The organism is Flavobacterium daejeonense DSM 17708, from assembly GCF_000425425.1.
GTDB lineage: Bacteria > Bacteroidota > Bacteroidia > Flavobacteriales > Flavobacteriaceae > Flavobacterium > Flavobacterium daejeonense.
In genome coordinates this window covers 173014-219006 of record NZ_AUDK01000005.1, presented here as the reverse complement: position 1 = coordinate 219006, position 45993 = coordinate 173014, and the positions used below count along the sequence as shown (strand labels likewise).

At 35.6% G+C, this 45993-nt stretch carries 43 protein-coding genes and 1 tRNA gene; 32 read left to right on the top strand and 12 right to left on the bottom strand.

The window, feature by feature from the left end; all coding sequences use genetic code 11:
* Positions 1–83: 83 nt before the first annotated feature.
* Positions 84–158 (bottom strand) — tRNA-Pro (locus tag H599_RS0106700).
* Between the two features lie 199 nt (positions 159–357).
* Here H599_RS0106700 and H599_RS0106690 point away from each other — a divergent pair.
* The 7 genes from H599_RS0106690 to H599_RS0106660 all read left to right on the top strand — a co-directional run bounded on the left by H599_RS0106690 (position 358) and on the right by H599_RS0106660 (position 6070).
* On the top strand, positions 358–1125 hold the full coding sequence (locus tag H599_RS0106690) for a ParA family protein (RefSeq protein WP_026713423.1): 768 nt from the start codon (positions 358–360) through the stop codon (positions 1123–1125).
* 5 nt (positions 1126–1130) lie between these two features.
* Positions 1131–2030 (top strand): ParB/RepB/Spo0J family partition protein, encoded by a 900-nt coding sequence (locus H599_RS0106685; protein WP_026713422.1) that lies wholly within the window; start codon positions 1131–1133, stop codon positions 2028–2030.
* Positions 2030–2590 (top strand): DUF5683 domain-containing protein, encoded by a 561-nt coding sequence (locus H599_RS0106680; protein WP_035141261.1) that lies wholly within the window; start codon positions 2030–2032, stop codon positions 2588–2590. Before H599_RS0106685 ends, H599_RS0106680 begins: the two co-directional genes overlap by 1 nt.
* A 54-nt stretch (positions 2591–2644) precedes the next feature.
* A complete protein-coding gene (dapB, locus tag H599_RS0106675) occupies positions 2645–3343 on the top strand; it encodes a 4-hydroxy-tetrahydrodipicolinate reductase (protein ID WP_026713420.1) in 699 nt (232 codons plus the stop codon).
* Positions 3344–3378: 35 nt separating this feature from the next.
* The gene (gene lepB / locus H599_RS0106670; RefSeq protein ID WP_026713419.1) at positions 3379–4950 is read left to right on the top strand and encodes a signal peptidase I; all 1572 of its coding nucleotides are present in this window, start codon (positions 3379–3381) and stop codon (positions 4948–4950) included.
* A gap of 89 nt (positions 4951–5039) precedes the next feature.
* The gene (locus H599_RS0106665) at positions 5040–5414 is read left to right on the top strand and encodes a four helix bundle protein (RefSeq protein ID WP_026713418.1); all 375 of its coding nucleotides are present in this window, start codon (positions 5040–5042) and stop codon (positions 5412–5414) included.
* Positions 5415–5443: 29 nt separating this feature from the next.
* The gene (locus tag H599_RS0106660) at positions 5444–6070 is read left to right on the top strand and encodes a WbqC family protein (protein WP_026713417.1); all 627 of its coding nucleotides are present in this window, start codon (positions 5444–5446) and stop codon (positions 6068–6070) included.
* 45 nt (positions 6071–6115) lie between these two features.
* On the opposite strand, the gene H599_RS0106655 is transcribed toward H599_RS0106660, so the two are convergent.
* The 6 genes from H599_RS0106655 to H599_RS0106625 form a co-directional block, all read right to left on the bottom strand.
* The gene (locus H599_RS0106655; protein WP_026713416.1) at positions 6116–7162 is read right to left on the bottom strand and encodes an endonuclease/exonuclease/phosphatase family protein; all 1047 of its coding nucleotides are present in this window, start codon (positions 7160–7162) and stop codon (positions 6116–6118) included.
* Positions 7163–7205: 43 nt separating this feature from the next.
* Entirely contained in the window at positions 7206–8078 is an 873-nt protein-coding gene (locus tag H599_RS0106650) for a rhomboid family intramembrane serine protease (RefSeq protein ID WP_026713415.1), read from the bottom strand.
* A gap of 33 nt (positions 8079–8111) precedes the next feature.
* Entirely contained in the window at positions 8112–8864 is a 753-nt protein-coding gene (locus H599_RS0106645; RefSeq protein WP_026713414.1) for a rhomboid family intramembrane serine protease, read from the bottom strand.
* Entirely contained in the window at positions 8861–10735 is a 1875-nt protein-coding gene (mutL, locus tag H599_RS0106640) for a DNA mismatch repair endonuclease MutL (RefSeq protein WP_026713413.1), read from the bottom strand. The genes H599_RS0106645 and mutL overlap by 4 nt, the downstream gene beginning before the upstream one ends.
* 175 nt (positions 10736–10910) lie before the next feature.
* On the bottom strand, positions 10911–11486 hold the full coding sequence (gene ribH / locus H599_RS0106630) for a 6,7-dimethyl-8-ribityllumazine synthase (RefSeq protein WP_026713412.1): 576 nt from the start codon (positions 11484–11486) through the stop codon (positions 10911–10913).
* Between the two features lie 97 nt (positions 11487–11583).
* On the bottom strand, positions 11584–12357 hold the full coding sequence (locus H599_RS0106625; RefSeq protein ID WP_026713411.1) for a tetratricopeptide repeat protein: 774 nt from the start codon (positions 12355–12357) through the stop codon (positions 11584–11586).
* 244 nt (positions 12358–12601) lie between these two features.
* Here H599_RS0106625 and recF point away from each other — a divergent pair, with 244 nt between their 5' ends.
* The 7 genes from recF (at position 12602) to H599_RS0106590 (ending at position 19152) form a co-directional block, all read left to right on the top strand.
* A complete protein-coding gene (gene recF, locus H599_RS0106620; RefSeq protein WP_026713410.1) occupies positions 12602–13681 on the top strand; it encodes a DNA replication/repair protein RecF in 1080 nt (359 codons plus the stop codon).
* 320 nt (positions 13682–14001) lie between these two features.
* Positions 14002–14391 (top strand): rhodanese-like domain-containing protein, encoded by a 390-nt coding sequence (locus H599_RS0106615; RefSeq protein ID WP_026713409.1) that lies wholly within the window; start codon positions 14002–14004, stop codon positions 14389–14391.
* Between the two features lie 18 nt (positions 14392–14409).
* A complete protein-coding gene (locus H599_RS0106610) occupies positions 14410–15087 on the top strand; it encodes a DUF2461 domain-containing protein (RefSeq protein ID WP_026713408.1) in 678 nt (225 codons plus the stop codon).
* A gap of 85 nt (positions 15088–15172) precedes the next feature.
* A complete protein-coding gene (locus H599_RS0106605) occupies positions 15173–16240 on the top strand; it encodes a glycosyltransferase (protein WP_026713407.1) in 1068 nt (355 codons plus the stop codon).
* Positions 16241–16341: 101 nt separating this feature from the next.
* Positions 16342–17394, top strand: coding sequence for a UDP-N-acetylmuramate dehydrogenase (gene murB, locus H599_RS0106600; RefSeq protein WP_262493884.1), 1053 nt, complete (start codon positions 16342–16344; stop codon positions 17392–17394).
* Positions 17395–17503: 109 nt separating this feature from the next.
* Positions 17504–18610: a glycosyltransferase gene (locus H599_RS0106595; RefSeq protein WP_026713405.1), complete on the top strand. Its 1107-nt coding sequence runs from the start codon at positions 17504–17506 to the stop codon at positions 18608–18610.
* Positions 18601–19152: an RNA polymerase sigma factor gene (locus tag H599_RS0106590; RefSeq protein WP_026713404.1), complete on the top strand. Its 552-nt coding sequence runs from the start codon at positions 18601–18603 to the stop codon at positions 19150–19152. The genes H599_RS0106595 and H599_RS0106590 overlap by 10 nt, the downstream gene beginning before the upstream one ends.
* A gap of 442 nt (positions 19153–19594) precedes the next feature.
* Here H599_RS0106590 and H599_RS0106585 read toward each other — a convergent pair whose 3' ends face one another.
* Complete coding sequence (locus tag H599_RS0106585; protein WP_026713403.1) at positions 19595–20059, bottom strand: hypothetical protein; 465 nt, start codon at positions 20057–20059, stop codon at positions 19595–19597.
* 133 nt (positions 20060–20192) lie between these two features.
* Between H599_RS0106585 and H599_RS0106580 the strand changes: the two genes are divergently transcribed.
* Entirely contained in the window at positions 20193–20921 is a 729-nt protein-coding gene (locus H599_RS0106580) for a sulfite exporter TauE/SafE family protein (RefSeq protein WP_035141273.1), read from the top strand.
* Positions 20922–20984: 63 nt separating this feature from the next.
* Here the strand turns inward: H599_RS0106580 and H599_RS0106575 are convergent, their stop codons facing one another.
* Positions 20985–21536, bottom strand: coding sequence for a DUF4494 domain-containing protein (locus H599_RS0106575; RefSeq protein ID WP_026713401.1), 552 nt, complete (start codon positions 21534–21536; stop codon positions 20985–20987).
* A gap of 389 nt (positions 21537–21925) precedes the next feature.
* Here H599_RS0106575 and H599_RS0106570 point away from each other — a divergent pair, with 389 nt between their 5' ends.
* From H599_RS0106570 to H599_RS0106555, 4 genes are read left to right on the top strand one after another with little or no spacing between them, the layout of a single operon-like run.
* Positions 21926–22552, top strand: coding sequence for a TetR/AcrR family transcriptional regulator (locus H599_RS0106570; RefSeq protein WP_035141258.1), 627 nt, complete (start codon positions 21926–21928; stop codon positions 22550–22552).
* On the top strand, positions 22542–23873 hold the full coding sequence (locus H599_RS0106565) for a TolC family protein (protein WP_026713399.1): 1332 nt from the start codon (positions 22542–22544) through the stop codon (positions 23871–23873). The genes H599_RS0106570 and H599_RS0106565 overlap by 11 nt, the downstream gene beginning before the upstream one ends.
* A 13-nt stretch (positions 23874–23886) precedes the next feature.
* Positions 23887–24966: an HlyD family secretion protein gene (locus tag H599_RS0106560; protein WP_026713398.1), complete on the top strand. Its 1080-nt coding sequence runs from the start codon at positions 23887–23889 to the stop codon at positions 24964–24966.
* A gap of 2 nt (positions 24967–24968) precedes the next feature.
* Positions 24969–26546, top strand: coding sequence for an MDR family MFS transporter (locus H599_RS0106555; RefSeq protein ID WP_026713397.1), 1578 nt, complete (start codon positions 24969–24971; stop codon positions 26544–26546).
* 139 nt (positions 26547–26685) lie between these two features.
* Here H599_RS0106555 and yaaA read toward each other — a convergent pair whose 3' ends face one another.
* Positions 26686–27444 (bottom strand): peroxide stress protein YaaA, encoded by a 759-nt coding sequence (gene yaaA / locus H599_RS0106550; protein WP_026713396.1) that lies wholly within the window; start codon positions 27442–27444, stop codon positions 26686–26688.
* Positions 27445–27825: 381 nt separating this feature from the next.
* On the opposite strand from yaaA, the gene nhaA reads away from it, so the two are divergent.
* The 6 genes from nhaA to H599_RS0106510 all read left to right on the top strand — a co-directional run bounded on the left by nhaA (position 27826) and on the right by H599_RS0106510 (position 36503).
* Entirely contained in the window at positions 27826–29004 is a 1179-nt protein-coding gene (nhaA, locus tag H599_RS0106545) for a Na+/H+ antiporter NhaA (protein WP_035141257.1), read from the top strand.
* Positions 28988–30298: a TIGR00341 family protein gene (locus tag H599_RS0106540; RefSeq protein WP_035141255.1), complete on the top strand. Its 1311-nt coding sequence runs from the start codon at positions 28988–28990 to the stop codon at positions 30296–30298. The genes nhaA and H599_RS0106540 overlap by 17 nt, the downstream gene beginning before the upstream one ends.
* Before the next feature lie 18 nt (positions 30299–30316).
* Complete coding sequence (locus tag H599_RS0106535) at positions 30317–30928, top strand: alpha-ketoglutarate-dependent dioxygenase AlkB family protein (protein ID WP_026713393.1); 612 nt, start codon at positions 30317–30319, stop codon at positions 30926–30928.
* A gap of 206 nt (positions 30929–31134) precedes the next feature.
* Positions 31135–33111: a DUF349 domain-containing protein gene (locus H599_RS0106525; RefSeq protein WP_026713391.1), complete on the top strand. Its 1977-nt coding sequence runs from the start codon at positions 31135–31137 to the stop codon at positions 33109–33111.
* Positions 33112–33316: 205 nt separating this feature from the next.
* A complete protein-coding gene (gene hemN, locus H599_RS0106515; RefSeq protein WP_026713389.1) occupies positions 33317–34681 on the top strand; it encodes an oxygen-independent coproporphyrinogen III oxidase in 1365 nt (454 codons plus the stop codon).
* A 358-nt stretch (positions 34682–35039) separates the two neighbouring features.
* A complete protein-coding gene (locus H599_RS0106510) occupies positions 35040–36503 on the top strand; it encodes an HsdM family class I SAM-dependent methyltransferase (protein WP_026713388.1) in 1464 nt (487 codons plus the stop codon).
* Here H599_RS0106510 and H599_RS0106505 read toward each other — a convergent pair.
* Positions 36490–37224, bottom strand: a complete 735-nt coding sequence (locus tag H599_RS0106505) for a hypothetical protein (RefSeq protein ID WP_026713387.1) — start codon at positions 37222–37224, stop codon at positions 36490–36492. The two genes, H599_RS0106510 and H599_RS0106505, sit on opposite strands and share 14 nt — an antisense overlap.
* Positions 37221–37430, bottom strand: coding sequence for a helix-turn-helix domain-containing protein (locus H599_RS0106500; protein WP_026713386.1), 210 nt, complete (start codon positions 37428–37430; stop codon positions 37221–37223). Before H599_RS0106500 ends, H599_RS0106505 begins: the two co-directional genes overlap by 4 nt.
* Before the next feature lie 651 nt (positions 37431–38081).
* Here H599_RS0106500 and H599_RS0106495 point away from each other — a divergent pair.
* The 7 genes from H599_RS0106495 (at position 38082) to H599_RS0106465 (ending at position 45819) form a co-directional block, all read left to right on the top strand.
* Complete coding sequence (locus H599_RS0106495; RefSeq protein WP_026713385.1) at positions 38082–39479, top strand: DUF1800 domain-containing protein; 1398 nt, start codon at positions 38082–38084, stop codon at positions 39477–39479.
* Between the two features lie 26 nt (positions 39480–39505).
* Positions 39506–40672, top strand: a complete 1167-nt coding sequence (locus H599_RS0106490; protein ID WP_026713384.1) for a DUF1501 domain-containing protein — start codon at positions 39506–39508, stop codon at positions 40670–40672.
* A 69-nt stretch (positions 40673–40741) separates the two neighbouring features.
* Positions 40742–41632, top strand: a complete 891-nt coding sequence (locus H599_RS0106485; protein WP_026713383.1) for a DMT family transporter — start codon at positions 40742–40744, stop codon at positions 41630–41632.
* 228 nt (positions 41633–41860) lie between these two features.
* Positions 41861–42568 carry an aquaporin Z gene (gene aqpZ, locus H599_RS0106480; protein WP_026713382.1) on the top strand — a complete coding sequence of 236 codons (708 nt, stop codon included), beginning with the start codon at positions 41861–41863 and terminating at the stop codon, positions 42566–42568.
* Positions 42569–42789: 221 nt separating this feature from the next.
* Positions 42790–43068, top strand: a complete 279-nt coding sequence (locus tag H599_RS0106475) for a DUF2805 domain-containing protein (RefSeq protein WP_026713381.1) — start codon at positions 42790–42792, stop codon at positions 43066–43068.
* Positions 43069–43162: 94 nt separating this feature from the next.
* A complete protein-coding gene (locus H599_RS0106470; protein WP_026713380.1) occupies positions 43163–45019 on the top strand; it encodes a M61 family metallopeptidase in 1857 nt (618 codons plus the stop codon).
* A gap of 89 nt (positions 45020–45108) precedes the next feature.
* Positions 45109–45819, top strand: coding sequence for a DUF4369 domain-containing protein (locus tag H599_RS0106465; RefSeq protein WP_026713379.1), 711 nt, complete (start codon positions 45109–45111; stop codon positions 45817–45819).
* Positions 45820–45993 lie beyond the last annotated feature (174 nt).

The window sequence follows — 45993 nt, the reverse complement described above, 5'->3', positions numbered from 1 at the left end:
TTCTCTGAAAATAATATATAGACGTAAAACATAGTAAATTGGTTAAAAACAAAAAAACCTTCTTGAAATTCAAGAAGGTTTTGTCGGGGTGGCAGGATTCGAACCTGCGGCCTCCTGCTCCCAAAGCAGGCGCGATAACCGGGCTACGCTACACCCCGAAAGCGGCTGCAAAGATACAACTCTTTTTCTCTTTTGCAACTAAAATTTTAAAAAAATTAAGTTCATCAAAATCTAACCAAAAAATCAAAGCCAGATTTCTCGAAAGAATACAATTATCCATTTAACAATTGTTAACAAAATAGATTTTCAGAAACAATAATAAATTGTATTTTTACCGTTCAAAATTATAGAAGATAAATGGGCAAAATCATTGCGATTGCTAATCAAAAAGGAGGCGTTGGAAAGACAACCTCATCGGTAAATCTTGCTGCCTCACTAGGTGTTTTAGAAAAGAAAGTATTATTAATAGATGCTGATCCTCAGGCAAATGCCAGCTCCGGATTAGGTATTGATGTGGAAAGTGTAGAAATTGGTACTTACCAAATTTTAGAACACAGCAATACTCCTAAAGAAGCTGTTGTACAATGTACAGCTCCTAATGTAGATGTTATTCCGGCTCACATTGACCTTGTAGCTATCGAAATCGAATTGGTGGACAAGGAAAACAGAGAATACATGCTTAAAAAAGCATTAGAAAGCGTTAAAGACGAGTATGATTACATCATTATCGACTGTGCTCCTTCTCTGGGACTGTTAACACTAAATGCTTTAACAGCTGCCGATTCAGTAGTAATTCCTATTCAATGTGAATATTTTGCTCTGGAAGGACTTGGCAAACTTTTGAATACCATCAAAAGTATCCAAAAAATACACAATCCCGAATTAGACATCGAAGGCTTATTGTTAACGATGTACGATTCCAGATTACGTCTTTCTAATCAGGTAGTTGAAGAGGTTCAAAAACATTTTAACGACATGGTTTTTGAAACAATTATCCAGAGAAACGTGAAGTTGAGTGAAGCTCCAAGTTTTGGCGAAAGCATCATTAATTATGACGCAACCAGCAAAGGAGCAACTAACTATTTACATCTGGCTCAGGAAATTATAAAGAAAAACATCCAATAATTTTTATGACAAAAGCAATAAAAAAACAAGCCTTAGGACGGGGATTATCTGCCTTATTGAAAGATCCGGATAATGACATCAAATCGGTTGAGGACAAAAATGCTGACAAAGTTGTTGGAAATATCATTGAGCTTGAAATTGAAGCTATTGAAATAAACCCTTTTCAGCCCCGAAGTAATTTTAACGAAGAATCTTTAAATGAACTCGCTACTTCTATCAAAGAATTAGGAGTGATTCAACCAATTACCGTTCGAAAATTAGATTTCAATAAATACCAGTTAATTTCGGGAGAACGTCGTTTGCGCGCTTCTAAATTAGTCGGACTAACTACCGTTCCTGCTTACATCCGAATTGCTAATGACAACGAATCTTTGGTTATGGCTTTGGTGGAAAACATCCAGCGTCATGACTTAGACCCGATTGAGATTGCGCTTTCGTACCAACGTTTAATGGATGAAATCCAATTAACTCAGGAACAAATGAGTGATCGCGTAGGAAAAAAACGTTCTACTATTGCCAATTATTTGCGTTTGTTAAAACTGGATCCGATTATCCAAACGGGCATTCGTGACGGTTTTATCAGCATGGGACACGGAAGAGCCATCATCAACATTGAAGATTTAGACGCTCAAACCGATATTTATCAAAAAATTGTAAGTCAGAATCTCTCGGTTCGTGACACCGAGGCTTTGGTAAAAAATTATCACGAAAGTTTGAAACCAAAACCGGCTGCAAAAGTTAAAGCGGCTTCGTTTGACATTGACGAAAGTCAAAAAAGACTGTTTAATTCTTATTTTGGTAACAAAGTAGATATTAAAGTAGCCAATAACGGAAAAGGAAAAATCACCATTCCGTTCCAGTCGGAAGCTGATTTTAATCGCATAATTGAATTAATTACGAAATAGTGAACAAGAGTATTTCCATAGCACTATTTCTTATTCTTTTTTGCAATACTAGCGGGTGGTCACAAAAAACGACTCAAACTGTCGTAACAGCAAAAGACACCGTAAAACCTATTGACATCGACCCGTTAACTCCGGCAAAAGCCGCTTTTTATTCGGCTGTTATTCCGGGTTTAGGTCAGGCATACAATAAGAGATACTGGAAAATTCCTTTGGTTTATGGTGCCATAGGAACCAGTCTTTATTTTTATATAGACAGTAATAAAAAATACCATCAATTCAGAGATGCGTACAAACGAAGACTGGAAGGATACAACGATGACGATTTTACTTATTTGGACGACAGCCGTTTGATTGCTGCACAAAAATTTTATCAACGTAATCGGGATTATTCCACTTTGTTTATCGTAGGTTTTTATGTTTTAAACATCATCGATGCCAATGTTGATGCAGCTTTGAAACAGTTCAATGTGGACGAACGCTTATCCATTCGCCCTACTCTTTACCAAAACAATCTGAATTACAAAACCAATATTGGCGTAAGCCTGACATACGACTTTTAACAAAAAACAACGGAGTTTTAGAAAGAACTCTTTTAATTTAAAAATAAAACACAAATGAAAATAGCACTTTTAGGATACGGAAAAATGGGACAGGTAATTGAAAGAATTGCTCTGGAAAGAGGTCATGAAATTGTCCTGAAAAAAGACGAATTCAATACTTTCGACGGACTTTCGACTGCCGATGTAGCCATTGATTTCAGTGTTCCTATGGCCGCTGTTGAAAATATTTCTGCCTGTTTTAACAACAACGTTCCTGTTGTTTCGGGAACTACCGGATGGTTGGATCGTTATGACGAAATGATTGCTTTATGCAAAGAAAAAAATGGTGGCTTTATTTCGAGTTCTAACTTTAGCTTAGGCGTAAATTTATTTTTTGGTTTAAACGAATATTTAGCCAAAATCATGTCAAACATTGAAGGATACAAAGTTTCAATGGAAGAAATTCATCACATCCATAAGCTTGATGCACCAAGCGGAACTGCTATTTCATTAGCTCAGGACGTTATTAAAAATAGCAATTATGACAAATGGACATTGGAAAACACCAAAAAAAACGAAATTCATATTGAAGCTGTCAGAACAGGTGAAGTTCCTGGAACGCACACGGTAACTTACGATTCGGGAATTGACAGTATCGAAATCAAACATACCGCTCACAACCGTGAAGGATTTGCTCTTGGCGCTGTAATCGCTGCCGAATGGCTTGCCGGAAAACACGGAATTTTTAGCATGAGAGACGTTTTAGGACTATAATCAAAAAACAATTAACTTTTTAATTCAAAAGAACTATGACACTATATCAATGGTTTGTATTCTTCCTTTTAGTTCAAGTTGTTCACTTTTTAGGAACCTGGAAACTTTATGAAGCAGCCGGAAGAAAAAAATGGGAAGCTGCAATACCAGTATATAATGCTATTGTCCTAATGAAAATTATTAGTCGGCCTACCTGGTGGACTTTATTACTTTTTATCCCAATTATCAATTTGATTATGTTTCCGGTGATTTGGGTAGAAACCTTAAGAACTTTTGGGAAACGCTCTCAATTAGATACCTTTTTAGGAATTGTAACTTGCGGATTGTATATCTACTACGTTAATTACACCCAAAAATTAGAATACAACGCCGAAAGAAGCTTACATCCGGCAAATAAAACAGCTGACACGGTTAGTTCCCTATTATTTGCTATTATTGTAGCTACTTTTGTGCATACTTACTTTGTACAACCTTACACTATTCCTACTTCTTCATTGGAAAAGTCATTATTAGTTGGTGATTTCCTTTTTGTTAGCAAAGTGAATTATGGCGCCCGCGTTCCTATGACTACAGTTGCTTTACCGATGGTTCACGACTCGATTCCAATGACTAAAAGAAAATCCTATTTAAATTGGCCTCAATTGCCTTACTTTAGATTACCCGGAATTGAAGACAAAATAAAACGCACCGACATAGTCGTTTTCAACTGGCCAGTTGATACAGTACATTACTTTTTTGAAACAAAAGGGAAACCCGGAGTTATCAAACCAATTGATAAGGAATCTAATTACGTAAAAAGATGCGTGGGGATTCCAGGAGACAGTTTAGCTATCAAAGACGGTTATATTTACATCAACGGACAAAAATTAGCTTTACCTGAAAGAGCAAAACCACAGTATTCTTACGCCGTAGCCTTAGACGGTAAAACTCCTATTGATTTTGAAAGCCTTTTAAAAGAATTAGACATTACAGATCCGGTAGGTTTCAAAAGCGAACTGAAAGACACATTATATTTCAAAGCTTTGACTGGAGCCAATGCGCAACGATTAAAAAACACACCAGGAATAACCGCTGTAACCCGAGAAATCGCTAAAGGCTCTGAATACGGAATATTCCCTGACAGCAAATGGAACCGTGACAATTACGGCCCAATTTACATTCCTGAAAAAGGAAAAACAGTTCCGCTTAACCTGGAAAGCCTGCCGTTTTACGAAAGAATTATTACAACTTATGAAAAAGACGATAACGGAAACAAAAATGACTTAAAAGTTACCGGAAACGAAATCAGACTGAACGGAAAAGTAGTAAACAGCTATACTTTTAAACAAAATTATTACTGGATGATGGGAGATAACCGTCATAATTCTGAAGACAGTCGTTATTGGGGATATGTACCGGAAGACCACATTGTAGGAAAGCCGGTTTTTATCTGGATGAGTTGGGATGCCAATGCCAAAGGTCTGAACAAAGTGCGCTGGAACAGAGTTTTTACCACTGTTAGCGGCGAAGGTCAGCCACAATCTTACTTTAAAATTTTCTTAATTTTATTAGCCGCTTTCTTTGTAGGTGAGTATTTTTGGAAAAAAAGAAAAGCAAAAAACAGCTAATTTGACTATTTGTGGATTCGGTTATTTGATAAATTATATTTTATAAATTTGATTAAACGAAACTTAGTTTGAAGCCAAATTACCAAAATATGTATATATATTCTTTTGAAAAATTAGAAGTTTGGATTGAAGCCAAAGATTTTTCGAAAATGATTTATCAGATAACCTCAAAGTTTCCTGAAACTGAAAAATATAATTTAATCTCACAGTTGCGTCGTGCATCTGTTTCCATAGCATCGAACATAGCTGAGGGCTCAGCCAGAAAAACATTTAAAGACAAAGCACACTTTACAACAATTGCTTTTGGCTCTTCTGTTGAAGTGCTTAATCAATTAATTATTTCTTACGAACTGAATTTTATCTCAGAAGTAGATTATTTGGATTTAAGAAAAAATTTAGAAAGCATTACAAACAAACTTAATTCTTTAAGAAATTACCAACTAGAAAAGTCTGAAACCAAATAACCAAATCCCTCAAATAACCAAAACAACGAATGAAAACCCTATTACATCCTTCCTATTTCCCGTCAATCAGCCATTTTGTTGCCATGGTTCAGGCAGAAAGTATTGTATTTGAAATGGAAGATAATTTTCAAAAACAAACGAATAGAAACCGTACTTACATTTATAGTCCAAATGGCGTACAACTGCTAAATATTCCAATAAAACATTCCCGAGCAAGTCATCAAAAAACCAAAGACATTCAAATAGAAAATGATTTTGACTGGCAAAAACAACATTTCAAATCCTTAGAAGCCGCTTACCGAAGTTCGCCTTTTTTTGAATATTTTGAAGATGATTTTGTTCCTTTTTTCGAAAAAAAACATCAGTTTTTAATGGATTTGAATTTAGAAGCCTTAGAAATTATTTCGAAATGTATGCGAATGAAATTTGACTTCGAAACTACTAACGAATACTTTCACGAAGTAGATTCTAACAAATTTTCAGACTATCGCTTTTTAGTTAATGGAAAAAAAGACCCTTCCGTTTTTGAATCCTACACTCAGGTTTTTGATGATAAATTTGGTTTTATAAACAACCTTAGCGTCTTGGATTTACTTTTCAACGAAGGAAAATTCACCGTGGATTATTTGAAATCACAAAAATTAATTATCCCTTGATTTTATTTGGAATTTAGAATTTAAAAATTGGAATTTAATTTATATTTATTCCAACGAAAGTTTTGCCATAATTGGAAAATGATCCGAATTATCAAAATCAGGGAAGGTTTCAAACATTTTCACCTGCATATTTCTGTCGGCAAAAATATAATCAATTCGGGCCGGATAATATTTAAATCGATACGTTTGACCAAAACCTTTTCCGGTCTCTTCAAAAGCGTCCTTCAAACTTCCTTTAATAATGCGATAAACATATGAAAAGGCGCTGTTATTCATGTCTCCACAAATGATAACCGGATACGGACAGTTTTTTAAATTATCTCTCAAAATTTCAGCCTGTTGCTGTTGTTGTTTAAAAGCCCTGCTGATACGCATGAACATCATCTGAGATTTTTCCTTGTCAATCACATCAATGTTTTCGGAAATCTCGTTTACATCCGGCGATATTTTAATGGATTGCAATTGCATATTATAAACCCTGATAACATCTTTTCCCTTCTTAATATCGGCATAAACTACATTATTGGTCGAATTCGGGAAAGAAATTTTGCCTTCTTCAATAATGGGAAACTTAGAAAAAACAGCCTGTCCGGTTTTAATTTGATTCCCTTCCATAAAAATCGCACGATGGGGATATACTTTTAAATCCACATGAGCCGAATTAGAATACTCCTGAATACATACAATATCCGGATTTTTTTCGTTGATAAAATGCAATATTGATTCCGGAATATCCGTTTTGTCCTGCCATTTAAACAAATTAAACAAACGAACATTGTAGCTCATTACCACAAAATCCTTTTCGCTTTCCGGAAATTCTTTAGTTGAAAATTTATAAAACTTATTGATAAAAGTGATTCCGATTAAAAGAACCAAACCGGACATCATCATTCTTTTTTTGAGTTGTATTCCCCAATACACAAAAAAAAGTCCGTTTAAAACAAAAAACAAAGGCATAAACAAAGTTACTACCGACAATAAAGGGAAGATTTTAGGCGCCAGAAATGGCAACACATAAGCGATAAAAGTAACGACTATAAGAATACTGTTTAAAACAAACATTACTCTGTTAAACCACGAAAGATTTTTCATTTTGTCTAATTAAATGTCCAAAGTCTCCACAAACTTCAAACCATTATTTCCCTGATTTGAATAAAAAATCCTTTTCTTCTTTTGTTAAACTATCATAACCCGACTGACTGATTTTATCTAAAATCTCATCAATTTGTTGTTGGGTTTTATCCTTGGTAACAATCCGGGAAGTGGTACGCTTCTCAACGGGTTTGTTATAATTTTTATGAACTTTTTTAAACGGTGTGCTTGGTGTTGTTCTGAAACCATTGGCAAAAAAACTAATAACGTTAGTGACAATTAAACTCATATCAGTTCCGTTTTGTAAGGCTTTGATATAAACAAAACCAAATAAAGCTCCTGCCAAATGCGAAATATGTCCTCCCATATTCTCTAAACGAAGCTGCATCAAATCTAGTATCAACAACACCGCCGTAATATGCCATAATTTCACTCTTCCTATCAACAACAAACGCACTTCCATTAGTGGCTGATAACTGGTTACCGCCATCAAAATGGCCATAATTGCTGCCGAAGCCCCAACAATCGGAGCATCCATATTCATCAAATAATACGTGCCCATAAAAACGGCTCCGCCAAAAACAGCTGCCAATAAATACAAACCTAAAAACTGTTTTTGAGTAAAAAAAGTCAAAAACAACTGGCTTGCAAAATTCAGCACCAGCATATTGAATAAAATATGAAAGAAATCAAAATGAAAAAAAGCATAACTGATAAGCGACCAGGGTTTCCACAATAAATCGGACGGATTAGACGACAAACTCACATATTGCAACACATTCAAATCAACATTAAAAATGCGCAATATTCCCGGCAAAACAAATGAAATCAAAAAACAGGCTACATTCCAATAAATTAGCTTATTGACAATTCCTCCCAGTTTGTATTGCATTTTTAAGTCGTCCAGAATATTCATGTATTCGTCTTTATCTGAATTATTACTTTAATTTTAGTTCCAACGGTTGTTATTAAACTGATTTTTCTTCCAATACCACATAATCAAAAAACCAGATATCGCACCACCAATGTGTGCAAAATGAGCAATTCCTGAATCTATCCCCATCAATGAATTACCAAAAATACCGAAGAATCCATCAAAAAGCAGCATGTAAACCGGAACAAAATATTTAGCTTTAACCGGAACCGGAATAAACATAATTCCCAACTCGGCATTAGGAAACATAAACGCAAAAGCCACTAACAACCCATAAATCGCTCCCGAAGCTCCCACCATCGTTCCCAGGAAAGAACTTAAAAACTGTTGGTATTGCGTCGCTGTTAATATCGATTCCCATTGTGTATTGATTTTGCCTTCGTTCAATATTTTTACAATCTCAGCTTTCTCAAAACCATGAGCTCCTAAAACGTTAACCGCTTCATTAAAATAATAATAATTAACTCCGGTTTGAACCAAAACGGCTCCTAAACCACAGGAAAGGTAAAAAAACAACAACTTTTGACTTCCCCAAAAATGTTCTAAGGTAGAACCAAACGAATACAAAGCAAACATATTGAAAGCAATATGGGCAAATCCGCCGTGCATAAACATATGCGTTAAAAGCTGCCAAAAATGAAAATCATTATTTTCAGGAAAAAACATGGCCAGAATTTGGTAAGCCGGATCTCCCACAAATAAGGTTCCAATAAAAAACAGAACGTTAATGATTAGTAATTGTTTGACTATAGGCGTTATATTCATCATATTGCAAATTTTTTATCTATATCTTCCACACGCATGGTGATGAAAGTTGGTTTTTGAAACGGAGACACATTTGGATCTTTACAGGCAAAAAGTCCGTTTACTAAATTCTCCTGTTCTTTTATCGTTAAACTGGTTCCTGTTTTTACCGCCAGACTCTTTGCCATCGACTTGGCAATAGAATCATTTTGACTAAAACTATTCTCAGGAATTCCTTCCTGTAAATCACTTAATAATTGTTCCAATACGATTGAAACTTCACTTTCGGTTACATTTACCGGAATTCCGGAAATAACCACATGATTACCATTGGTTTCTTCAAAAACAAATCCGGTATTAATCAGCGAAAGTTTTAATTCGTCGATTAATTCCATTTCACCAGCCGAAAAATACAATTCTAACGGAAACAACAACTGCTGACTCGATGCCTGATGCACCGTCATATTGGTCAAAAACTGTTCGTATAAAACCCTTTGATGCGCGCGTTGCTGATCCACAATAACCATTCCTGATTTTATGGGAGAAACAATGTATTTTTTATGAATTTGATAAACATTCTGTACACTTTGCTCTACTTCTCCATCATTGAACAAAGAAGCTGTAACCTCTTCGCTTTCAAAAGAAATTTCGGCACTTTCTATTGCCAAATCTGGTTCCTGTTTCAAACCTACATACAAACTTTCCCAATTAGCTGTAGCAGCCGGTTTTTTGTATGAAGAAGCAGAACCTGAACCGGATGAACTGTAAGACTTGGTTTCTTTATCATCCGAAAAAGGATTAAAAGAACGATCCACCTGAATGGTAGGCGTTATTCCTTCCAAATCTTTGTAATGATAAGGCGTATCCAAATTAGCATCTCGTTCAAAATCCAAAACCGGAGCAATATTAAACTGTCCTAAACTGTGCTTGATGGAAGCTCTTAAAATCGCATACAAAGCGCTTTCGTCGTCAAATTTAATTTCGGTTTTCGTAGGATGAATATTGATATCAATCGAATTGGCCGGAACCGTCAAATACAGAAAATAACTCGGTTGTGCGCCATCTTTCAGGATTCCGTCATACGCCGCCATCACAGCATGATGCAAATAACCACTTTTAATAAAACGATCATTAACGAAAAAAAACTGTTCTCCCCTGCTCTTTTTAGCAAATTCAGGTTTGCTGACAAATCCCTGAATCGTTACAATTTCGGTTTCTTCCTGAACCGGAACCAACTTTTCATTGGTTTTCCCTGAAAAAACATTTACCACACGTTGTCTTAAAGTCGAAACGGGCAAATTATACATTTCGCTTCCATTATGATAAAATGTAAAATGGATATTAGAATGTGCCAATGCCACACGTTGAAATTCGTCAATAACATGACGGTATTCCACTGTATCCGATTTCAGGAAATTGCGTCGGGCGGGGATATTAAAAAACAAATTTTTAATCGCAAAAGAAGTTCCCTGTGGCAAAACTGCCGATTCCTGAGAAACAAATTTACTTCCTTCGATAACAATTTGCGTTCCTAATTCGTCCTGCTCCTGCTTCGTTTTCATTTCCACATGAGCAATCGCAGCGATAGAAGCCAAAGCTTCACCACGAAATCCTTTGGTATGCAAACTAAATAAATCTTCAGCATGACGGATTTTGGAAGTCGCATGACGCTCAAAACACAATCGGGCGTCGGTAACACTCATCCCTTTTCCATTATCAATTACCTGAACCAGGGATTTTCCGGCATCTTTTATAATCAGCTTGATATCCGTTGCATTCGCATCTACCGCATTTTCAAGTAATTCTTTAACTACCGAAGCCGGCCTTTGAACCACTTCTCCGGCGGCGATTTGATTAGCAACATGATCAGGAAGTAATTGAATGATACTCGACATTTTTTCAGTTTTTCAGTTCCGATAGTTATCGGGATTAGTAATCAGGGGACAACTAAGCCCAGCAAATTTAATAAAATTCTATGGGGTTTTCCCTCTTTCGCAATCATAAATAAAACAAAAAAACCCATACTATTTTCAACAAACAGTATAGGTTTCATTCTGAATTATTTAGTTTTTACTCCTTTAATTCCAAAGGCGAACCTTCTCCAAGCTGAGCTGCTCCGGAAGTTAATAAATTTTGATTGGAAAAATCATGCGCTAAAGTAGCCTGCTGACGAATATACGCCATTTTGATAGCCGCAATAGCCGCCTCAGTTCCTTTGTTTCCGTGAATCCCACCGCTTCTTTCAATAGATTGCTGCATCGTATTATCAGTCAATACACAAAAAATAACCGGAACATCCGTTTGTACATTTAAATCTTTAATTCCCTGAGTCACACCTTCGCAAACAAAATCAAAATGCTTGGTTTCACCCTGAATCACACAACCAATGGCAATTACCGCATCTACTTTTTGTGTTTGCAACATTTTTTTAGAACCGTAAATCAACTCAAAACTTCCCGGCACATTCCAACGGATAATATTTTCAGCCGGAACTTCATTGTCCAACAAAGCGGCTTCCGCTCCGCTGTATAAACCTTCTGTAATCGTATCATTCCACTCCGAAACTACAATTCCAAAACGAAATTCTTTAGCATTTGGAAGTGCATTTTTATCATATTCCGATAAATTTTTATTAATCGTTGCCATATCAATTTTATTTTAAACCTTGAATTTATAAATAAAAATTGGTGATTACAAGCATTGAAGCACTTGCAATCACCAATTCATCATTCTTAAACTTTTATTATTGAGATAAACCAATCAAAGCTTCCACAGCAGCAGCTTCAGGAGCGTTTTCATAGTTTTCTTTAATATCAGTAAAATATTTTAAAGCTTCTTCTTTATTTCCTAATTCCAAAGCTGTTTTTCCTGCTTTTAACAAGAAACGTGGCGTAGTATAATCATTTTTATTAGACTCAGCCGCTTTTACATAACTTTCTAAAGCTTCTTTTGGTTGTTTATTTTCAGAATAAGCATCCCCGATAGCTCCTTTAGCCAAAGCGCTCAAAACAACATCATCCGATTTGAATTTACTTAAATAAGCAATCGCCTCAGTATATTTTCCAGTGTTCAAATAAGCAATACCCGCATAATAATTCGCTAAATTACCCGCTGCAGTTCCTGAATATTCATCGGCAATTTTGATAAAACCAAATTTACCTTCCGAACCGTTTAATGACAATTTATACAAAGAATCACTTGCTACTCCTTCTACTGCCTGTTGGAAATTTTGTTGTGCTACAAACATTTCGCTGGCAGCTTCATCTTCTTTAGGCTCTGCGATAAATTTTTGGTATCCCAAATATCCCACAGTAAACAAAGCAATTGCTCCTACAACTCCAATAATAACTTTTTGGTTTTTAGCAACCCAGTCTTCCGTTTTTGAAGCAGTTTCGTCTAATTTAGAAAAAACATCAGCCGTTGTACTGTTTTTTTCATCAATTACAACTTCCTCTACTTGCTCTTTAACTTCTTTCTCTTTTGGTGCTTTATATCCTCTTTTATTATATGTAGCCATTTAAAAATTAATTTAGTGAACCGCAAAAATAAAATTTTTATTCAAACTCACGCAAAAAATCACATATTTTATGACTAAATCCAAAATATTTTTATTTCTGCAAATCGGCTTCCCTTTCAGCCTTTAAAAAATTAACTTTGAAAGCGCTTAAAACACCCGTTATTTAGATATTTTTAATAATTTGCAGCCTCGTTTAAAAGCCTTTACAACAACAGCAAATTCCTCAATACCAGCAAAAACAACAATGTATTTAAAAAAAATTTCGTTATTCAATTATAAAAATTTCACAGAAGCCAGCTTCGAATTTGATGGTAAGATAATTTGTTTTGTAGGCAAAAACGGCATTGGAAAAACCAATGTTCTCGATGCTATTTACCATTTATCTTATGGAAAAAGCTACTTCAATCCGCTTGCGGTTCAAAACATCCGCCACGGTGAAGATTTTTTTGTAATTGATGCCGAATTTATCAAAAACGACCGAACCGAACAATTGGTTTGCAGCCTGAAAAAAGGACAAAAAAAAGTCCTGAAACGCAACGGCAAAGCCTACGATAAATTTTCGGATCACATTGGTTTTATTCCGCTGGTGATTATATCGCCCGCCGACAGGGATTTGATTATCGAAGGCAGCGAAACCCGCCGAAAATTCATTGACAGCATCATTTCGCAACTGGACTCTTATTATTTACAACAACTTATTCAGTACCAAAAAGTAATGAGTCAGCGCAATGCTTTGTTGAAATATTTTGCGCTCAACCATGTTTTTGATAACGATACTTTGTCTATCTACAACGAGCAACTAAACGAATTTGGACAATACATTTTTGAAAAAAGAAAAGCATTTATAGCCGAATTCATCCCTATTTTCAGTAAACACCATCATACCATAACGGACTCCCAAGAATCCGTACAATTGGTTTACGAAAGTCATTTATTTGAAAACAATCTGCTAAACCTTTTACAGGAAAACATCAACAAAGACCGGGCATTGCACTACACCAGCACCGGAATTCACAAAGACGATTTATCTTTTGAAATCGACAATCATCCTATTAAAAAATTCGGTTCGCAAGGTCAGCAAAAATCATTTTTAATTGCATTAAAATTAGCCCAATTTGAATTCCTGAAGAAACAAAGCGGTGTCAAACCTATTTTATTATTTGATGATATTTTTGACAAACTGGACGAAACCCGCGTTGCTAAAATTGTAGAAATGGTGAATTCAGATACTTTTGGACAACTTTTTATTTCTGATACCCATCCGGAGCGCACCGAAGCCATCGTAAAATCGACACATCAATCGTATAAGATTTTTAATTTGTAATTTTAGTTTTTAAACGCAATCCCGATAGCTATCAGGACACCAAGTTTTCTGCAAAGTTCAGTAAGACATAAAATATCAATCCGTATTCTGCCTACATTAAGTTAGGCATTGTCTAAATATTTCAAACATATAAGTCACATAAATTTTCTTTTAAAGTTCTATAAACAAAGCAAAAGTTCATTTAAGTTATTTCATAAATGAAAAATAAAATTTGTGTAAATCTGTGTAATTTGTGGTTAACTTTTTCAACGCAAAGTGCGGTAAAGAAAACAAATAAAAAACTTAACTTAGTACCATCGTTCTAATTTAAAACAAATATTATGAAACTTAAATCCATACTTACATTTTGCCTTATATCAATGCTCATTTCCTGCAACGCACAAACTTCCAAAAACATTAAAACAGTTGAAGTTCCTGCTTTCGCAAAAGAAATAAAAACCACTCAAAAGCCACAAATTCTGGATGTGCGTACTCCGGAAGAATTCAGTCAGGGACATCTCAATAATGCCACAAACATAGACTGGCAGGGAGATCATTTTGTACAGGATGCCGAAAAACTAAACAAAAACAAAGCCGTTTATGTGTATTGCCGTAGCGGAAAACGAAGTTTAAAAGCATCTGAAAAACTAGCCGAAATGGGTTTTAAAAAAATCTACAATCTGGAGGGCGGCTATCAAAAATGGACTGCTGAATCCAATAAAAAGCAATAAAAAACAAAACAATCATTTATGTTTAGCACAGAATCCTTACAGTTTTTAAACGATTTAAGAGCCAACAACAACCGCGAATGGTTTCAGGACAATAAAAAAAGATACGAAGCTTATAAAAAAGACTATCACCAGCTGGTTGCTGATTTCCTGAATGCGATGAAGCCTTGGGATTCGGCATTAGAAATGCTTGAAATCAAAGACTGCACCTTCAGAATCAATCGTGACATTCGCTTTTCCAAAGACAAATCACCTTATAAAACCCACATGGGCATTTGGATTTCTTCCGGTTCCAAAGGACTGAACAAAGCCGGTTATTATGTCCACATCGATCCTAACGGCTCTTTTATTGCCGGTGGTTTTTATGCTCCAGAAGCCGATGATTTAAAAAAAATACGCAAAGAAATTGCTTTTTTCTACGAAGATTTGGAAGCCATTTTAGCAGAACCTAATTTCAAAAAAGAATTTGGTGATTTTTGTCGCAATGAAAAATACCTGCTCAAAAATCCGCCCAGAGGTTACGAAAAAGAGCATCCTGCCATCGCATTTTTAAAGCTAAAAAGCTTCGAGACCATGCATAAATTTGACATTTCTGAAGTAACTAAAAAAGATTTTGTTTCGAAAATGAGCCAGAAACTGATTCTTTTAAAGCCATTAAATGAATTCATGAACCGCGCATTAGAAACGGAGGAATTTTAAAAAAAATTAGCCACAGATTAAAGAGATTAAAAGGATTTAAAAAAATCTGTGAAAATCTTTTTAATCTGTGGCAAATAAATAATTGATGAAACAAAAAAAAATACTTTTTCTGGGAGAATCCTATCGCGCCGATGCCCAAACCTGGATGAACGGTTTAAAGGAATTTGGCAATTTTGAAATCATCAACTGGGAATTACAAACGCCCAACAATACTTTTTGGAATCGAATTGGGAGAACACTTGAATTCATTTTTGCGCCTTTTACAATTCAAAAAATCATTCGCAAGGAAAAACCCGACATGATTATCGCCGAAAGAACTACCAGCTATGGATTTCTGGCGACCTTGTCCGGCTTACAACCTTCGGCAATCGCCCAACAGGGGAAAACCGATTTGTGGCCGGAAAATGCTATTTCGCTTCCGCTGAAACGAATTTTACAAAATTATGCTTTCCAAAAAGCAACACTCATTCATGCCTGGGGACCCATTATGGCGAAACACATGAAAAGTGTCAAGGTGGATCAATCCAAAATTCTCCTTTTACCCAAAGGCATTGATTTAGAAAAATTCGAAAATAACAATTTGGCAAATCCCGAAAAAATCACCGCCATAGTTAGCCGTTCGCTATTACCGGAATACCGACACAAGATTATTTTAAAAGCTTTTGGCATTTTGCATCAAAAAGAAATTGATTTCCATTTAACTATCATTGGAGACGGCACATTGCTTGAAAATCTTAAAAATTTGGCACAGGAATTACAAATTCAGGACAAAGTGCTTTTTACAGGAAGAATTTCCAATAGCGAACTTCCAAAACGACTGCAACAAGCTCTTTTTTACATCAGCATGCCTGTAACTGAAGGCGTTTCGACTTCTTTATTTGAGGCGATGGCCTGCAGTTGTTATCCTATTATAAGCAATCTCGAAGGAAATCAAAGTTGGATAAAACATCGCGAAAACGGACAATTAATTAGCGTGGACGATTTCAAAATGCTTGCCGAGGAAATTCTTTGGGTTTTTAAGAATGATAATTTTCGAAAAAAAGCTGTGATTCAAAACAGAAAATTTGTGGAAGAAAATGCAAATTACCAAACCAACATGAAAATTATTGCCGATAAATACCATGAGTTGATAGATGCTAAAAAAACATTTTAAACACAAAGTTCACTAAGATTTACGCTAAGAACACAAAGCTTAGCAAACTTTGAGTAAACTTTGCCACTTTGCGATAAAACAAAAAATTATAATTCATACTTTTGAACCTTCAATTCACGAATAAAAAAGCACTTTCTTTTATGGAAATCCTACAAAATTTTTCTTTAAAAAACTATAATACTTTTGGTATCGAAGCCAAAGCCAAAGCCTTCGTTGCGGTTCATTCTATAGCTGAATTAAAAAGCGTTTTAGAGCAAAATGCAAGCGAGAAAAAATTCATTTTAGGTGGCGGCAGCAATATGCTACTCACTCAGGACGTAGATGCTTTAGTGATTCATATTGATTTAAAAGGAAAAGAAATCATTCAGGAAGACGAGGATTTTGTGTGGATTGAAGCTCAGGCGGGAGAAAACTGGCATGAATTAGTGCTTTGGGCCATTGACCAAAATTTCGGCGGATTGGAAAACATGTCCTTAATTCCGGGAAATGTAGGAACTACTCCGGTTCAAAATATTGGTGCTTACGGAACCGAAATCAAAGATACTTTTATTTCCTGCGAAGCCATGAATATTGCCTCTCAGGAAATGCAAACTTTTAGTAACGCCGAATGTAAATTTGGTTACCGCGAAAGTATTTTTAAAAACGAAATAAAAGGTGAATACATCATTACTTCTGTGGTTTTCAAACTGACGAAACGCAACCATAAAATCAATACTTCTTACGGAGATATTCTGGGAGAATTGGCTAAAAACAACATTTCGACCCCAGGATTGAAAGACGTGAGCAATGCCGTGATTGCCATCCGTCAGAGTAAATTACCCGATCCGAAAGAACTGGGAAACAGTGGTAGTTTTTTTAAAAATCCTATTATTTCTAAAACGGAATTTGAAAAGATTCACGCTAAATTTCCGGAGATAAAATTCTTTGAAGTATCTGACACTGAAGTCAAAGTTCCGGCTGGCTGGTTGATTGAACAGGCCGGTTTAAAAGGAAAACGCTTTGGCGATGCCGGAATTCATAAAAATCAGGCTCTGGTTTTAGTGAATTATGGTCATGCAACCGGACAGGAAATTCTGGATGTTTCTAAAAAAGTACAACAAACTGTTTTTGAGATTTTTGGAATCAAAATAGAAGCCGAAGTCAACATTATTTAGCCCGAAAATCAAGGCTCAAATTTTTCTTGTAAAATTCACATTCTATCATTTCCAAATCCTAATTCTATTCATACCTTTGCACACGATTTAATTAACCTGTTAAACACCGATGCTTATACTGATTCTTTACTTTTTTATTGCTGTTGTTGCTATTCAAATTGCGTATTATTTAGGTGTTTTTGGGAAATTTGCTTTCGCCAAAGCACAAAAAATAGCACCCAAAAGAATTCCGATTTCCGTTATTGTTTGTGCCAAAAATGAAGAAGAAAATGTGGCCAAATATGTGCCGCTTTTAGCCGAACAAAACTACCCTGATTTTGAGATTGTTTTAATCGACGACGCTTCGAGTGATAACACTTTAGAATTATTTGAAGCTTTCGAGAAACAATATTCTAACATTCGTCTCGTTAAGGTTCAAAACAATGAAGCTTTCTGGGGCAATAAAAAATACGCATTGACCTTAGGAATCAAAGCGGCTAAAAAAGAATATTTGCTATTTACCGATGCGGATTGTTACCCAACATCAAAAGACTGGATTACGGCTATGAGTTCGCAATTTACCTTACATAAAACGGTTATTTTAGGCTACGGAGGCTATGAAAAAATAGCCAATTCGTTCCTGAACAAAATCATTCGTTACGAAACGGTGCTTACTGCGGTTCAGTATTTTTCCTGGGCAAAATTAGGACATCCGTATATGGGTGTAGGTCGCAATATGGCTTATAAAAAAGAAGAATTTTTCAGAGTAAACGGCTTTATCAACCACATTCAGGTACGCTCCGGTGATGATGATTTATTTATTAACGAGGCGGCTAACGGGGGAAATACTACTGTGGCTTACAGTCCGGAAAGTTTTACCTATTCGGCACCAAAGAAAACCTATAAAGAATGGTTTACCCAAAAAAGACGCCACGTAGAGACTGCCAAGCATTACAAAGCAATAGACCAGTTTCAGTTGGCTTTCTTTTACAGTTCCCAGTTGTTGTTTTTTATTCTGGCAATAGTTTTACTGGCTTTCCAATTCCAATGGATTGTGGTAACTGCTTTAATCGGTTTACGTTATTTATGCACCTGGATTGCCGTAGGATTTTCGGCGGGAAAACTCAAAGAAAAGGATATCAAATTTTGGTTTCCCTTCATTGAATTCGCATTGGTTTTCACCCAATTCAATGTGTTTTTAACTAATATTTTTTCAAAACCAGTCAATTGGAAATAAGTACTCAAATCGAAAAAGCCAAACGGGGAGACCAAACCGCCTTTACTTTTCTGCTGAATCAGTATTGGAACGAAGTCTATAGTTTCATGCTCAAACGCACCGAAAACGAAACCAATGCCGAAGACATTACCATTGAAACTTTTTCGAAGGCTTTTGACAAAATCGCTACTTACAATCCCGAATTTCAGTTCAACACCTGGTTGATTTCGATTGCGAAGAATGTGTATATCGATATGCTTCGCAAAAGAAAATCAAGCCTTTTTGTGGAAATTACCGAACAGGAAGACCAAAAAGCCTACAACATTGCCGACACCACTCCGTCTAAAGAAGACGAACTGATTACGGAACAAAACCTCTCGCAATTACTGCAATACATCAAAGAACTGAAACCGCATTATCAGGAAGTGATCCAACTGCGTTATTTTCAGGAAATGAGCTATCAGGAAATAGCCGATAAAATTGAAGAACCCCTCAACAACGTCAAAGTAAAACTCCTAAGAGCCAAGAAACTACTGGCTGAGATTATCAATAACAGAAGATAATCTTTTTATTTCTCCATTAAGGAATTAAGTTGCATTAAGAGTTTTTTTAATATAGTTGTATTTTGTATTGCATTTACTTTTACAAGTAAGAAAAGTTTTTATATTTGTATTTACAAAAAGAAACAATGCGCAACAAATCAAACAAAAACCGACCACCCAGATACATCCACACAAACGATAGCGCGGAAATGTTTTCCGTGCCCGCAACAATAAGCAAATAACGTAAGCAAAATACTTTGTGGAATTACTTGATGAGATTCCTACGGAATGACAAGATTACGGTAATGCCCCTCTGTCACGAGTACCTACTTTCTTTTTAAATCAAAAACAAAGCGTTTGTAACGCATCTGATTAAAAAAATCCAAATTAAAATGTTTCTTAATACAACAAAATCCGTCTTGTTTTTTCAGAACAGGACGGATTTTTTTAGTCTTTAACTGATTTAAAGACCTAAACGCAGGCTTGGGGTACCCACGCTTATTCGGGTATTTACCGATGAAGGCGTGTAGCTTCTTTGGTAACGCGGATTGTCGTAACCATAGTAATAGTAACCGGCATAGGTATAAAAACCGGCATCATGGTGACAATGAGCGTCACAGTGGTTATAATGTTCGGCATAAACCTCTTTTTTACTGGCAATGTAGGCGCGATAGGCTTTTCGGTTCTTTGCTTTCAATTGTTTTTCGTAGTTTTTTTGCTCTTCCCAAAAAGCTTTTTCTTCCGCTTTGGTTTTAGCCACGAAAGCCAACTCAAATTGGGCGTCTTCCGCTCCTCTTTTTTCATAATAAGACATTTTCTCTGCATAAGCATTTACATTCGCTTCCGCTTTTACAGTGGTTTGCTGCGCCTGCAAATGAGTAACAGTCCCAAAAAAGAATAAGGCAAGCAAAATTTTTATCGTTTTCATAATCGTATCATTTAGTTGTTAAAGACTACTTTTATCAGTAAGACAACTTAAAAGCGGTTTTCCCTACCCGCTCTAATTATTTTTAATGTATTTTTACGTAAACAAGCGAAAATTCCTATCTAAACTAATTACTTTGGAAAACTTATACTTATTTATTTTATTGGCGCTGCTGGCTGAGATTTTAGGAACAGTGGGAGGTTTTGGTTCTTCGTTGTTTTTCGTGCCTATTGCCAGCTATTTTTTGGATTTTCATTCGGTTTTAGGAATTACCGCCTTATTTCATGTATCGAGCAACATCACTAAAATTGCTTTCTTCAGAAAAGGTTTCGACAAAAAACTGCTACTCACTATAGGTGTTCCCGCAGTTGTTTTTGTGATTGTTGGCGCTTTTATCAGTAAATATATCGACAGTAAAATTCTGGAAATGGCTCTGGCTGGTTTTCTTATTGTGACGAGTTTGTTTTTTTTGTTTTTTAAAAATTTCAGCATTAAACCTACGGTTTCTAATTCCTCATTGGGCGGGACTTTATCCGGATTAATTGCCGGATTGTTAGGAACCGGAGGGGCTATTCGCGGCATGACATTGGCGGCCTACAACCTGAAAATGGAGGTTTTTATTGCCACCTCAGCCATTATCGATTTGGCCATTGATTCCAGCCGAAGTTTTGTTTACACCTACAACGGCTATGTCCACAAACATGATTTGTACCTGATTCCTATTTTGCTGGTAGTTAGTATTATTGGAACTTATATTGGAAAAAAAATCCTCGAACGCATTTCCGAAGAACAATTCAAATCCATTGTCTTAATTTTAATTTTCATTACCGGAATCGTGACACTTTCGAAAGTGATTTGGAACTAAAAAAAAATCGCAAATTAGAACGTTCTTCTTCTAATTTGCGATTGTAATAAAATGGCAAAAATATTACACGGTTTCTTCTTCCTCCTCGGTTACAAATTCCATGTGATCTTCAATTTCGGCAACAACTGGCTTAGAAGCTTTCAGCGCATTGAAACGTTCTACTTGTTCTAATTCGTCTTCATCACCGCTGAAATAAGGAAAAACATCTAAAACTGCCGATTCAGAAATAGCAGGAATACTATAATCCCCCATCGTTCCTTTCATCGTATGCACAGTATTATCATAAGCTTCCTTCACATCATTCGCCTGAACCAAAAAATACATATTGGTCTTGCGTTCCTTACCGCTTTCTTCGTCATAAGCCAGTAACGAAATCTTAGATTTAAACCAGCGATCGGCATTTTCAAACGGGTGAATTTCGGCATAATTAGCCACTTTGATATTGGCAATTTTGAATTCTTCGCTCACATAAGCCTTCATTTCTTCATTAATTCGGCTTTCGGCTTCCGTGAAAGAAATAGCGTCCACCAAATAAATTTCACCTACCATTTTCTGATTCCCGGTTTCATCCGTTTTTCTATATTTTACTTTGCATTCGTACCAAGTTGCCATAATTTGTTTTTTTTAAGGATGCCAAAGATAATTTTTAGCACTAAAAAAACAGCAAATTATTGAAATAGATATTCACAATTTTAAAGACCAAAACTTATTTCCCTCACTGTAAGATGGCTACAAATTAATTAACCCTGAATTTAAACAATCCGACTTTTTCTTTATAAACCCATTACTCCTATCCCAAACCGACTAGAACTTAAATATTCTCAATTGCTTCACATAATAAATAAAAAAAGGAATAAACACTAGTAAAAACAAGACTTCACAAGTTTTTAACCCGTTAAAATCAAGGCTTTCACAAATGTTATTTTTTTGTTAAAGAAAAATTAAACAACTGTTTAAATTAAACGGTTGTTTAATTTTGTATCCGAATTAAAAAACAAATCCAAGTGAAAACTGATTTTAATGAAAAACAAATTCAAATTCTGCTAATAGCTGAAAAACTATTTGCAGAAAACGGATTCGAGGGAACTTCGATTAGAACCATTGCCAAGGAAGCCGATATTAATATTGCTATGGTATCCTATTATTTTGGTTCGAAAGAAAAATTATTGGAAGCCTTAATTGTCTATCGCACTTCTGATTTAAAAATTCAAATGGAAAATTTATCGGTAGAAAATTTAGATCCAATCGAAAAAATTGACAAACTGATTGAGCTTTATATCAACCGCATTCGATGCAACAAAGGAATTTACCGCATCTTACATTTTGAATTTTCTTCTGAAGAAATGGAAGAAAAAATGAAAATTTTAAATGATGTGAGAGACCGGAATTTGAAATCAATCGAAACGATTATTCATGAAGGTCAGGCAAAAGGAATTTTTAGAAAAGATGTCAATATTCCGCTGATTTCTCCAACAATCATGGGAACCTTCTTCCACTTTTCGATGAACAAGGCCTATTTCAAAAAACTTTTGAAACTTGACACTGACGAAGCTTTTGAAAATTATATACAAACAACGTTTAAAACGCACATACAACAAACAATCAAAGCACTTCTGATATATGAAAGCTAATTATTTAATACTCTTTGGGGTTTTATTTCTGGGAATTACTTCCGCAGAAGCACAGAAAAAAAAGAGTTTAACACTCGATGAAGCCATTCATCTGGCCTGGGAAAAAAGTAACGAAGTGAACTTAGCCAACGCTAAAGTAACGACTAAAAAATTCGAATTGCAGTCGGTAAAAAACCACCGTTATCCGGATTTGAAAGCTTCGGCACAATACCAACGATTGACCAAGGCTAAAATTAACCTGAAAAGCAATAGTTCGGACAGCGAATCGGACACAAAAGCACCTAATGTGGATCAATTGGTTTTAGGACAAATCACAGCTAATTTGCCTGTTTTTTCCGGTTTTAAACTAAACAACAGCATCAAAGTTTCGGATAATTTATTACAGGCCGAAACTGCCAATGCGCTACAAACTAAAGAAGAAACCGCAATGAAAGTCATCGATTATTATGTGGCTTTGTATCAGGCGGAAAAAACGGTAGAATTACTGAACGAAAATTACAAAAGCGCCGAACAGCGTGTAAAAGATTTCACTGAATTGGAAAAAAACGAAATCGTTCCTAAAAACGATTTGCTAAAAACCCAATTGCAGCTTTCTAAAGTTCAATTATCGCTGGATAAAGCGAACAGCGATTTGAATGTGGTAAATTACGAATTGGCAAGCTTGTTAAAACTGGATCCAAATACAAAAATTGTGGTCAGCGAAAGTGATTTTTCAACTTTTGAAATGAACAATATTCCAGCCAACGAAAATCCGGCTTTAGAAAACCGTAAAGATTTAGAAGCCTTACGTTATCAGGAAAAAGCCAGTTTGGCGAACATCAAAGTAGCAAGAAGCAGTTATTATCCTTCTTTAGCACTGATTGGCGGCTATACTACTTTGGATTTAAAAAATGTGGTCAACGTTCAAAATGCGATGAATTTTGGAATCGGACTTTCGTATAATATCAGTGATATTTTCAAAAACGGAACGGAGGTTAAAATCGCCAAAAGTAAAGCGGCTGAGATTCAAAACACCGAAATCATGTTGACCGATCATATCAAAATTCAGGTTCAAAAAGCCTTAGAAGATTATGATTTATCCGTAAAACAAAACCAAGTGTACACACAGGCAGTGGATCAGGCGACTGAAAATTACCGAATCATTAAAGACAAATACGATAACGGACTGGCTGACACCAATGATTTACTGGAAGCCGATGTAGAGCAATTGAGTGCCAAAATCAATAAGGCTGTTACCAAAACGAATGTGATTCAAAAATATTACAACTTATTAGCTGTAACAGGACAATTAAACCAAACTTTCAACCTTTCTAAAATATAATAGATACCTAAAAATGGAAAAGAAAAAAACAAATAAGAAATTCATCGCAATAATAGGTTCTTTAATCCTGTTAGGCGTGGTATATGGCTCTTACAAATACATTCACTCCTTATCTCACGAAGGAACTGATGATGCCCAGGTAGAAAAATACATGACTCCGATTATCCCAAGAGTTTCGGGTTATGTAAAGAAAGTCTATATCAAAGACAATGATTTTGTAAAAAAAGGAGATACTTTATTTACTATCGATCAAAAAGATTATCAGTTAAAAATTGACGAAGCTAACGCAGCTTTGGCTGCAGCCGAAGGAAACTTTGAAGTATCAAAAGCTGATATTGGTAGTATTTTAGCCAGTATTTCCGTTTCGGATGCCAATGTAAAATCGGCAACAGGAAACATTCAAACGGCTAAAATCAAATTAGGATTAGCAACAAATGATTTTAACCGTTATAGTAATTTGTACAAAAATCACACAATTACTAAACAACAATACGAGCAGGCTTTAGCCGCCAAACAGGAAGCTGAAAATCAGGTTCGTATTTTAGAGCAGCAACAAAAAGCTTCGGCTTTCCAAAAATCGGTAATTCAGGCAAAATCAGTTGTTTCTAACAAAGAAACGGATGTGGCTTCAGCCAATATCAAAAGAGCACAGGCTTTATTGGAATCGGCAAAATTGAATTTAAGCTATACGGTAATTACTGCCGCTATTGACGGACAGGTTTCTAAAATTGACATCCAACCGGGGCAATTAGTACAACCGGGACAATCTTTGTTCTATATTATCAACAATAATGAAGCTTGGGTAATTGCTAATTTCAAAGAAACCCAATTGAACAAAATGATTGCCGGACAAAAAGTAGCTTTAAAAGTAGATGCCTATCCTGATTATGAATTCACAGGAACCATAACTTCATTTTCACCGGCAACAGGAGCCCGTTTTTCCATCTTACCTCCGGATAATGCAACCGGAAACTTTGTGAAAACTATTCAGCGTTTACCAGTAAAAATCAGTATTGATTCATCAAACGATATTGAAAAAGTAAAACTATTACGTCCGGGAATGAATGTGGACGTAGATGTACATATTAAATAATTATGATTGCAGACGATGATTTAGTAGAATATGGCTTTAGGAGGGTTATCATTACCATTACCGCAGTACTTTGTGCGCTGCTGGAAATTGTAGATACCACTATTGTCAATGTGGCTTTGACCGACATGAGGGGAAGCCTGGGAGCTACCTTAACGGATGTGGCTTGGGTTATTACCGCCTATGCTATTGCCAACGTTATCGTAATCCCCATGACGAGCTGGCTTTCGCAACAATTTGGAAGACGTAATTATTTTGCTGTATCGATCATTATTTTTACGGTTTCTTCCTTTTTATGCGGAAATGCCTCTAACATTTGGGAATTGGTTGTCTTTCGATTTATACAGGGTTTAGGTGGCGGAGCTTTATTAGTAACAGCCCAAACCATTATTACCGAAAGTTATCCGGTTGCCAAACGTGGAATGGCACAGGCAATTTACGGAATGGGTGTGATTGTAGGACCTACATTAGGTCCTCCATTAGGAGGCTATTTAGTAGATAATTATTCCTGGCCTTACATTTTTTACATCAATATTCCGTTAGGAATTATTGCTACGCTTTTAACGCTTAGCTTTGTAAGAAGTCCGAAATACGGTGAAAAATTAAAATCTCATCAGGTAGACTGGTATGGTATTATCTTATTGTCCACATTTATCGGTTCGCTTCAATTTGTTTTAGAACACGGGCAACAGGACGATTGGTTTAACGATAATCTGATTGTTACACTAAGTATTGTTTCTGTATTTGGTTTAATACTTTTCATCTGGAGACAATTGGTGTACAAATATCCTATTGTAAACTTAAAAGTATTAAAAGATGGAAATCTTAGAATTGGAACCATTATGAGTTTCATCATGGGATTTGGATTATACGGTTCGACATTGATTATTCCAATTTACACCCAGTCTATTTTAGGATGGACCGCTACTGATGCCGGATTACTGTTAATTCCGGGATCGATAACAACTGCATTTATGATGCCTTTTGTGGGTAGAATGATTCAAAAAGGAGTTCCGCAGGGCTATATGGTCGCTGTAGGTTTCTTAATCTTCTTTATTTTCACCCTGACCATGTATTTTAACATGACTCCGGATACCGGTGTCGAACACATGTACTGGCCGCTGATTTTAAGAGGAATTGGATTGGGATTATTATTCGTTCCTATTACCACTTTATCTCTTTCAACACTTAAAGGGAAAAGTATTGGAGAAGGTGCCGCTTTTACAGGAATGATGCGTCAATTGGGAGGTTCTTTCGGGATTGCTATTATTACCACCTTCATCACCCGACTAACACAATCGCATCGTGTGAATTTGGTTGCCAATTTAGACGGCAGTTCGTTTGATGTACAACAACGAATCGCCCAAATGCAAAAAAGCTTTATGGCTAAAGGATTTTCGATAAATGAATCTCTGGATAAAGCCTATCAGGTTTTAGATTTTTCAGTAATGAAACAAAGTACCGTATTGGCTTACATGGATATTTTCCTTTATTTGGGATTGTTATTTTTATGCTGCATCCCTTTTATCTTATTAATTAAGAAAGGAAAAACACAAATCAACGCTGCCGATGCAATGCATTAAATTCAGAATGCAGAAAGCAGATTTTAGAATTTAGAAATATAAAAAAATCGGAATTTCACTATTCAACATAATAAGTGAAATTCCGATTTTTTTAGGTCTATTATCTTGCTTCTTTTCTCTTGCTTCTTGCTTCTAAAATTTATCTTGTAAAAACCAAATGATTCCCTTTGGATAAATTAGCATCAAACTGATAGCCTTCGTAATTAAAACCTTTTAAATCATCAATCGTTTCTGCCTGCGTATCGATAATATAACGTACCATCATTCCTCTGGCTTTTTTGGCAAAAAAACTAATCATTTTCAACTTACCATCTTTATAATCTTTAAAATCCGGTGTAATTACAGATACTTTTAACGCCTTAGTATCAATTGCCGAAAAATATTCGTTACTGGCCAAATTGACAAACAATTCGTCTTTTTTCAATTCCTTATTCAGCGCATTGGTCAGCGTGGTTTTCCAAAAATCATAAAGATTTTTTTTATCGGCAATAGGCAATTTGGTTCCCATTTCCAAGCGGTACGCCTGTATCAAATCCAAAGGTTTTAAAATTCCGTACAATCCGGATAAGATTCTAAGTTTGTCCTGAAGCACTTCTAATTTTTCTACGGGAATGGTATAAGCATCTAAGCCTGTATAAACATCACCGTCAAAAGTATAAACCGCCGGACGGGAATTTTCGGGCGTAAAAGGCGTTTTCCACGCTTTATTGCGTTGCCAGTTCAAATCGGCTAGTTTATCCGAAATCGACATCAAATCAGACAAATCTTTCGGTGATTGCTGTTTCAAAACCTTGTGTACTTGTCGGGATTCTTTTAAAAATGCCGGCTGCGTAAATTGTGTCGTAGGCAATTCTTTTTCAAAATTTAAGGATTTGGCCGGAGATATAACTATTTTCATAAATATTATTGACGTTTTTTCTTTTGCTTTCCAAAAATACTACATTGGAAACAAATTAAAAGACCGAATGTTATAGTTTTAATCAAATGCAGGATAAAGAGATTCTATACTTCTTTAACTTACTAATTTCAAAAGTTTTAACTCCTGACATCTTTTCGAAAGTCTAAAAAATATTTTTCCTGCTTTAATAAATTAATAAAAAAAACAAAGTCAATTTCCCGTTTCGTTATTTTAGTCGGATTTAAACTCCCTAATATTATCATTTTTACAGCAGGTTTTTACTAAGTATTTCGTTATTTTTGCATATCTCTACATTTTTTCTAAATATAGATACAAAAAGAATCATTTCTTTAACTAAATGACAAAAGTAAACTCAGTTATATGAAAAAAACAATTAAGCGCCTTTACAATTCCGACTTATTTAAAGAATTTTTTGAAAATGAAAAATCCAGTGGATTGGTTTTAATAGCTTGTACTATAGCTTCTTTACTACTTGCTAATTCTATTTTTTCCAACGAATATTTGCATACCTGGCACATGAAAATTGGAACGGAAAGTCTGGAATATTGGATTAATGACGGCTTAATGACTATTTTCTTCTTACTCATCGGATTAGAATTGGAACGCGAAATCTATCAGGGCGAATTATCGAACATAAAAGAAGCCTTATTGCCTATTTTTGCGGCACTTGGCGGTATGCTGGTTCCGGCGGGGATTTATTTACTGCTCAATGCTGGTACAACCACTCATTCGGGTGCGGGAATTCCAATGGCTACCGATATTGCATTTGCCTTAGGTGTTTTGTCATTATTAGGAAACCGGGTGCCTTTGTCGCTAAAAGTATTCTTAACAGCCTTAGCTGTTATTGACGATTTAGGAGCTATTTTGGTAATTGCCGTTTTTTATACCAAATCACTTTCCTGGATAAACTTAGGAGTTGCAATGGGTATTTTATTGTTTTTGTTTATCCTGAACCGAAAAAAAGTTCACAATCTTATTCCGTATCTGATTGGTGGAGTAATCATGTGGTATTTCATGCTTAATTCCGGAATTCATGCTACGATTACCGGAGTTTTATTGGCCTTTGTAATTCCTTTTGGCGACGGAAGTAAAAATACCATTTCTTACAAGTTGCAGCATTTTTTACACAAACCGGTAGCCTTTATCATTCTTCCTTTATTTGCTTTGGCAAATACGGCTATCGTTTTAGGCTCGGATATTGCCGAAGCATTGCATTTAAATTACAGTATGGGAATTATACTGGGCTTAGTGTTAGGAAAACCAATAGGAATCTCCCTGTTTAGCTTTTTAGCTGTTTCGGTCGGGCTGTGTAAATTACCTTCCGATTTAAATTGGAAAAAAATCATAAGCATAGGATTTTTAGGAGGAATTGGTTTTACCATGTCTATTTTTGTAACTTTATTAGCATTTGATGATCATCACATCATTAACAATGCTAAATTCATCATCCTGATTTCTTCGTTAACTGCAGGATGCATTGGCTTTTTGGCATTAAAGCAAAATTTAAAGAAAAAGAAACAACATGCAATCGCCAATTAGAAAACTATTTGCTTACATCAACCTGAACAAAGGCGAAGAAGACAAAACCAAAGTTCTGGAAAATGTAAGAACTAATATCTCTTTCAGAGGCTCTAATTTATGGATTTTGGCCTGTGCCATTGTAGTAGCTTCGGTAGGATTGAACGTCAATTCTACCGCTGTAATTATTGGTGCCATGTTAATTTCCCCTTTGATGGGACCTATTGTGGGAGCCGGTTTCGGACTGGGAACTTATGATTTTGATTTACTCAAAAGATCCTTAAAAAACCTGGTTATCGCCACCATTGTAAGTTTATTGGTTTCTACTGTTTATTTTTATATCAGTCCGTTCAAAGAAGCACAACCGGAACTTTTGTCCCGAACGTCACCCAATATTTACGATATTCTTATCGCTTTTTTTGGTGGAATTGTAGGCGCTGTCGCCATTACGCGCGTGGAAAAAGGAAATCCGATTCCGGGTGTTGCCATCGCCACCGCCTTGATGCCACCGCTTTGTACCGCCGGTTACGGACTCGCAACAGGAAGTTTTAAATTCTTTTTTGGAGCCATGTATTTGTACTCCATCAACTGTATTTTTATTTGTATTTCAACTTTCTTAATCGTGAAATATTTGGCTTATCCAACCAAAAAACAATTGGATGAACCTACCCAAAAAAAGGTAAAATATTACATCAGTACGCTTTTAACTATTTTTATTCTGCCAAGTATTTACTTTGCTTATTTGTTATTTGAAGAGAAAAAATTCGAACAGCAAATTGCCGTTTTTACCGAAAGAGAATTTACCGAAAAAGGCATTACTATTGTCTATCAAAAAACACAATTCAACAAAAATCCGAAAATAGTAGAACTGGGTTTTCTTTCAAAACGCTTTAGTGACAGCGAAATCAAAGATTTGAACAAAAGTTTGAAAAACTACGAATTAAGCAACACCAAACTGATTGTAAAACAGGACACCATCGATTTAAAAAGCGATATTTTAAACGAAATCAAGTTTAACAAATCGACGATCAGTCAAAAAGACGTGACCATCCTGAATCTGAAAAAACAGCTGGCAGCCAATCAGTATAACAACAAAGAATTGCTGGCCGAAATGAAAATTTTATTCCCAAACATTGAGAACATTTCCATTTCCAATCACACTTTCAACAAAAATACTGACAGTTTAAAAACAGTTCCGGTATTGGTTTATAAAAGTAAAAGCCAACTGGAATCGGCCGAAGAAAACAAATTAATGCAATGGTTAAAACAGCGTTTGGACAAAAAACGACTTGAAATTTACCATCAAAACCAATAATTTTATTCCTATCCAAAAATGGATTTATTCAAGCCCGAATTCAGCTCCCAAAGTAATTTGTTGCCGCAGGACGGAACCGTAAATTACTATGGCTGCATTATGGATTATGAAAAAGCCAATTGGTTTTTCGACAGACTTTTAGACTCCATTGAATGGAAAAATGACGAAGCTATTATTTTTGGCCAATTAATCACCACCAAAAGAAAAGTAGCCTGGTATGGTGACACAAATTACAAATACAGCTATTCTAAAACCACCAAAGAAGCCCTTCCCTGGGCTGAAGAACTCTTAATTCTAAAACAATTAGTCGAAGAAAAAACAGGCGAAAGCTACAATTCCTGTCTGTTAAACCTGTATCACGATGGCAGCGAAGGAATGGCCTGGCACAGTGATGCCGAAAAAGATTTGAAAAAAAATGGCGCTATTGCTTCGCTAAGCTTTGGCGCACAAAGAAAATTTGCTTTCAAACACAAAACCAACAAAACCACCGTTTCCTTACTGTTAGAACACGGCAGTCTTTTAGTAATGAAAGACGAAACCCAAACCCACTGGCTGCATCGCCTGCCACCATCAAAAAAAGTCAACAAAGCCCGAATAAATCTAACCTTTCGAACGATTATCACTTCCTGATTTTAAATTTTCATCGACTTTTTTTGTCCTGAAAAACCTTGTGGATTGACTTAAAAAAGAATGCAAAAACTGCAAAAAATACGCAAATTCAATAATTTCTTTGCCAAAACCATCGATAAACATAGGAATTATTTTGTTTTTCAACAGACCTTTAGTATCTTTCACATCAATTTAACCAATTACACAACCCCTTAAACATTTAAAAAATGTTAGAAGAAATGAATGATAACCTGTCTCCAAAAAACAATGAGACAGACGGAAACTTAGCCACTGATGTTCAGGCGGACAATCAGGCTACCCCAAATCCTGAGACAAATGACGCCGCACCTTCGGCAGAAAATGATGAAGCAGCTGAATCGCTTAAAAAACAAAAAGCTCTGAGCGAAATTGAAGCTTCCAACGCTGAAGAACACGAAGACGAAACCTTAAAAGGTCGTCACGAAATTCCGATGCGCGATTACGAAACCCTGTCGATGGAAGTCTTAGTAGAGGAATTGCAAAAACTGGTTACTAACGAAAAAGTCATGTCTATTCGTGACCATGTGGAAGAAATCAAAAAGGCATTTTTATCGAAATACAATCATTTTATCGAGGAAAAAAGAGAAGAATTTCTTGCAGACAATCCGAATACAACCGAAGAATTCGAGTATCATTTACCTCTAAAAAACAAATTTGACCAATTTTATACCTTATACAGAGACAATAAAAACGTCCATTTCAAGAATTTACAAAACAGTCTGAAAGCCAATTTAGAAAATCGTTTGGCCATTGTTGAAGAACTCAAAGAATTAATCAATCCAAACGAGAATATTAAAGACACGTTCAAACATTTTAATGAATTAAGAGAGCGCTGGAAAAATGCCGGCCCGATTCCAAAAGACAAATACAACCACGTTTGGAACAACTATCATTTTCATGTGGAGAATTTTTATGATTATCTGCATTTAGACCGTGAAGCCCGCGATTTGGACTTCAAACACAATTTAGAACAAAAACAAAAAATTATCAGCCGTGTTGAAGAATTACTTCAGGAAGTAGATGTAAATAAAGCTTTTAGAGAATTACAGGATTTACACCGCATCTGGAAAGAAGAAGTAGGTCCTGTTTCTAAAGAATACCGTGATGAAATTTGGAATCAGTTTAGTGATTTAACCAAAAAAATGCACGACAAACGCGAAGTTCTTTTCGAAAAAATGAGAGGAACCGAACAGGAAAACCTGGAAAAAAAGAACGCCATTATTGCGCAAATCGAAGAATTAGCAACGATTAAAGTAAATGCCCATTCGCAATGGCTGGTTCAGATAGAAAAAGTAGAAGCTTTAAGAGAGGCCTTCTTCTCTACCGGAAAAGTTCCTGCTGATGTAAACGAAGCTACCTGGGCGGCATTTAAAACAGCCGTTAGAAATTTTAATGCTTTCAAAAATGCCTTTTACAAAGACATCAAAAAGGAGCAAAACGAAAATCTGAACAAAAAAAATGCGCTGGTAGCCAAAGCCACCGAGTTAAAAGACAGCGAAGATTTTGCCGCTACCACGCCAATTATGAAGCAAATTCAGGAAGACTGGAAAAAAATCGGGCATGTGCCAAGAAAATATTCCGACAAAGTCTGGGCAGAATTCAAAGACGCCTGCAACCATTATTTTGATCGCTTAAAAGAACAAAAAAATGAACATCTGGCTGAAGAAATGGAAGCTTTTGACAAAAAGAAAGCCTATTTGGAAAGTATCAAAGAATTTCAGCTTATTGGTGATCATAAAACCGATTTGGACGCTATCAAACAGCATATTGAAAACTGGAAAAGTATCGGAAAAGTACCATTTACCAGAAGGCATATCGAGGGGAAATTCAATAAAATTCTGGACGCTTTGTTTGACAAATTAAGTCTGAGCAAGAAGGATTCCGACATGATGCGTTTTGCCAACAAACTGGAAAATCTTTCTGAAAGCCATGACAACAGAAAACTGGAAAACGAAAAGATTTTCATCATTCGAAAAATTGAAGAAGTACAAAACGAAATTTTCCAACTGGAAAACAACATTCAATTTTTTGCCAATACCAAAAATTCGAAAAAAGAAAATTCTATTGTGACCGAAGTTCGCAAAAACATTGCTATCCATAAAGAAAGCTTAGACACCTGGAAAGAAAAACTAAAACAGCTTAGAAATCTGGGGCAGGAAGAGTAATTCAGAATGCAGATTTTAGATCGCAGAAAAAAGAAGCAAGAAGCAAGATATTTTTATTAAAAAGCGATTTTCAAATTGGAAATCGCTTTTTTCATACCCACAATTCATCCCGATAGCTATCGGGACCCACAACTCACAAAGTATGACAATTATCATTTCCACACCCTGACATTCACCGTATTTTTGAACCAGCAAATAATTCATTATGAAAAAAGCTTTGATTCAAAAATACAACGTACCCGGTCCGCGCTACACCAGCTACCCTACCGTTCCTTACTGGAATGAAGCCGCGTTTACTTATCAGGATTGGATTGCTTCCTTTAAAAAATCGTTTCAGGAAAGCAATGCTAAAGAAGGAATCAGTCTGTACATTCATCTTCCGTTTTGCGAAAGTCTGTGTACTTTTTGCGGCTGCAACAAACGCATCACCAAAAATCACGATGTCGAATCGCCTTATATTCAGGCGGTCTTAAAAGAATGGTGTTTGTACAGTAAATTGTTGGACGAAAAACCCATTATCAAAGAAATTCATTTGGGAGGCGGAACCCCCACTTTCTTTTCGACCAAAAATCTGGAAGATTTAATCAACGGAATTTTTGCCTATGCCAATAAGGCTGAAGATTACGAATTCAGTTTTGAAGGACATCCCAATAATACCACCTATGCGCATTTGCAAAAACTATACGATTTAGGATTTCGTCGGGTGAGTTTTGGCGTACAGGATTATTCCGAAAAAGTACAAAAAGCCATTCATCGTGAACAACCTTTTCACAATGTAGCCAAAGTTACTTTTTGGGCCAAAGAAATTGGTTATACCTCCATTGGGCACGATATTATTTTTGGACTACCGTTTCAAACCATCGAAAATGTGCTAGATACCATCGAAAAAACCAAATCCCTGCAACCGGACCGACTGGCATTTTACAGCTACGCCCACGTACCCTGGATTAAAGGCAACGGACAACGCGGCTTTAAAGACGAAGACATCCCAAAAGACCAGGAAAAAAGAATTCTGTATCAGGTGGGTAAAGAATTATTGCAAAAAAACGGCTATATCGAAATTGGAATGGATCATTTTGCCCTGCCAACAGACAGCCTGTACCAATCCTTTAAAAACGGGCAATTGCACCGAAATTTTATGGGCTACAGCTCGTCTAAAACCCAATTAATGATAGGTTTGGGCGTTTCTTCCATCAGCGACAGCTGGTACAGTTTTGCCCAAAACGAGAAAAATTTGGACGATTATTACCTATTGTTAGAAGAGGACAAATTGCCAATTTTCAGAGGACATTTGCTCACCGCAGAAGATCTCATCATCCGCAAACACATTCTAAACCTGATGTGTCGGTTTGAAACCCGCTGGGACAGTCCGGAGACTTATTTTGAAGAAATTCCGGAAATTATAGCCCAACTCCGGGAAATGGAAACCGACGGCTTACTCCTTTTTAAAGAAAACGGCATTCAGGTAACCGATTTAGGGAAAGCCCACGTAAGAAACATCTGCATGGCATTTGACCTGCATTTAAAACGAAAAGCCCCCGAAACGGCTTTGTTTTCGATGACGATATAATTTTAAGAAAAACTAACCAACTCCATCCGATCTGCCCCCGCAGCTCGGATTTTTTTTCCCCCTGACGCTGCCTTTATTCATGAGTTTTCCAAAACAAAACGTTCAAAATTGAAATTCTTCCATTCTATTTTGTAAGAAAAAATAAATATATTTGTTAAAAACAAAAACGAAACAAACTTTCGTCAATCTACCCAATTTTGGGTGTATATGCGAAGGTTTATTTCGCTTATATACTAGTTATGCCTCATTGTAACAGAACTACTCGTTAAAAAAGAAAATCTTAAAAAAATAAAAACTAGAATTGGACAGTTATAATAATTGTATGTATATTTGCATACTATAATTAGCAAGCATCACTATGGGTAGATTTGAAAAAATATTAGTTAATGATAACGGAATAGACAAAAGAGATTCTGGTTATTATTCTACTCCTGACTTTGTGTCTGATTATATTAGTAATGAATTGCTAGAATTAAATCCAACTGGAAAGAAAGTATTAGACCCTGCTGTTGGAGATGAAGAGCTATTAAAAACCTTTTTCATTCACGGAAAAGAAATTGATAGTTTTGATGTCATTGAACATGGAAACATACGATATTCAAATTTCAGAAAACAAGACTTTATAGCCTTTTATAAGGAGCAAAAAGAATCATTATTTTTTTCAAATAGAATTGATTTAGATTATGATTATTACATTGCAAATCCACCATATAATTGTCACGAACTGGATTATATAAAAGACAATAAAAATGATTTAAAAAAATTGTTTGGAGACATTGGTGTTCATAATATGTACTCAATGTTTTTATCAGCAATTGTTGATTGTGCTAAAGAAGGAGCTTTAATTGGTGTTATAGTATCAGATTCTTTTTTGACCTCTACAATGCACTCTGGCTTACGACAACAACTTCTTGATAATTGTTCAATTCATCAATTGATTTTATGTCCAAATGACTTATTTTGGTCTCAAAAGGCTGATGTTAGAACTTGCATAATAATTTTACAAAAGGGGAAACAATTTCAAGGTAAGGTTAAAATTTCAAATAGACCAAAAAACGCAAAAGATTTAGAGAAAATAATAGAAACTAAAAACTTTTTAGAAGTAGAAATAGATGATATTGTTTTAAGTAAAAAGAAATCCGCAAATCAATTTATTTTAGACATTGATAAAGATATTTTGGCATTGTTTAATAACCCAAGAATAGGTGAAGTATTCAATTGTATTACTGGAATATCAACAGGAAACGATAAAAAGTACTTGTCAAAAGTAAAAAAGCAAGGTTTTGAAATTCCATTTTATAAAAATCCAGGCTCTAAAAAATTCGTAACGACTGAAGATGCTTATTTAATTAACCATTTTATGGATGAATCTTTAATTGTTAAAGATTTTATGGTTAGAAATAAACAATTTGTTTTTAAAGAAGGTATAACTTGTTCATCAATGGGATTACCATTTAGTGCTTGTTATTTACCAGCAAATTCAACTTTTGGTGTTAATCCTAATATTTTCACTCCTAAACAAGACCTTTTTTGGATGTTAGCCTATTTAAATAGTCATTTAATAACTTATTTGGTTAGAGGTGTTTTAATTAGGTCTAATATGGTAACATCTGGTTATATTTCTCAATTGCCAATTATCCCTTTTAATAAAGAGGAGAAAGACAATTTAGCTAAAATTTCTAAAAAGGTTCTAAATTCTGAAATCGAAATTGAAATTGCAATAAATAATATTAATGAAATAATTTATAGAAATCTGAAATTAGATGAAAGTATAATTGAAAAGATTGAAGATTTTGCTCAAAATTTATCTAAAAGAGTGTAGGGCCAATTTCATCTCCATTTTCTTGAACTTCTTTCCATCTTCCGCTAATCTTTCTTAAATATTTTCCTTCGGGTTCTTGAATAATATCCCCTGCTTTAGCGTCCTTCTTACTTTGAGCAAAATCCAAAGCATTGATAAACAATTCGTGAAATTCTGCATTAGTTCTTTTGACTGCATCATTTAAGTCTTTATAATATGCAGATTGAAGATTTCCGTTGTTACTGGGATTTACATAGATATCTTTAATCCATACTATTGGAAAAACAGTTGCGTGATCAATTTCAATAGTCATATCATCATTGAACTTTATAAAGAATGTACCAACAAAGAAATTTTTGTTTACATCTTCAGTATAAAAATCTCTTAAACCAATTCCTTTGGAAATATCATCTTTGTTTTTTTTACCACCTAAAACAGCGGATTTGATGTTTATATAAATTGGAGTTTCATTCCCAATTAATTTGCATTCAAAATCAAAAACAGAAACTTCAGAATTTGAAGGTGTTATACTTTGCAGTTTAAAATCGCTATGATTTTTTTCTAAATTTTGAGTTATTATTTCTTCTAAAATTCTCCAAACGGTTCTTCCTTTTCCTGCATTTCTCCAACCATAAGGAAATTGGTCTTTTGTTCCTATTTGAATTTTATTAATCTTTGCAACTAATAGGTCAAAACTTTCTTGTAAACCAGCACGTAATACTTCTATTTGTTCTATTGTCATAATAACTCTTTAATATCTATTTTAAGTGCATTAGCAATCTTTTCAATATTTACGAGAGTTATATTTTTTTCAGCTCGTTCAACCATACCAATATAAGTTCTATGAACATTAGCTAAATCAGCTAACTGTTCTTGAGAAAGGTTTTTAGAAACTCTTATTTCTCTAACTCTTTCACCAAACTTAATTGATATAGTTTTTTTAGACATATTGCTAATTTTAGTATGCAAATCTAAACTTAACTCAAAGTTTTTACAACCGACTAAAGATAGCAATTGAAAATAGTAATATATTTACAGATAAAACAACGAGGCATAATCGAGTAGACGGCTCCGCCAGTAACTGACAGAGTGCGCCTCTCAAATATTTATATTCACGAAGACCAACAAAAACAATAAAAACTTGAGTACACCACCGAGCGTACGGGTCATCCCTCGAATCAGGACAGGCTAAACTCGGCGGTTCGCAAAATGATGGATTAAGTTCGATATAAACATCTGTTAAAGATTGATAACCACGTTGTTTTAGGCGTTTCAAGGTAATGGTAGGACTCAAAATAGGACTCTGAGCAATTGCCCAACCACCTTTTACCCACGCTTTTTTTTATTATTTTTGTTGGTCTTCGTGAATACAAAGCATTTCGGGTGCGACTAATGGCGAAGTCTCCCGACTTCGCCTTTTTTTAACCATTTTTAGCAGGGGATACTCCATACATACTCCATGACCAATTTATATTAAGGTTTCTTTTCCCAGTAGTTCTTAAAACAAATAAAAAAGAACCGCGTTAAACCTTTTGGAAAGTTTTTCATCTTAAAAGAGAACAACCAACAAAAAACCATTAACCCAAAACCCTACTGATTATGAATCCTAATTCGCTTTGGTCGCTCCGTTTAGGTTTTTCTAACCAACAGGCCGCTTCGATTGAAAAAATGGGAATTACTAAATTTCTCAATGCCTCTTTCAAAACGGATTTTGACAATAGTATTCCTGATTTTCTCAAAGACAGTCCTAAAACCCTGATTGAATTTAGAGAGCAACGCCAAAAAAACGAAAAACTAGACCGGGAGAAAAAAAAGGAATTTCAAAAACAGGAAATCCAAACTTCACTGGAAATGAAATCCTGGTGGATTGATAAAATGCGAAACGAAGATTTTCCGCTTCGGGAAAAAATGACCTTGTTATTGCACAATCATTTTGTTTCAACTTATCAAAAAGTAAAGGTTAATTACTGGATTTTTCAACACAACCAACTGCTGCGCAAACACGCTTTTGGCAACTTTAGAGAATTAACCAAAGCCATTGTTAAAAGCAATGCCATGCTGCGCTATCTGGACAATGTGGACAACCGAAAAGGAAAAATCAACGAAAACCTGAGCAGGGAATTGCTGGAACTTTTTACTTTAGGAATTGGCAATTACAGCGAAGGTGACATCAAAAACGGCGCTAAAGCCCTCGCCGGATTGAGTGTTGGAGACGATGGCGGCATTTACAGAGACCGCATTTCGGACGATTCGGAAATTGTGTATTTGGGCAAGAAAGGACATTTTAAAGCCGATGACATTGTGGATATTATCTTCAAACAAAAAAACAGTCCCTACCTTTTTACCCGAAAAATTCTGGAATGGTTTATTTATGATAATCCGGACGAAAAATTAGTTACGTATTACGGGGATTATTTCAGAAAACAGAATTTTGAAATTAAACCTTTGCTGGAAAAAATCTTCACCGAAGAATTTGATAAAAAAACCGCCGGTTCTAAAATAAAAAACCCTTTAGAATACAGCCTGCAAGTACTTCATGAATTGCAAATTAATCCCAGAACAAACCGCCCAATCGTGGCTTTTATAAAAAGTCAGGGCATGGATTTGTTTAACCAACCCAATGTAAAAGGCTGGGAAGGCGGAAAATCATGGCTCACTTCGCAAATTTACCTGCAACGCAACAATCTGGCTGATTTGTATTGCAGCGGAAGAGAAAATTTCAATCAAAAAGCTCAGGCCAATATGATGATGGAAGAAACGAACAGCCGTGCAAACCTTAGAAAAACGGTTGTTACGCTAAACTGGGACATTGGAACGAACAAACAAATTATCAGTGAATTATCCCAAAGATTATTGTTTCAGGTGGATTCCGATGCCCAGAAAGATTTTGAAAAAATCTTAAAATACGATTTTGATGCGCATGCTCAAAATGCCAATCAGGCAGTTTTACGACTGTTTAATGCGATGGTCAAAGAACCTGAATTTCAATTAATTTAGCCACAACCTCCTTAAATTATCTGATTATGAACAGAAGAAATTTTCTATCGCTTACCGGAACTTTGACAGGAGGATCCCTGTTGCTTCCTAATTTTTTGTTTTCTTATGCTTCGCAAAAAAACCTGATTATTGGCGAACAATGTCTGGTTTTTGTACAATTGAACGGCGGAAACGACGGTTTGAACACTTTTATTCCTTTTAACGATCCTTTGTACCACGAATACCGGCCAAAAATTGCTCTTAATAAAAACGAAGTCATTTCAACTACCAAAGGCATGGGATTTCATCCTTCGCTAAAAGGTTTTGCCCAAATGCAACAAAATGGTGATTTATCGGTGATTCAAAATGTGGGTTATCCGGAGCCGAATCGTTCGCATTTCAGAAGTCAGGAAATCTGGCAAACCGCTTCCGATTCGAACCAATACATCAACGAAGGCTGGCTGGGTCGTTATCTGGATTTACAATGTGTGACGCACACCCCGACAGCCGGAATCAACATCGATTCGATTGACAATCTTTCCTTAAAAGGCGATAATCCGAATTCGATAACCGTAAAAGATCCGGATCGTTTCAGAATTAAAAAAGCCAAAGAAGAAACGGAAATTTTATCCGAAAATCCGTCTTTGGATTTTGTTCGAAAAATAGCTGGTTCAGTTGTAGAAGGTTCGGAAGAAATTCAAAAAGCCTTAGCCAAATCAACAGCCGAAACGACTTATCCCAAAACGGCTTTGGGTAAAAACCTGGAATGGATTGCCCGATTGGTTAAAGGAAATTTGAATTCGAAAGTTTATTATACTTCTCAGGGCGGTTATGATACGCACGACAACCAATTGGTGATTCAAAATAACAAATTCAAAGAATTAGACAGCGCTTTGTTTAGTTTTTATCAGGATTTAAAACAGGCCCATTTACTACAAAATGTAACCATTGTCGTTTTCTCCGAATTTGGTCGAAGAGTCAAAGATAACGGCAACGGAACCGACCACGGAACTGCCGCGCCGATGTTTGTCATTGGCGGACAAAATCAGGGAAAAGTTATTGGTAACAATCCAAATCTTAGCGATTTATCTAATGGCGATTTAAAATATCAAATTGATTTCCGTTCAGTGTATGCCAGTTTGCTAAAAGAAAAAATGGCTTTTGATTACCATAAAATAGGCCTTAAAAACGCGCCTCTGCAAGGATTATTTTAATATTTTAACTCCTTTTAAAGTCTGTTTCCGGGCTGTATTTCCTATTTTTACAAAGCAAAAAAAGCAGGAATGGTTAAAAACAGTACCTTAAAAGGAGTTTTTTTAGTAGGATTGGGAGTGAGTTGCTATGGTATGCTCGCCACCTTTGTCAAAATGGCTTATCAGGAAGGCTATACCACCGCCGAAGTGAGTGGCTCGCAATTTGCTCTGGGACTTATAGCACTTTTAATCCTGAACTTTTTTAAAAGAAAAAATCCACGAACCGAAAAAGTCCCCTTCTCAAAATACCAAAAACGACAACTGATAATAGCGGGAACCTCTATCGGTTTCACCAGTATTTTCTATTATTTAGCGGTCAAATATGTACCGGTTTCGGTAGCTATCGTATTATTGATGCAAACAGTTTGGATGGGCGTTGTCATTGAAATGTTCTTAGAAAAAAAATTACCTTCTATACAAAAGATTCTCTCGGTAATTCTCACACTAACCGGAACTGTTTTAGCAACGAATCTGTTCCATGACAATCTGGTTATGGAATGGGAAGGTTTCTTTTGGGGATTGTTAGCCGCTGCCTCCTACTCGGCTAACATGTACGCCTGCAACAGAGTCGCTATTGAGATTCCGTCTTCACAACGCAGTTTATTCATGCTGATTGGCGGAGCAATTATTGTGCTGTTATTTATGTTAATCACTCAAAACACTCCTTTTCATTTTTCTATTTTCCTCAAATGGGGACTTATTTTATCGCTTTTTGGAACCATTATTCCTCCGCTGCTGCTCAATATTGGTTTTCCGCTTACCGGTATCGGACTCGGCAGTATTGTTTCAGCTTTAGAATTGCCTGTTTCAGTGATGATGGCTTATTTTTTATTGGGCGAAAAAGTTCTTTTCGGACAATGGATGGGGATTTTCATCATTATTGCCGCTATTGTTTTTATGAATATTCGCCTCAAAAAATAGCGCAATTCTCTTTTTCAAAAATAAAAAAGAGTACTTTTTTTCTTATTAATCATTTATTTTCAATACATTAGTACAACAAGTTGGAATTTGAAGCACATGCAAAAACTTCAAATTCATTGTTTTACTGTATTCTCTAACACAAAAATGTTCTTAACCCCGGAATACAGTTCGAAATTACCCGCTGTTTAATGAGTTTTTACTAATAACCATTATATAAATTATTTGATTATGAAAAAATTATTTGCAGAATTCTTTGGAACATTTTGGTTAGTTTTCGGTGGTTGCGGCAGCGCTGTTTTTGCTGCCGGCATTCCCGATTTAGGAATTGGTTTTATGGGTGTAGCACTGGCTTTTGGTTTAACCGTATTAACAATGGCTTATGCGGTGGGACACATTTCGGGCGGACATTTTAATCCGGCAGTTTCCTTCGGATTATGGGCTGGTGGTCGCTTTAGCGGTCGGGATTTAATTCCTTACATCATTTCCCAATGTGTGGGTGCGGTGGCAGCAGCATCGGTATTATACACCATCGCATCAGGAAAAACAGGATTTATGATTGATAACACGCAGGCAGGTGCTTTTGCTTCCAATGGATACAGCGCCTTTTCTCCTTCGGGCTATTCTTTAGCAGCCTGTTTCATTGCCGAGTTCATTCTGACACTTTTCTTTTTATTAATCATTATGGGAGCAACCGATAAATTTTCTAACGGAAAATTTGCCGGAATAGCCATTGGGCTTGGACTGACTTTAATTCATTTAATCAGCATTCCTATTACTAACACTTCTGTAAATCCGGCGCGTTCTTTATCGCAGGCAGTATTTGTGGGCGGCGAACCATTGGGTCAATTATGGCTGTTTTGGGTAGCGCCAATTGCAGGAGCCCTAAGCGGTGGATTTATTTACAAATTTGTTTTGCAAAAAAACGATGAAGTTTAAACAAAATATCTGTCTTCTTTTTGAAAAGAGTTTAATAATCAATCCTGTAAAAAAGAATTATTCAAAAAAGAATCATTTCTGATAAGCCCTATCCAAACCTCAAAAAAAACAACAAAAAAAATCAGGGAAACGGTAAAGTAATTGTTTTTTTTATTAATATTGAAACCTATTACAAGATCATTTTTTAATTAAAAAAACTATTTAGAATAAATTTTCATCTGATGAAAAAGAGTAACCGCAAAGAACTAAGCTTCGAACAAACCGAGAAGCTTGTTACATTAGCACTGGAAGAAAGAAATCCATTTGAAATTATAAAAAAAGAATTTGGATTGGCTGAAAAAGAAGTTCTGGAAATCATGAAAAAAAAGATGCCTCTGGAAAAATTTGAAATGTGGAAAAAGAAAGCTTTGGCTGGAAAACCAAAACCTAAACCTCTTAAAATTGATGATTTTGATGACGATTTAGACGGAAAGTATTATATCAAGAATAAATTTGACTAATCTTAAAAAAACACTCTTACTCCTGAGTGTTTTTTTTATATCTTTTTTGTCAGTTTCAAAAACGACAAAAACAGGAAACAAAAAACATAGCTTTATGAGAAAAACACTAATAGTATTTGCCCTTACTTCACTGTTTTGGAGTTGTAAAAGTATAAACAACGAAAGCAAAAAAACCATCATTCAGGCAAATATTAATTTGACCGAAGTTAAAAACGATCAGGTTTTAGTAACGGTAAATGCACCTAAAACTACAGCTAACGAAATTAATTACCACATTCCTAAAACCGTTCCGGGAACTTATTCGGAAGATAATTACGGAAAATACATTGAAGACTTTAAAGCTTTTGACAAAAAAGGAAATCTGTTAGCCGTTAAAAAAGCAGACGAAAACTCCTGGACGATTAGTAAAGCTAAATCTTTAAGCAAAATTACTTATTTAGTTAACGATACCTTTGACACCGAAAAAGGAACCGGTTTTGGGCAGGATGATGTTTTTTCGCCTGCGGGTTCTAACATTATTGCCGGTGAAAATTTCATAGTAAACACCCATTGTTTTATTGGCTATTTCGACAACTATTTGGCGGTTCCTTACCAACTAAGTGTTACACATCCGGAATCGCTTTGGGGAGCTACCTCAATGACGGATCAGGACAGCAGCAATACCAGCGATCTTTTTGTTACTTCGCGTTATGCCGAATTGGTCGAAAATCCAATTATGTATTCCAAACCTGATTATACCACTTTCAATGTTGACGGAATGGATATTCAGATTTGTGTGTATTCTCCAAGCGGAAAATACACTGCCGAAAGCATTACTCCGGAAATGAAAACGATGATGACGGCTCAAAAGCATTTTTTAGGCAAAATTAATGCTACCCAAAAATATTCTGTTTTACTTTATCTTTCCAGTTTAAAAGAAGACGATGCTCATGGTTTTGGAGCGTTGGAACACCCAACGGTGACAACGGTTGTGTTACCGGAAATGATGGAAAAAGACGAATTAGTCAAATCGATGATGGATGTTGTTTCACATGAATTTTTCCATATCGTAACACCGCTTACCATTCACTCTAAAGAAATTCAGGATTTTGACTATAATGCACCTAAAATGTCCGAACATTTATGGATGTACGAAGGTGTAACCGAATATTTTGCCAATCTTTTTCAAATCAACCAAGGTCTAATCTCCGAAGCTGATTTTTACGACCGTATCGCCGAAAAAACAGAAGAAGCAAAAGCCTTGAACGATACGATGTCATTCACAAAAATGAGTGCCAATGTTTTAAAAGAACCGTACAAAGCCCAATATTTGAATGTGTATCAAAAAGGGGCTTTAATCGGGATGTGTATCGATATTATCATTCGCGAAAAAAGCAACGGAGAGAGAGGAATTCTTGACCTGATGCAAAAATTATCTAATGAATACGGGGTTTCCAAAGCCTTTAATGACGAAGAACTTTTTGGTAAAATAACCGAGCTTACTTATCCGGAAGTGGGTGATTTTCTAAAAACTTATGTAGCAGGAACTACTCCAATTCCTTATGAATTTTATTTAGCTAAAGTAGGTTTGAGCAAATCCATGATAAAAGTACCTGCTCCGGTTTTCTTAAAAGACAACAAAACGCCATATATTATGGTTAACCCAAACAATAATGAAATTAGTGTAATTCCTAATAGTGAACTAAATGTATTTTTTGACTCTTTAGGGTTAAAAGGTGGAGATGTTATTTTGGCAATTAACAATGTTGCTTATTCTTACGAGAACATTTACGACATGATTAATCAAAGCAGTAAATGGAAGGAAAACGAGTCGATTAGCATTAAAATAAAGCGAAACGGAAAAGAAGAATTGCTTAAAGGAACTGTTAAATTGCCTTATGAAGATGCCGAACATATAGAAGTTACCGATGATTCTAAAAAACAATTAAGAGAAGCCTGGCTAAAGGCTTAATAAAAAAACAACGAAAGTATTTGAAATCAAACCCGGATATTATGGGGTTTCAACAATTTTATTTACTTTGCACCAAATAAAAATTACGAATGAAAAAATCAATTCTTGCATTCTCTGCCCTGATACTAATGGCTTCATGCAATAAAAAAGAATCTAAAGGAAACCTGCACCTAACAGGAAATGTAAAAGGATTAAAAGAAGGAACTTTGTACATTCAAAAAGTGGTAGATACTACTCTGATAGCTATCGACACCATTAAAATTGACGGAAACTCTCATTTTGAAAGCGATCTTGACATAAAATCGCCGGAAATGCTTTACCTGTTTTTAGACAGAGGAGTTACAAATTCATTAGACAACAACCTGATGTTTTTTGCCGAGCCGGGTATGATGAATATCGAAACCAATTTAGACAGCTTCCTTTCGGGAGCAAAAATTACGGGTTCTAAAAATCAGGAATTGTACGAAGAATACAAAAAAACAACAGAACGTTACAAGGATGAAAATCTGAATCTTATTGAACAAAAATTCAAAGCTATTAAACGAAAAGACGCCACAGCCGTTGACAGTTTGAACAAATTGCAGAATTTAAACTTAAAACGCAGGTATCTTTTTGCAGTAAATTTTGCCATGAACAATAAAGACCACGAAATTGCACCTTATATTGCTCTTGCCGAAGTGTATGACATAAACATCAAATATTTAGATACCATTCAAAATGCTTTGACACCAAAAGTTGCTCAATCGATGTATGGTAAAAAATTAACAAACTATATTGAAGCCTTAAAAAAGGAGAATTAGGCTTCTAAAATTTACTTCAAAAAAGCATTTCAAATCATTTCTGAAATGCTTTTTTGCTTAATAGATAAAAGTTTTTTGTAATTTGTTATCCGATTAAAAAGCCCCAAAATCCGCTGTTTGAAACGTCAACAACTTAAAAACCGAAGCAAACAAACAGCTCTTTAACCTACAATC

What these genes read in the sequence shown, in the direction of transcription:
- lepB (WP_026713419.1), top strand. Translation starts at nt 3,379, where the DNA reads ATGACACTATATCAATGGTTTGTATTCTTCCTTTTAGTTCAAGTTGTT.
- H599_RS0106610 (WP_026713408.1), top strand. Translation starts at nt 14,410, where the DNA reads ATGTTTAGCACAGAATCCTTACAGTTTTTAAACGATTTAAGAGCCAAC.
- H599_RS0106490 (WP_026713384.1), top strand. Translation starts at nt 39,506, where the DNA reads ATGAACAGAAGAAATTTTCTATCGCTTACCGGAACTTTGACAGGAGGA.
- H599_RS0106540 (WP_035141255.1), top strand. Translation starts at nt 28,988, where the DNA reads ATGCAATCGCCAATTAGAAAACTATTTGCTTACATCAACCTGAACAAA.
- H599_RS0106625 (WP_026713411.1), bottom strand. Translation starts at nt 12,357, where the DNA reads ATGGCTACATATAATAAAAGAGGATATAAAGCACCAAAAGAGAAAGAA.
- H599_RS0106560 (WP_026713398.1), top strand. Translation starts at nt 23,887, where the DNA reads ATGGAAAAGAAAAAAACAAATAAGAAATTCATCGCAATAATAGGTTCT.
- recF (WP_026713410.1), top strand. Translation starts at nt 12,602, where the DNA reads ATGTATTTAAAAAAAATTTCGTTATTCAATTATAAAAATTTCACAGAA.
- H599_RS0106475 (WP_026713381.1), top strand. Translation starts at nt 42,790, where the DNA reads ATGAAAAAGAGTAACCGCAAAGAACTAAGCTTCGAACAAACCGAGAAG.
- H599_RS0106505 (WP_026713387.1), bottom strand. Translation starts at nt 37,224, where the DNA reads ATGACAATAGAACAAATAGAAGTATTACGTGCTGGTTTACAAGAAAGT.
- H599_RS0106555 (WP_026713397.1), top strand. Translation starts at nt 24,969, where the DNA reads ATGATTGCAGACGATGATTTAGTAGAATATGGCTTTAGGAGGGTTATC.
- H599_RS0106485 (WP_026713383.1), top strand. Translation starts at nt 40,742, where the DNA reads ATGGTTAAAAACAGTACCTTAAAAGGAGTTTTTTTAGTAGGATTGGGA.
- H599_RS0106645 (WP_026713414.1), bottom strand. Translation starts at nt 8,864, where the DNA reads ATGATGAATATAACGCCTATAGTCAAACAATTACTAATCATTAACGTT.
- H599_RS0106565 (WP_026713399.1), top strand. Translation starts at nt 22,542, where the DNA reads ATGAAAGCTAATTATTTAATACTCTTTGGGGTTTTATTTCTGGGAATT.
- H599_RS0106665 (WP_026713418.1), top strand. Translation starts at nt 5,040, where the DNA reads ATGTATATATATTCTTTTGAAAAATTAGAAGTTTGGATTGAAGCCAAA.
- H599_RS0106685 (WP_026713422.1), top strand. Translation starts at nt 1,131, where the DNA reads ATGACAAAAGCAATAAAAAAACAAGCCTTAGGACGGGGATTATCTGCC.
- H599_RS0106500 (WP_026713386.1), bottom strand. Translation starts at nt 37,430, where the DNA reads ATGTCTAAAAAAACTATATCAATTAAGTTTGGTGAAAGAGTTAGAGAA.
- H599_RS0106525 (WP_026713391.1), top strand. Translation starts at nt 31,135, where the DNA reads ATGTTAGAAGAAATGAATGATAACCTGTCTCCAAAAAACAATGAGACA.
- yaaA (WP_026713396.1), bottom strand. Translation starts at nt 27,444, where the DNA reads ATGAAAATAGTTATATCTCCGGCCAAATCCTTAAATTTTGAAAAAGAA.
- H599_RS0106650 (WP_026713415.1), bottom strand. Translation starts at nt 8,078, where the DNA reads ATGAATATTCTGGACGACTTAAAAATGCAATACAAACTGGGAGGAATT.
- hemN (WP_026713389.1), top strand. Translation starts at nt 33,317, where the DNA reads ATGAAAAAAGCTTTGATTCAAAAATACAACGTACCCGGTCCGCGCTAC.
- H599_RS0106465 (WP_026713379.1), top strand. Translation starts at nt 45,109, where the DNA reads ATGAAAAAATCAATTCTTGCATTCTCTGCCCTGATACTAATGGCTTCA.
- H599_RS0106510 (WP_026713388.1), top strand. Translation starts at nt 35,040, where the DNA reads ATGGGTAGATTTGAAAAAATATTAGTTAATGATAACGGAATAGACAAA.
- H599_RS0106615 (WP_026713409.1), top strand. Translation starts at nt 14,002, where the DNA reads ATGAAACTTAAATCCATACTTACATTTTGCCTTATATCAATGCTCATT.
- H599_RS0106690 (WP_026713423.1), top strand. Translation starts at nt 358, where the DNA reads ATGGGCAAAATCATTGCGATTGCTAATCAAAAAGGAGGCGTTGGAAAG.
- H599_RS0106655 (WP_026713416.1), bottom strand. Translation starts at nt 7,162, where the DNA reads ATGAAAAATCTTTCGTGGTTTAACAGAGTAATGTTTGTTTTAAACAGT.
- H599_RS0106605 (WP_026713407.1), top strand. Translation starts at nt 15,173, where the DNA reads ATGAAACAAAAAAAAATACTTTTTCTGGGAGAATCCTATCGCGCCGAT.
- ribH (WP_026713412.1), bottom strand. Translation starts at nt 11,486, where the DNA reads ATGGCAACGATTAATAAAAATTTATCGGAATATGATAAAAATGCACTT.
- H599_RS0106595 (WP_026713405.1), top strand. Translation starts at nt 17,504, where the DNA reads ATGCTTATACTGATTCTTTACTTTTTTATTGCTGTTGTTGCTATTCAA.
- H599_RS0106495 (WP_026713385.1), top strand. Translation starts at nt 38,082, where the DNA reads ATGAATCCTAATTCGCTTTGGTCGCTCCGTTTAGGTTTTTCTAACCAA.
- H599_RS0106585 (WP_026713403.1), bottom strand. Translation starts at nt 20,059, where the DNA reads ATGAAAACGATAAAAATTTTGCTTGCCTTATTCTTTTTTGGGACTGTT.
- H599_RS0106470 (WP_026713380.1), top strand. Translation starts at nt 43,163, where the DNA reads ATGAGAAAAACACTAATAGTATTTGCCCTTACTTCACTGTTTTGGAGT.
- mutL (WP_026713413.1), bottom strand. Translation starts at nt 10,735, where the DNA reads ATGTCGAGTATCATTCAATTACTTCCTGATCATGTTGCTAATCAAATC.
- H599_RS0106535 (WP_026713393.1), top strand. Translation starts at nt 30,317, where the DNA reads ATGGATTTATTCAAGCCCGAATTCAGCTCCCAAAGTAATTTGTTGCCG.
- nhaA (WP_035141257.1), top strand. Translation starts at nt 27,826, where the DNA reads ATGAAAAAAACAATTAAGCGCCTTTACAATTCCGACTTATTTAAAGAA.
- H599_RS0106660 (WP_026713417.1), top strand. Translation starts at nt 5,444, where the DNA reads ATGAAAACCCTATTACATCCTTCCTATTTCCCGTCAATCAGCCATTTT.
- aqpZ (WP_026713382.1), top strand. Translation starts at nt 41,861, where the DNA reads ATGAAAAAATTATTTGCAGAATTCTTTGGAACATTTTGGTTAGTTTTC.
- dapB (WP_026713420.1), top strand. Translation starts at nt 2,645, where the DNA reads ATGAAAATAGCACTTTTAGGATACGGAAAAATGGGACAGGTAATTGAA.